Below are 56,010 nucleotides of genomic sequence, written 5' to 3'. Positions count from 1 at the left end.
TCAGGGACGGCGTCGATGGGGAGGCGAAGCAACGACACGACGCCAAGAGCAGCTGCCACGAGGGTTACGAGCACCACGAAGGCGCGGTGCTCGACGGAAAACTTGAGCACACGTTCAAGCATCACAGGCCTCCGTTCAGTGTTCGTGTTCGGCCTCGCCCTTGCCGAGCTCAGCTTTGAGTAGAAATGAATTGGTGGCGACATAGCGAGTGCCAGCACCGAGGCCGTCGAGGACTTCGACGAGCGTCTCGCCGGTGCGCCCGAGCGTCACCGGATGAGGCTCGAAGCCTTCGCGGGCTTCGACGAAAACGGTGGCGCGGCCCTCGATGGTTTGGATGGCGCTACGCTCGATCGCCACTTCCGCCGGAATCGGATCAAGAACCCTGGCGGTGACGAACAGGCCCGGACGCCAAGCGTGCTCGGGGTTGGGCAAAACGACGCGTGCGATTGCCGTGCGCGTCGGCTCGTCGACGACGGGGGCGATGTAGGAGATCTTCCCTTCCGCCTCAGCCGAACCTGAAGAGACGAGCACACTCTGGCCGACACGGACGTGATCGAGATCTTTCTGATAGACGGCGAGGTCGACCCAGACCGAGGACAGATCAGCGATGACGAAGGCCTGCTTCTCGCGGTCGACGGATTCCCCACGGGTAATGTGCCGCTCGATGACGGTCCCGTCGAGCTGCGTCTTGAGCTCATACGGGGCTAAGCTCTCGTTGCTCTCGATGGTGGCAAGGACATTGCCCGCCCGGACCTCGTCTCCCACGGTGGCGCGGACCTGACGGACGATCCCGGGAAACCGCGGAACGATGTGGGCGAGAGTGTCGCCATTCGGACGGACTTCACCGAGCAACTCGACCCCGTGGTCGATCTTGGCCGGGCCGGCGGTCGCGACTGTGACGCCGAAGGCAGCGAGCTGCGCAGCGGTCAGGCGAATCGCGTGGTCGTCATCATGATCCTCGGTGCTCTCACTGTCGCTGTGATCGTGGCGGCTGTGCTCTTCTTCAGCCAAGGCCGCCCGGGCAACGAGCGCAGCGACGAGGAGCGCATGCGCGAGAAAGCGAGCTGCGATCATTTTCCTTCCTCCAAGTCGGTGCCAGTGAGTGGAATTCCACTCAGGCGCTCGATGTCGGCCGCCGCGATGTGGTAGGCGGCCAGCGTCTGTACGTATTGATCTCTGGTTTCGAAGAGAGTGCGCTGCGCGTCGAGCACGTCGAGAAAGCGCAACAACCCGCGCTGGTAAGCGTCGCGCGCGCCCGCGAAGGCGCCCTCGGCCTTCGGGAGCACCTCGTCGCGCAGTGTGACGACTTGCGCGTATGCCGCACGCAGGTCTTCGTAGGCGGCAGCGAGTGCTCGCTGTATGGCGACCGTCGCACGGTCGCGTGCTGCTTCGGCTTGGGCCAACCACCGGTCAGCTGCGAGGATGTTGCCCTGATTGCGGTTGAAGAGCGGAAGCGGAAGCGAGAAGCCTGCTACGAGCGCCTTGTCGCCGTTATCCGTGAACTGGCGTCCCCCGAGGCCCACGGTGAGACTGGGGATGGCGCGAGCCTTCTCGACGGCGAGGGCAGCCGTGCGCTGCTCGATCTCCGTAACCCAGCGCGCCACGTCGGGATTGCTCTGAATCGCGTCCAGGAGATTCCCGACGGACGGGGGAGTGATAACTGGGACGAGATCGCCGACGGCTGCGGTGAAACCGGGGGTGGCGCTTCCCCAGGTGACCGCAAGTGCGGTGCGAGCATTGGCAAGATCCCGCTCGGCTTGCCGGAGTTGAGTTTCGGTTCGCCCTAGCGCGGCCTCCGCTCGCATGAGTTCGACGGGAGACGTGGCGCCCGCCTTGACCTGTGTGGCAACCGCGGCGACGGATCGGCGCGCCAGCCCCACCAGCTCACCGAATAGCTGCAGGCGCTGTTGCGCGGCGAGCGTCGCGGTGAAGGCCTTGCTGACGCCGGCAACGACATTGAGGCGTGCGACCTCGTAGTCCCACGTGGCCAGATCACGGTCGAGGGCTGCGAGCCGCAATCGTTTGGCTCGCTTGCCACCGAGCTCGATGAGCTGCGCCAGGCTGACCGTGATCTGAGTCTGCTCGAAAGCGAGGCGGTCGCCGGTCCCACCGAAGTCTTCGATTTCGGTGCTCAGCTCCGGGTTAGGAAGCAGGCCGGCTTGCAGGACCTCTGCCTCCTTTGCGCGGAGTTCCCACGAGAAAACAGCGAGTTCGGGACTTCCTAGCAGCGCTGTGGCGAGTGCTTCGCGGAGCGTGAGCGGCCCCGCTGGCGACGGGAGGTCAGCAGCGGTCGCAGGAATGGCAAAAAGAACATCGAACAGTAGCAGCAGGACGAGCCTGCCTTGAGAGCGCCTCATCGTGGTCACCCCGTGGAACGAAGAAGAGGGGGCGCCGAGCGCAGCTGCGTCCGGCGCCGGAGCTAGGGCGGCTGATCGGGGGACGATGAAATCAGACGATCAGGACGATCGTCCGGCGCGCGGAGAGGTGTGAATCGACGGTGCGGGTTGCAACGGTGTTGCGATGGAATGGTGGGGCAGTGGGTGGGAAGAGTTCAAGGGTCGCGCCGGGAAGGGCCGGACCTTGGTTAATCGCGCTGCCCTCGCTGGCCACCGTTGAGCACAACGGCTGCTGGGAGAGAATAACGTCGACGCAGCCGTGCTGATCGAGGGCGCAGGCGCCGGTCACCTCGGGGTGATGCCGTTGGTAGTCGGTGAGGCACCGCCCACCAGCGTGAGCTACTTCGACATCTGTGTGCCCATCCGCGGCGACGCATAAGACTAGAATTGAGCTAGGAAAAATGCCACCGAAAAGCTGAAGCGCCAACACCAAGACACGAATACCAGCAGCGAACAGCGAGGACGGCATTACCCAACACATTTCGCAGCCAACCACCGCGTTGTCAAGCAGCAGACCGATGGGTTCCGATGGGTGGCTCCCGATGGGACAGAGGGAAGGTGACGATGGTCAGATCGCAATCCTCTCGATCTCGTCGAGGCTGACTTGGTCTGTGGTGCGGTCGTAGAGCTTGGTTGTGCGCGGCGATTCGTGTGCGGCGATCTGCTGGGCGTGCTCCAGGGTGCCACCATTCTCGAGGTAGGCGGTGATGCCGGTGGCGCGGAACGTGTGGCAGCCGATCTTCGTCGGGATTCCCGCGGCGCGAGCGCGCCGGCGGATCATGCGCCACGCGTCCGGCTGACTCATCGACTTCAGCGATAGCGGCCTGCCGGGGGCAGTGGCCAGTGTCCTGAAGAGGGGACCGCCCGCCTGATCGCGGATGCGGGCCGTGTGGATGTAGGCGTCGAGGTACTCCTCAAGGGTGTGGTGAACGGGGACGACGTGCTCCTTGCCGCCCTTCTCGTGCAGCCGCAGCTTCCAGCGCTTGCCCTCGGGGAAGTAGTCGTCGACCTTCAGGGACAGCGCGGCGCCGATGCGGGCGAAGCTGAAGACGAGCAAGCCGATCAACGCGCGGTCGCGAAGGCCGGCGATGTCGTTGGTCTCGATGGCGTCTAAAAGCTCGCGCGTCTCTTCGCGCGTAAGCACCGGCGTCTTGCCGCGCTTGATGACGTGTTTCGGTCCGCGGACGGCGTGCGCGGGGCTGGCGTCCATCACGTGGCCGACGACGAGCCAGTCGAAGAGCATCCGCACCGCTGCGAGTTCTTGCTTCACGGTCGGCTTGGCGTGCGTGCGGCTGCGGTGCTCGACGTACGCGGCGACGAGCGTCGGGTTGATCTGCGCGACGTCGCGAACGCGGCGCTGTTCGCACCAGCGGAAGAAATCGCCAACGGCTCGCGCGTACGCCCGACGCGTGTTCGGGTTCCGAATGTTGGCGGTGAAGAACTCGATGAACCGCCAAGCCGCCCGATCACCCTGCCGCGCAACCATCGCCGGCACTCGATCGAGGCCGACTTGGGCGATGCTTCTAATGGCGGGAAGACGTTCTATACATGTGTATGATAAGGTCCTTTATCATACTCTGTCAAAGCAGGAGCGAGGTCGTCGATCACGATGTCGACAGCGCCGGGTAGGCAAGGACGTGCACAGCGCGCCAGTCGTTCGTGTCGCGTGGCAGGCGACGGAAGATACGGACGAAGCGGGCGACGGCGCGCGTCTCTGCCGTAAGGGAACGCTCTGGCCGCGTACCGCCGTAGGCGAGATAGTTCACGGCGCGCCAGTCGCCTACGGACTTGGGAACGCGGGGGAAGAGACGGGTGAAGGTTCGGATCGCCGTGCGCTCGGCGTCGAGGTCGCGCTTAAACGACGTCGTCGAGGGTTCCGGGGAAGCGGGTGGCTTCTGTTGGGGGATGGGTGCGGCCGACGCGACGGATGAAGGGTCGGTGATCGGAAGAGGCTTTCCCGGCGGCCAGGCGGCCCCCGGCGTGCTGGAACTTGAACCGCTCGATGGCGTGGTGAAGTACAGGAAACCGGACTTGAGCCGGTAGCTCGTGCTCAATGATGCGCCCTGGGCTGGTTGGCCGATGGTCGCGTTGAGCCGGTAGCTGGTCGAGGCGCTGTACGAGGCACCAGGTTCAACCACGGGGTTGCTGACGCGGAACGATGTGCTCGTGGAGTCGGTGGCGTTGACGACGAGCGGGGCCAGAAGCGCCACTGTCGCCGCCGCGAGAACTAGGCGGCGCATATTTACGGGCAAACTCCAGGCGTGATCGTCGGCTGGCCGTTGTCGACGGCGAGGCAATATGGTTCGCCCGTTGAGCGGTCGTAGGTGGTGACGCCAGAGGGACGATCGTTCGAGCCCACGGTCAGGCCCGCGACGCTGATCGACTTGTCGCGCAGCCAGTCGAGGAGGCCGGTGAAACCGGTAGCGGTCGCGGCAGTCGTTTGGGTGGCGAGTTCTTGGACTTCGAGGCGCAGTTCCTTGAGGCCCTGGAGCAGGTAGAACGGCAGCTCTTGAAACTTCACCGCCTTGAAGCCGTGCTCGCCCTCGGCGACAAGTTCGGGGATGTGGCCTTCAACCTGCTGAGCCACGAGTCCGATGTTTGTGCCGGATCCGAAGGAGAACTCGGGATACTCGTCAGCGCGCCACTCATAGGTCACGGGGTCGAGGGCCACGATGTCGTCGAGAGAGACGTCGAGGGACCGAATGTTCTGCTTCAGACGCTCGTCGGAGGAACAGGTGCCGGCGATGGCGGTGCCGCCGGAATTCTTCACGCAGGAGTTGGTGCGGATCTCGCCGCCGGAGACGTGAAGTTTGTCGGATGGGCCGGTAGTGCCGATGCCAAACCTACCCGTGCCATCATCGAAAACGAAGTAGTTGTTGGAGGTGTCCGCGATCCAGAGGTCGTCACCTAAGCCTTCGTTGCCGTTGCGGGCATCGAGGTACCACTTGGCCGTTCCGTTCTTGGAAAACTGGAGCCGTGCCAATTCGCTCGCACCGCCCGTCGGGTTGTCGACGATAATCTGGGGGACCTCGGAGGACACGTGGAGTGTACCGGTCGGGCTGGTCGTACCTATACCTACGTTGCCACCGAGGGGATTCAACATGAGCGGGAACGCCGTGCTTGCCCAGCTCCTGGACTGCAACCAGAAGCCATAGGGAGAACCCGCTTGTTCCCCGCCAACCAACTCGCCTCCGCCAGTCTTCAAATTGAAGTGAGCAGCTGAATTGAACGTTAGGGACGGGCTGAAGAAGGAGGCGCTATTGACGACTAGCTTAGATGATGGACTTGTGTCGCCGATGCCGACCGACCCGTCGTTCTTCACGACGAAGAGGTCGCTGCTACCGAAGATGCGGAAATCACCCTTGTACGTGGCACCGTCCCCGTCACCAAGCCGAATAACGGCGTCTCCGTAGAGGTTAAAGCCGCTCACTTCGTTCCCGTAGAGTTCAAGCGACGGGCCGCGCGACGGTTGGCCGGGCAAGCCACCACCACCGATTTTGATGGACTCCTGGTCGGCACCATCGGTGGTGGTGGGCGCAATGAGGTTAGATCCATTGAGGGCACCCTGGGTGAGGTAGAGGTGCTGGAACGTCGCTGTTCCGGTGGCGGAGACGTTCCCGGCAACAGTCAATTTCTCGGCAGGATCAGCGGTACCGATGCCGACGTTGCCGCCGTCCTTCACAATGAATTCGCTGTCTCCGTTCTCGTCGACGACCGAAACCCGGGTTCCGGTACCTGCCGCCGTCGGCTTGATTAGAAGTCCGGTATTGTTTTGGAAGTTGTTGATCATGTTAGAAACGCCAGCATCAATGGTTCCAGCTCCGGCGTATAGAGACTGTCGCACATTCAGCGTGGTCGTGACGTCGACGGTGCCGTTGAAGAACACGGTCTGCGAGCCGCGCACGATGTAAAACGCCTCGGTTGCTGCGCTGTTGTACTCTGTGCCGAACTCCCAACGATTGTCGGTGCCGTCATAGTTGAGATACCCGAGGCTGTTGGCAAGCTCGCCAACCTTCAGACTTCCATTCGTCGCATCGGCGCCGCTCAAAATCGCGACAGCCACGTCACTTCCTTGGCCAGCAACGTGGAGTTTCTCCAGCGGATCGGATGTTCCGATGCCGACGTCGCTCGCTTGCTCCGTGCCAATGAGGACGTGGCCGGCGTGCCCCGTCCCAAAGGCTTGTCCACCATCGATTTTCACGTTGCCGCCATGGGCGGCACCGGCAGAACCGCTCGCGCCAAGACCGCCGTGGATGAGCACGTCGCCACCGGAGAGGTTTGTGGCGTTGTTGAGCCGCTGATTCTGCCCCGAGAGGTAGACGTTCTTGGCGACGCTGTCGGTCGCGTTGGTTCTGATGCCGTAGCGGGCGTCGAACCAGTAGGCGCCGGCGACGGTGGCCTTTGTTTCTGGCGCGTACGGATTGTTCTGTGAGTCACGGATATCGCCTGCGATGTAGGCAGCGTCGCTCACCCCGTCCGTCAGGACGGTTATGCCTTGGCCGCTCGCCCCGGAAATACGGAGGTCGTTACTCGTGGACTGGATGGTCTTGGCGTTGATTGCGGTGAACGTTGGCGAGGACGTCGTGAGGAGGTTCTGGTTGAGGGAGACGTCGGCTCCGGACACGGTGAGGGTACGAGATGTCGTGCCGCCAGCGATAGTGAACCCGTCGGCCGCGCTCGTAAGCGAGAGGCCGTTGTAGGTCTTGCCCGTCAGCGCGGAAGCGATGGCGGAGTCGGTGATGGAGCCGGCGGGAAAGCTCACAGAGCCGCCGGAAACGGTCAGGCCGTTCGTGGCGGTGAGGAGCCCGGAGCTCGCCACGGATACTCGCGACGAGCCGTTTACCTGGAGATTGAGGAGCGTGCCATCAAACGGTGCGGCGGTGTTGACGAGGAGCGCCGTGCCGCCCCCGGCGCCGAGTGATGAACCAAGAATGAGGCGGCTCAAGGTGCTGATGAACCCGGAGATACTGATCTCGCCGGAATTACCAAGCTCGAGGACGTTGTTCGCGCTCGTGCCCGCGTGGGCGCCGTCCACGGTATCGGCGTTGACCGCGTAGCTTGCGACGTCAAGGCGCTGACGAGGGGTGAGGGTCTCGAACGTCGAGCCGTTCGAGGAGACTTCGACCTGGAGGTAGTAGGCGCTGTTCGATTCGAAATCGAGGGTGAGGGCGTCACCGTTTCCGGCCGTGTCGCCGATGCCGACGTTGAAGACGCCGTTCGTGACGGTGACCGGCATCGCGGAAGGCGTGCCTGTGGGCCAGAGCTTGAGGTCCGGAGCGCCCACGGTGTCGTCCGTGTAGATTGAGAAGCGCACGAAGTAGTTGCCGACGAGGATGGCGCCCGCAGGGTCCGTGAGGCGACCCTGGTAGGCGAGGATGGCGGACGGTGCCGCATCGAGACGCGGGGCCATTCCCCCAAGCGCGAGGAGGGCGACGAGAGCGGCGGTGAAGAATGGAGTGCGACGATTGGACAGACGACGGATCGGTTAGAAGTGACGGGAACCAGCGCGTGCGATCGCCGGGACTTTCACCCCCCTCCTGATGAAGTGGGGGCTGCCCCCGCCGGCTGTGGTGGCGACGGCGGAAAGCCCGGACCGGCTCCACAGCCGGGCCAATCCGTGCCCGCAAGCCCCCTGCCTGAGGGCAACCGCGGTCGGAATTCACGAGCGCCGGCGATCACGCTGACGAGCTGGTGGAAAATAGTGTACCGCGTTTCGGAAAAACGCGGCAGAGGCGACGGCGGATGGCCATGTCGTTCCGTGGGTTGGACATCCCTTGACGGATTCGACCGTGCGGGTGCAGGCTGTGACGAGTCGAGGAAGCTCACCCTTGTCCCTCGCGTCGGTTCCACGCGACTCCGGCATGTCGCCGGGCCGAGACGCGGAACCGTTCGGGGGATGAGGCGATGGAGCAAGACGTTTCTGAAGACTACCGACGGGGCTGGATCGAATGTGCTGAAGCCATTCGGCGCGGCGTGGGCGAAGCGTCGACACGGATCGTGGAGGACTTCAGTGCGATGCGAGATCTCGTGGCCGACGCGCGGCGGGATGCGCGCGAGCTGCTCGCTCGGGCCGGGGACGATCCCCAGCAGCTTCGCGGGGTCGCGGACTTCTACGAGGTGATCCTCGATCTCTTCATGCTTCGAGTGGAGCAAGAGCGTGAATTTCACGCCAAGCGCGCGCTGCGCACCTTTCGTAAAAGGTTCCAACCATGAAACGGCGACTCGTCCAACGAGAAGACGGCGAACTCATCGAAAGACTTCTTCGCGCGGCCGAAGAGTTAGTCCTGCACGAGCGGCATTCGATGATCTGGACCTGCGATCGGAAGTTCCAGAACCTCAAGAGCGCCGTGATTGAGTTCCGGCGCCGGGGCGTCACCGCCCAGGACCTTTGGGACGGAAAGTAGGACAGAATCAAGCCCCCGAGCCGTGAACGGTTCGGGGGCTTCAAGGTTGTTGTGCAACTTGGGACGGGAGCCATGTTCACATGAGCCCTCGATTCAAAGTGGGAAAGGGAAGAGCCGCCCGGAAGAGCGTGGGCGGCTCTCTGATAACGAATAACGACCTTTTACCAGTACCCGTCGTCGACGAACGAGACGTAGCGATCGCGGCCGATGACGACGTGGTCGAGCATCCGGATGCCGAAGAGGTCGGCGACTTCCCGGAGGCGACGGGTAATCTCGATGTCCTCCTTCGACGGCGTCGGGTCGCCCGACGGGTGGTTGTGGGCGACGACGAACGCCGCGGCGTTGGCGAGGAGCAACGCTTTGAACACCTCGCGCGGGTGGACGAGCGCGGCCGTGAGGGTGCCGACGCTCACTTCCTCGACGCCGATCAGGTTGTGCTTGTTGTCGAGGATGAGCGTGATGAACCGCTCGCGATCCCACGTGGCCGCTTCCTCGCGGAGAAGCGCGTAGATGTCGGCTGATCCCCGGAAAGGGATCGGCTGCATGGGCTCGGCCTCGCGGACGAGCTCAACACGCACGCGCGCCGGCGTGAGAACGGACTTTCTCGACGGTGTTGCCGTGCGACCGAGGGGAAGTCGGAGCTGGGGGCCGTCGGAATCGCGGACCGCCATCACCGGCAGTCCTTGAGTGGGCACGGCTTCCAGTAGAGGTCGCGCTCGATCTTGAGCCCTCCGGGGCCGCGGATCTCCTCCAACTCGACGAGCGAGAAGTAACCAAGCTCGCGCTCGTGACCAACGACAACGCCGAAGCAGAGTCGCTCAGCGGGATCGTACTCGGACGCGTACCACGTCCAGCTGGTCCACGGGGTGAAGAGCTTGAGGTGGGCGATCGCCTCCTCGCCCTGGCCGTCGTTCGCGTAGAGCGGCGGAAGCTGCGCCGCGATCTCCGTCGGCATCAGCGTGTGGGCCTGTCTGGCCTGCTCGCGGGCGAGAGCTTCGTCCTCGCGGTGCTCTCGCAAGATGTCGGCGACGTTGTCGCCTTTGGTGGAAGGAACCATCTCATCCTCCTGGCGAGGCGGGGCGATCGACGCCGGCGACATGCCGGGTCGCGTCCAGCCACGGAGGGGGACGAGGCGAGCGCTTATAGTGAACTTCAGATTGGAGAATCCGTAAAGGGTGCGTCCTTGACGGATTCGCGAGCTGCCGGTACCCTTCCGACCAGCATCACGATGAGCGGGTTCACTCGGCGGTTCTGTCCGCCCACTGTGCCCGCTCCTTTTTTGAAGAGGCACCCTTTCCGGGTGCCTTTCACTTTTTCTGGTATTCGAGGCGGGACCGCAGCCGGTCGAGGAATTGGATGTGGTGCCGCGCGGCCTTCCGCAGCAGCACCGAGCAATGGTCGCGGAGCGGGCTCACCACGGCGCGCAGTTTCTGCTGCTCGCGGAGGTACCGCACGAGGCAGGCGAAGTCGCCGTCGCTCGTGACGATGACGGCCTCGGCGTAGTTCGGGTAGTCGATCATGGCTTGGAGCACGAGCTCGGCGTCAACGTTACCTTTCACTTGTTTGTCGGCGCGGCGCAGCACTTCCTTGAAGACGAGCACATACCCGGCTTTCTGAAGCGACTGGTACAACCCCTGATACTCGGGCAGGTAGCCGATGAACATGTAGGCGGTGCCGACACCATGCTTCTCGGCCAGGTACCGACGGAAGCGCTCATAGTCGAGCGCCCATCCGATCGCGGCCATGCCGCGGTGCAGGTTCTGCCCGTCGATGAAGGCGAAGTTGGTGAGAGGCTTCTTCATCGCGACGGCCTACCCGTCCATCGCCATGGTCAAGAGGAGCGACAACGTGCGGCACCGTTCGGCGCACTTCTCGCCGGTGAGGTGCTGCGCGTCCATGCGGTACACCTCGAGCTCCTCCTGAAACCGCCTCATGGCCGCTGCGGCTGAGCGGGCGGGATCAGCAGGCACCAAACGCAACGGGGCGATTGATTGAGGCGCTGGAATCGAGGTGGTGAATTGCGTGGTCATAGGCGAAGTGGGGAAGTTGATGGAGCGGAGTCGTCGGCTGGTGTGCCTGGACTCCGCTCCGTGGTGTGCTCACGTGGCGCTCTCCGAGCGCGTGCGTTCCTTGGGAACGGTGAGCACGAGCTTGCCGGAGACGGGTAGCGCGTCGAGAAGGACGGTGATGGAGCCCTTCTCGTTCACGAACCCGACGCCGATTTCCCGCCAACGGTCGGACTGACCACCGTTGGCGCCGACCACGGTACTGACGACGTAGTCGGGCCGTTTTCCTGCCATCGTTGGGTTCCTCCTTTCCGGGTTGAAGGTGCGTGTTGGTGTTGGCCACGGCCGTCGCTTGGGCAGGGCCTCGCGGTGCTCGGCTTCGCGCCGGGCGGGTTCCGGGCGCAAACCGAGGTGGGCGATGCTCGTTCCCAAAACAACGGGAACGGCGACTCGTGGCGACAGTGTACGACCGACCGAGAAATCCGTGAAGGGGGTACGCCGGCCGCTCACTTCGCGACCTCTGTTGGAACCGGTTCTGCCTGCTGCCGGGCGATGTCCTGCAACTCCTTGAGAAGGTCGTTGAGACGTCCCTCGTCGGACGTTGCTGCCGCCTCCTTCGGCTTCGCCGTGGCGCAGGCGGTGTGGAGGTGCACCAGCGGTCCATCAGCAAAGTGGAAGACGGCGTGCTCGTTCTTCGTCAGATCAACTGGCTGCTTACACTTGCGGCACAATGGTAGTGGAGGCGGCGGGGGAAGTGGAATCAATTCGACGCTGGTGTCACTGCAGCAGATGCATTGGCTCGTTTTACAAACCATTACGACACGAAGAGCACGGCGGACGTCGGAACGTGGGTACAGGCCGGACTCGGTCTTGCACGCGTAACAGGCAAACTGGAACTCATTCCCGTAGACCACGGTCACGTCGCCACCGGCGCACTCTTCGTGGAAGAGCTCAATCTTCTCTTTCAATGGGTCGAACTGATCGTACTTCGCGTATTGACCAGCGACGCGAACGCCGATGGTCATTTCGGTTTTCATAAGGCCTCCTTTGAATGTTGTTTGTTGCAGTGCACATGGGCGTAGCGGGGACGATCGTCGGGCAAAAAGTCCGGTAGGAGCGTCGAGGCCGGAGCCAACGTGAGCGGGGTGCCGCCGTTTACAATCACGTGCAGGTCGTTCGCTGGATCAACGAAGCCGCCGCAGCCTTCGCACGACGGCAAGAGCAACGCTCGGGGGTTCTCATGCGCCACGTGGGCGGACCGCCACACGTGGCCGTCGAGCACGCGATCAGGGTCTGCCACCGTGCAATCGGCCAGGAGCGCGAAGTGGAAGAACGCCGAACCGGAGCCTTTCGGGTCGACGGCACGGGCCACGGCAATCATGTTCTCAAGGCGCGTCGGCGTCGTCGTGACGAAGAGGGCGTTCTGAGCGAAGCCGCGCTGCCATCGGAACACTTCCCAATAGGCGTAGAGCTTCTGCAGAATGCTCGACACGCGAAGCGATCGTCGTACTTGCGGCTCGGTGGCGAGATCCACCTCCAGAAAGTACGAGCGGGTGGCGCCGGCGTCATCCGTGAGGCGCAGATAGGCGTCGGGGTTCAAGGGTAGTGTCCCGGCGACGTCATCGCGGGACCGAACCTTCACGCGACGGGGCAGACCGGTCTGCCGACGGAAGGCGTCGCCGCTGGTGGCAGCACAGGACCAACCACGGCGAATGGCGGCTAACTGGAAAGCCAGGACAGTTTCCGTGACGGCGACGTCATGGTCGATGGCCATCGGTTTCAGGCGCTGGTTCTCCATGCGGCGATCGCGGCGAGGGCGGCGGGTGACGCCGTCCTCGCCGTCCAACGCGTCCCACCCGCGGGGACCAAGCGCGTAGACAAACGGCCGCGCAGGTTCGCCGGGGCGGACTTGCAGGCGCGGGCGGTCGAGGTACCCGGCGTGAAAAAGCAGCGCCAAACGATGCGTGAAGGCGCGCAGGTTCCGGTCGCCGCCGGCGGCGGCGTAGAGCTGCTGAGAGGTCATCAACCGGTGGTGGCGGACGAGTTGGAAGAGGACCACGTCGTCGCGCGTCACGTGCACCACGACGTCGCCGCTCGCCTGAAACCGCCGTCGCCGATCCTTACGACCGACGCGTCCGGCGGGAAGCCGCTTGGCGGCGGCGTCCGGGATTGAGCGTGATGGGTGGGTGGGTGTCATCGTCCTTTCCAATCAAGTGTACGGGCTCGGTTTCCTGGGCGTCAAAAGTGGCGGCCTCCTGGTGGAGCCGTTGGACTTTGTCGTCGATGAGCGCGTCGACGACGGCCGCGGATAGCGCGCCGGTCTTCCGGGACAACTCGGCGCGGTAAGCGTCCACGATGTGGTCCGACAGGCGAATCGGCGGAATGAATGGCGCCTCCACTTGGCAGGCGCGGCCGTCCGGCGTCCGAATCGTAAACACGCGTTGCGGCTGCAAACGGAGGGCATCGGCGGCGCGCTGCCGTTGCTCTTCGAGCGTGTGAAACTCGTCTATCCGCTCAGAAAACTCTTGGTGGCCCGTGATCGGGACGCGGCTCACCGCTTTGGACCAATTGCGACCTTCGGAACGGCTCCGGCTGGAGCCGTTCGTCCGGCTCTCAGTCGAGGCCCGCGACGTGCCGTCCGTCTCGGCGTGGCTTTCTGAGTCCGTCTCGGTGTCGGACTCCGACCACGATTCTGAATCGCTTCTGCCCTCGGACCGTCCGTCCGTATCCGTCTCGGTCTCCGATTCCGACTCGGACCATGCGGCGGACTCGGACTCGCTTTCCGACTCAGCGTGTGTCTCGACGTGGCTGGTCCCGACGGAGTGGCTTTCCGATTCGGTCTCGCTCTCGCTTGCGGTGTCGACACTCGAGATGCCGGACGTCTCGGCGGCGACAATCGACGAGCCGTCCCCGTCGGTTGCGCTCACGAGGACGTTGCCGTCCGCGTCGAGCGAGCGCGTGGCGCTGCCCGCCTGGCTTTGGCCGATGGCGTGACCGAGGGCATGCGTCACCCCTTCCGCATGGGACACCCCCGAGGTCCGGCTGTGCCCGTCCGTGTACGTCTCGGACGTAGCGTCCGAGACTGCGGTCGATCGTGCGTGGCCGACGGTGCGACCGACCGACCAACCGGCCGTCTTCCCGTGAGCGTGCGCCTGACTGTGGCTTTCGGTCACGCTGTCGCTGTGGCCGACGTCGTGCCCGGTCGTGTGGCCGGTGCTCTTGCCCGTCGTGTGCGTGGCGCTCCGGCTCGTTCCGTGACTCACCGAGTGGCCACGAGATTCGTCGGTACCACGCGTCGTGCCGCTGCTGCCGCCTACGGTCTGACTAGTCGTTTCCACCCACCCCTGCACCGGCCGAAACTTCGTTTGCCAGGTGCGATGCTTCACCTCGGTGTAGTTGATCTGACCGGGGAACATCTCGTGCACCATTTCCTTGGCATCGGCGTCGCTGCCGACGGCGAAGAGGATCTTGGTGCGGGCAGCACCGTTCAACGCCGCCCAGACCCGCTCGTCCTCTTCGCGCATCTGCTGCGCAAACTGATGGGCGATGGTGAGGTAGAGTCCGTACTTTCTGCCCTGCGCGAAGAGTTCCGGGATGTCGCTCGACAGGAAGTTTTGCGCTTCGTCGATGATCACGGAGAACGGCCGTAGCGGGCGACCGCGTCGCGCAACGCGCTGCCGCAGCGTGTCGAACACCTGCGACACCAAGAGCGACCCGAACAATCGAGCGTTCCGCGGGTCGAGGTTCGGCGATGGCTGGAGATTCACCAGGATGATGTCGCCGGCGTCCATGGCGCGCGCCAGGTTGAGGGTGAGCGTCGGTTCGGTCATCGCGAAGAACCGCCGCGTGGTCCGCGAGCGCGTCAGCGCATCGAGGCGGTTCTTAGTCGACTGGATTTGGTCGTCGAACTGACTGAGGGTGCGCAGCTGATTCAAGGCTTCCCACTCGGTCGCGACGGACGTGTTTCGCGTCAGGTACCGCCGCACCGCCTCGTTCCCGAACTCAAAGAGCGGTGCGAGCTCCGGCACCGACCGGTGAGCTTCGATGGCAACGGTGAACGTGTTTCGAAGCCAACGAAGCATGCGCGGCGTCTGGTTCGGATCGTCGACGCTCCATGCCTTGAGGCTGGCGTTGACGGCACGCTCAACTCGCGTCGAGATGTCGGTCCCGGGCTGCGGACCAAAGCAGTCGAGCCCGAGCACCTGATCGCCGGAGCTTACGTCCAAGACGTAAATGTTGCGGCGGAGCCGATAACGAGCGCCGAAGCGCGTGAGCTCGCGGACGGAGTCGCCATGCGGGTCGATGACCAAGAGCCCGTTCCCGCTACGAATGTCGTAACGGCCGATATGCTCTAGGAGTCTTGACTTCCCGCTGCCGGGCGCCCCCATGATGTGGACGCCGGTGGAACGTGCACTCGGCGTCAGGATTAAAGGTTCGTTGGTGCCGCGGATCGTACCAATGACCAAGGGTTTGCGTTTCATGACTGTCCCTCCTCTTCGAACTCCTGTTGCAACGCGTCGAACGTGTTGGCCTGGTTCCGATACTCCTCGCTGTCTTCGCCGAACTGTGCGGCAGTCTTTGCCAGGTCCTGGCTGGCTTCGCGCCGGAACTCGTCGAGAACGCGCTGGCGGCGCTGTGCTTGGCGCCAGCGTTTGCGGACCTTGGTGGCGTACCCGGCGGCTCCGGACGACGCTTCTTTGCGTTGCCCCTGCTTGGCCTCTGCGCGGTACTTGGCGATCTCGGCGTCGGCCTTCGCCATCTCAGTGCGCACGCGCGCGTTGGCGCACGTCTCCTCGCGAAGGTGTGCCGGTGCATTCAGCCGCTCGATCTCCGCGGTCAGGCGGTGCACTTCGGCTTGCAGGCGCTCCGCGCGCTGCCGCTGCTCCTCCGCCACCCAGGCCGCTTGGATGGCTTGCTCCTTCAACTCTGCAATCCGCTGCTCCATCTCGGTGACGCGTCCCACGGCGTGCTGGCGATCGGCTTCGAGTCGCTGCATGGCGGCCATGAGCTCGAGCCCGGCGTTGCGCACCTTCACGATCTCGTCATCGCGATCGCGCTCCAGCGCGCGGAGGACCGTCGCGGCATCCTGCTTCAACGCTTTGATTTCGGCGGCGGCCTCTGTTCGGGCGCGTTGCACCAACGCGTCTGCCTCGCGTTTCAGCGCGGTGGTGGTTTCCTCAACCCGACGGCGGATTTCGGCTTCTTTGTCGGGACGCGTCTCCAGCTCGTGAATCTCGGCTTCTGAGCGGGCTCGCTGGACGCGCGCGGCTGAGGTGTCAGCGGCGATCTTCTCGCGGGCGAGGTCGTAGTACTCTCTCGTGTTGGCGCGCTTGATGCGCTGGCCGTTGAGCTTGTTGCCAGCGGCCACAAACTTCGTGGCCTCTTTGGTCAGGGACGTTGCCTCACGAATCGCGGCGCGAGCCTGGTCGGTGGCGTTGAGGCGTTCGCGCTTGCCCGACGGTCCGAAGAGCAGCCGCACCAAACGGGGGAAGAGACCGGAGACTTTGACCGGGGCGGTCTCCTTCGCCAATTCGTCGAGACGGGCCTGCATGGTCGTCTCAACGAGAACGCCGACATCTCCGCGGTCGGCGAGTGCACCAAACGCGTTGGCCTGGATGCCTCGTCGAGGCTCCGGCACCACGTCGTCGTCGCCGAGGACGAACACGTCATCATCAATGTCGCCCGCGGGATGCGCGGCACCGTTCCCGCGCGCGGCCGACGGCCCACTTGACGAAGCGCCCCTCTTGGGTGTGGAATTCATGGGCAAGCTCCTTTCTGGATCTGCCCCCGAAGTGCCGACGAAGCTCCGCGGGGGCCGATCTCTCGGGTTTGCGCGCCGGGTGAGTGCAGCGCCAACTGCACCACCCGGCACTTCTTTTGTTCTTTTCAGACCACGTGCATCTACGTTTCCTTGTCCTTGGCGCTTACAAAGTTCGGCAGCGTGAAGGGGATCGTGTCATCCAATGCCAGTGGTGGGTGCTCCACGATCGGCATGGGCAGCTCGGTCGGTTCAGGCGGCACGTGAAAGCCCCCCGCAGATCGCATCGACGACTCGAACCAATCGGCGCAGCTCAGGAAGTCGCGCGTAATCCATTCTGGACGAGGCGGAAGTGCCCACCGAAGGCCATACCCGTCGTACGTGAACCGCGAATCGATGTGTTTCGCAGTCAGAAAAAACAGCTTCGGGCGCTTGCTCTGCGTAGTTTCGTAGAGGTGCGTCCCGAACATGACCGAGTACGCGGCGAGCGTCTTGAGGTGGGGATGGTTTGCATCCACTGATTTCGTCAAATCCACCAGAGACGACAAGAACGTAAATGCTGATGCCCATTCGATGGCAACCTGTGGCGCGCGAACCTGATACTGGGCAATGACCGGGTACGCGTCCCACGCATATCGTCTCACGCTCTGCACGCTGCGATCGCGAAAGCGGCCTGGTAGCAGGCAGTCCCGAATGGGCAGGAGTGTGAAATGCGCGTAGCCGATGATTTCTTCGCGTGAAAAGAGCGCGAGGGGTGTCCAGGTGGCGGCACGGCGCAATGCCGCCACCGCGTAGTACCACAAGTAGCGGGGCTCGAATGGAAGGTCCTGCGCTGGTTCGCAGACGTGTAATCCGAGGACGCGCTTGATCTCCTCCACGGAGCTGTAACGGGTGCGCCCGTTGGGCAGGCGAAGGGAGCCGTCGTGAAGGCGCTCGACACGCGGGAACTGCACCCGAGCTCGACGACGACGTTGTTCCACCCGCCGTTCCTCGGTAAACGCGTCCGCGGCAAGCTGCTCGGCCTTGCGTCTTCGGTGGCCCGCCTTCATCAACTGCTGCGTGAGTTCAGCGATTCGCTTCTCGCGCTGCTGGCGCTTGTATGCCGCCCAGTCCCTCTTCGCGGGCTTCTGCGTCGCCTCCGATGGACGCTGTTCCTCCGCGCTCGGTACCGATTTCGATCGGTTCCGGCCGCGGGGCGAACGGGGTGTCGATGCCTTACTCATCGTCGTCTCCGGGGGATGCACCGTTGCCGCGGTGTCATCCCTTGCCCCGACTATTTGGCGTCAGGCACGGGCGGTATCAAGCAGGCGATCTTTGTGGACCGACACAACGCCGCCCCTGGGTGGGTAACAACGGTAACGACCGTCGACAGCCATGCCGGCGAACAAGGAAACAGCGCCTGAATGGCGCTGTGATGGATCGATTGCGACGGTGAACGTCGCGGGCCTCGGGGTTTCTACACTCCGGGGCCTTTCTCTATATCGGGCGCTGAACCCGGTGCACGACGCGGCCGTGGATACGGAGAACGTCGAAGCCGTTCCCACGCCGCTGGCCCTGACGGCGTAACTGCTGACAGCGTCGGCAACGATTGCCGTCGTGCCCTTTCACGCGAGGGTTCGCAGGGGCAGGACGAATTATCGGTACGAACAGATGGTTGCGAGTGAGGTGAGTTAGCTGCGTCAGTGTACCACACCCGATTTTCCCCGAGCCTCTGGTCAAAGTGGGAACAAAAGACCGGCCGCGTGAGGGGCCGGTGGGTTCGTGGCGGTTACGTCCCGAGCGGTCGGTGGAGCGGCACGGCCAAATCCGCGTTGCCGGTGCGCTCGGCGAGTTTCTCGACGCGGCGTTCGAGCTCGATGATGCGCTCGCCCTGCCAGAGCAGGTCTTCAATGCGCGTGAGGCGCTTCGTGTGGTCGGCAAGCAGCGTCGTGTGCTCAGAAAGCGTGGCGTCGATGCGGTCGAAGCGTTGGCTGTGGTCCGCAAGCGCCTCGGCAATCGAGCGCATGCTCTCGTCGAAGTGTTCGAGGGTGAGGGGTTGGGACACGAGGGTGAAGTGAATGAGTAATCCGGTTTAGTGTACCTCCTCCGTGGGAAAACCGTCGAGACGACGGTCGGCGCGCGAGCGTCGAGCGAGCGCGCAACGGGGACAGCCGATCGCGGGGGGATGAAAAGACGTCGAGGCCCCCGTCGATACAACGGCGTCGGACAACGGGGCCGTCTGCGGGAAACGGCCCCGAAGTCGACGAACGCCCGCTAGTACTCGTCCGGCAAGAGGACCGTGGTGGCGCTGCGGTCCGCCTCGGTGATGACCCAGACGCGGGTGGCGTCGCAGACGTAGGCGGAGAGCAAACGCTCGCCGTCGATGACGGCGCCGTCGTTCGCCTGCTTGTCCTCCTCGCACACGTCCCCCCAGTCGCCTCGCGCGTGGCGACCAAGGACCGCGAGCACGTCCGAGTGGTTGAGCGCGTCCGAGGCGCCGGACGTGATGAAGATGTTCCCGAGGGAAAAGGCTGGCGGCATACTACCACCACCAGCCGTTCTCGCGGGCCGCCCGTTCGTGGCGACTGAGCCGCGCCAGGTCACGCTCGACTTGCTCGGAGACCGACAGTGGCCGGCGACCGCGCGCCCAGCGGCGCACGCGTCGCGCAAGCGCGCACAGGGGGCAGAAGCGGCACATACTAGACTGTGTGCTCCATCGCCTCGGCGATGACCGCCTTGAGCGTTGCCCAAGTGCGCTTGTCGTCGTCGAGCTTCAGCCGCTTGATGGCGTGGCGGGCCGCAACGGCCGCGACCTGGTCGGCGCTCGCGGGTTTGGCGAGCCGGGCGAGTTCCTCGGCGAGGTCGCCGCGCCGGCGTCGTGCTGGTTGATTCATACGGTTCTTGGTTAGAATGGTTTCGGTTGATTGGCTTGGAGCCAGGCGTCGATGCGCTCGATGTGTGGGAACACGTGCCCTGCGGGCTGGTCGTTCTCTCGCCAGTGCTTCTCCTCGTCGGCGTAGAGGTACCCGACGAGGAGCGAGATGCTGTCGAAGACGTCGGACGGGACGTCGATGGTCATAGTGCGTCACCCCCTTTCGTTGCAGTTTGTAAGGTGCGACGGCGGCGTCACCCGCAACGCCGGTTCGGCCGCCGTTCGCAGGGCTTGAAGGCAGCGGCCGGAGTCCTCGCCGAGTCAAGATTGGAGCGCCCCACCGGACGAACGAGTCTTGACGCGGCGAGGTGCGGCGCCCGTTCCTCTGACCGCGGGCGCGACCGCCCGCGGTGGGCGCCGGGGCCGCTAGACTGACAAGCCCTAACGGCGGCGCGGCGTCGTCAACGTCAAGGGGCCTCGACGTCAATCCGCTTTCCGTCGGTGGCCGACGGGGGAGGGAGGGCGAGCGGCTGTCCCCGCAACGTTCAACGTCGCGATGTCTGCGCGCAGACATTGATGCGGTCGCCCTTGGCCTGCCTGTTACGGCCATTGCTGCTCAAATTGCTCGCGTGGCCCCTTTTCTCACGGCAGCAATCAAGAACGCGCTGACGCGCGTATACGAGCTCTCAGGCCTATTCCCGACGGCGACCCAAAGTCCCGCTTCGAAAGGATCTTTCCTCGCCCTTCGTCCAGGCCGGCCCGAGTTAGGGATGTCCCTTCGCTCGCCCGGCCCGAACCGGAGGGTGAACCGATGGAAGCAACGGATCGGCGGGTGATCGACCCCGCCCAAGCGGATTTCTGGGACCTGCTCGGTGGTCGCGTGCTGGAGCGCGTCGACCTCGAGCGATTCGGCGTCGAGAACGTCGAGACGCCGGCGCGGCTGCGCGAGCTCCACAAGAGCCACCCCTGCCCGACCGTCGTCGATGCCGGCCACGGCATCTTCGGTGCTCCAGTCGCGCTGCTGTTCGTCGATGACGACACCGGCCGCGCCGTGGCCTACGCACCGCCGGTCGTCGTTCTGCGTGCGGCGCTCAATCGCTCTGCGTCAGCCGTCCGCGAGCTTCGCGACGGTCTCGCCCGGGTCGACGCCATCGCGTCGGATCAGTGGACCGATGCGCCGGCCACCATCGAGCGGATGCAACGCGCCGCTCGTTATGCACTCGAGCGCGCCCGGCTCGACCTTGACGGTTCTGGCCGGCGCGCCGCACACTGAACAGGCCGGGGCAGGTTGACCACTCCTGACCACGGCAGGGCGACGGTGAACGTCGCGGGCCTCGGGGTACTACACCTCGGGGCCTTTCTTCTTGCCGGCGCTTTCACCGGAGTCCCTCGCGTCAAAGTGGGAATGGGATGAGCGCGGAGCGCCACCGAACGCCGCAGGCGAAAGCGGACAGCCCCGACGGGGCGCCCGTCCAAGAGGGGGCACCCGGAGCGCAGCGGAGGCCCGCGTAGTCCCCCGACGGGGGACGGCCACGCGGAAAGGGGGGCACCTTCCGAAGCCGCAGGCGGAGTGCGCGCGGCCGTCGCCGAAGCAGCCCTGGCCCGCGAGGCAAGCCCGAGAGGGCGCCGACGAGCGGTAGGGACCGCTCCTCGGTCCCGTGCCAGGGCGTCGCTTCGCGACCGCCATGCAAGACAGTCGAGTCGCGCGGAGCGTGACGAGACCGAGCGAAGCGAAGCCGCTGCCCGTCGGGTCCCAACGTCGCAGCGAAAGTAAGTGACGTTGGGTGCGGGCGCGGTGGATTGCATGGCGGTCGCGAAGGCGACGGACGGCGGAAGCACGCGAGAACAGGGCGGAAAGACAAAATCAGCTTGTGCTATCTAGGATTGCACAAGCTGATCGGGGTCGAGGCGCGCGTGAGTGCGGCCTCGGAACCGGTCTTTTCGCATCGTTCGCGTGCTGGAGATGTCCGGCGACTGAAGCGACGGCCGCGCGCATGGAATGGCCCGCGAGCGGCACCCGGCGGTAAGAACGCGAAGCGCGCCGGGTAGAGCGAGCCACCCGGAGAGAGCCGCGACTAAACCGCCGGAGGCGGGCGGCGAACGAAGGACGGGGTGGGGTTAGGTGCGTCGGACGGTGTCGGCCAATGTGGCCCACCAACGGCTCACCTGGGCGAGGTTATTCGAGGTGCGGATGTGTGCAGGTATGGGGTGGCCGCGACGCTCGGCGTCGGCAACGAGTTTTGCGATCCTGTCGTTCTCGTTGTCGTCGCGGTCGACGGTGTTTGTCTGAAAGAGGCCACCGATGCGGTGCGGGGTGCCGCTTGACACCCGTGCGGACGGCGCCAAATCAGCCCCGTCCCGCTGCTGCAGGGCCTCGGTCCACATGGCGTGGAAGTAGGCCGGTCGTGAGCCGACGGGCGTCTTGGTCTTCGGCGCCGCCTCTTTGAAATCCCCGAGCTTGTGCGCCAGGAACTGATGGTCGCCGGCCTGCACGGCTTCGGCGGCGCGTTTCACATAGCTGGGGTGGTTGTCGCGGCCCTTTTCGTTGAACCGCCCAAGAATCGTGAGTTGCTGATCCACGAGCCAGTGAACTTGGCCGATCTGCTCGTCGGAAAACCCATACTTCGAGCGAAGCGCACGGTCGGAGATGGTCGGCGTTCCGGTTGGTCGGCGTTCCCTTCTCGGTGCATCTGGGTCGTTAGGCGTAACGTCGTTAACGACGTTATGTTTATTTGTTTTTGAGTCTTTGTAGTCGGACGCAGGTGTCCGTTCTTGAGCGGACGCCAATGTCCGATCCGAGGCGGACGTGGATGTCCGTTCCGGACCGGACATAGATGTCCGGTCCAGGTCTTCATTGGAAATCTCCTCGTTTTCTGGCTCCGATTCGGTGTTCGCGGGCTCGATGTCGAGGATGTAGTAGATGTTCGGGCGGTTGAGTCCCATCTGCTTCCAGCTGATGAGTTTCTTGTCGCGCAGCTCGATCAGGAACCGACGCACGTGGCGGTCGGTGACGCTGAGATCCTTGGCGAGCTGCTCCTGGGCGGGGAAGCAGAAGTCTTGCTGCCAGGCGTAGGAGAGGAGCAAGCCGTACGTCAGACGCGCGCCAATAGAGAGCGCGCCATTGCGGATGATGTTGGTGGGAAACGCGGCGAACGCGCCAACCGAACGCAGTCCAGCATGCTTGATGACGACGGTGGGCTGGTTCGCCGGGCGGTCCATCGGGGCGTGGGGTTACGCGAGTTCGTTGAACGCCTCTTCGAGCGCTTGGCGAATCTCGTCCTTGGTCGGTCGTGACTTGCGGAAGGTGACGCGCACGGTGAACCGACGGTCCTGAGCATGGTACTTGTGCTCGTAGGGCTTGGCGCCCGTTCCTCGATCACGGTTCATCGCCCGCACGGCGCGGGCCTGACCGCCGCTCAGACCGCCGTCGCGGATGGCTTCCCAGAGCGCGAGCTGCGCGGCGGGCGTGGGTTCGCGCAACACCTGCAAGAGTTGGCGCTTCGAGTAGTAGGTGTCTGCGCGCAGACATTGCTCCTTCACCGCCTCCGGTAGGCGAGTGAGGCTCAGGCTTTCCGTGACCATGACGCGGGATTTGCCGACGATGTTGGCGAGCTGCTGGTCAGTGAGGGCGCGGCGTTGCTTGAGCAGCGCCAGGCTTTCGGCCTCTTCGATCGGGTTCAGGTTCTCGCGCTGCACGTTCTCGATGAGCGCGATCTCGGCCGGGTCTTCCTTCTGGCGAATGAGGACCGGAATCTTGGAGAGGCCGGCTTTCTTGGAAGCGCGCCAGCGGCGCTCGCCGGCGATGAGCGTGAAGCCGTTCTCGCCGTTTTGGCGGACAATGATCGGCTGCAAGACGCCGTGCTCGCGAATGGACGCGGTGAGGTCGTCGAGCGCCTGCGGATCGAAGTACTTCCGAGGTTGGTCGGGGTTCGGGGTGATGGAGTTGACCGGGACGTTCACGACTTTGCCGGCGTCGGCGTCGTCCGTGAACGTGTCGATCGGGTGGGCGATGTCTTCTTCGCTGCCGCCCAGGATGCGCAGGCGGAAGCCCGACATGTCAGGCCGCTTTGGCATGGGACAGGATTTCTCCGGCCAGGGTCCGGTAGGACTCCGCCAGGCGTGATTTAGGGTCGTAATCGAGGATCGAGCGGCCGGTGACGACCGACTCCTTGGCGCGCACGGTGTACGGAATCACCGTCTTGAAGGCTTGGTCGCCGAAGGCGGCGCGGACTTCGGCCAGGACGTCTTTGGAGTGGGTGGCGCGGGGGTGGTACATGGTGACGAGGACGCCCAAGAGTGAGAGCCGCGGATTGAGCTTGCGGCGGACCTTGTTGATGGTCGCAAGCAAGAGCTCGGCGCCGCGCATCGCCAGGTAATCGCTCTGGAGCGGGATCAAGACGGCGTCCGCGGCGGCCAGCGCGTTCGTCGTGAGGAGTCCGAGCGACGGGGGACAGTCGATCAGAATGAAGTCGTAGTCCTCGAGAACAGGCCGCAGTGCGTCCTTGAAGGCCCGCTCGCGGTTCATCTCCGAGAACAGGTCCATTTCCGCCTTCGAGAGGTCGATCGACGCCGGCGCGACGTGGACGTTTGTCATCGCCGTGGGGCGGATGATGTCCTTGATCGTGATGCCGGGCTTCGTTTCCAGCAGCACGTCGTAGATCGTCGCCGCGAGATCGCGGACGTCGAGACCAAGACTGATGGTGAGGCTCGACTGCGGGTCCAGATCGCAGAGGAGCACCTTCCGCCCTTGCTCGGCGATGGCGTGGCCGAGGTTGAGGCAGGTCGTTGTCTTCGCCACGCCACCCTTCTGGTTGGCGATGGCGATGAGAGTGCTCATCGGGGTGAAGTAAAAAGTGTCAAGAAACGAGTTCATTGTACGCGAGGACGAAGAGAACCGTCAAAGTTTCCATGTCGCGGTCGAGATGATCGACGAATTCACCCGGCAAGACGATGGGGCGGAGTTCGTGGACCGACACTCCGAGAGGGTGCGCTGTGTCGGTCCACGAAACGGGAACGCTCGGCGAAAGGGGGGACGCTGGCTATTGTAGGCGCCAATCGAAGAGCGGTGAGCGACAGTGCGCCAGTACCTGTACATCGAGCAGCTTGCGGCCTGCACGCCGTGGACGCCGGACGCCATCCGGACCATGATGGCGCGCGGCGCCTTCAAGCTCGGCGTGCACTACTTCAAGCCGCACGGTCCCGGCGGAAGACCGATCTTCTCTTGGGATGCGGTGGTGCGGTATATCCATGGAGATGATGAGCGGCCGGCGGGGGACGAAGTGATTCCGCTGGCTGACGGCACGGTGATTGATCTCAATGAAGCGGCGACGAAAGCACATCGGTTGCGCGGTTGAGGAGCACAATGGGCGCCTCCGGCTGAGATTCCGATGGCAAGGGCAGCGCTACGCGCGCACCACGAAGCTCGCGGACACGGCTGACAATCGCGCGCAGCTGCAGAAGCTTGCGAACCTGATCGCCGCGACGATCGACGCGGGACAGGACCCGCTGCCGCTCCTGGCGCCGAAGGCCGCTGTCGAGGTTAAGGCACAGGTGCAGACGGTGCGTGACTACTTCGCGCTCTGGATCACAGACAAGGTGCCGCCGATGGTGCGCAAGGCACAGGCGCGCGACTACCGCCGGCACATCGAGGGGTACGTGCTCCAGCGCCTTGGCGATCTCGCGCTAGCAGAGTTGTCGGCACGCGATATCCTGGGGCTGCGTGCAGAGCTGCTGCAGCGTGGGCTCTCTCTCAAGTACGTAAAGAACATCCTCGGCGGCAGCTTCAAGGCGATGATCCGCGACGCACGCGAGATCGATCAATCCATCAAACATGATCCCTTTGTCGGCGTGCGCTGGGGGCGCGTGACAGTGCCGGGACCAGAACCGTTTGCGGCGGAGGAACGCAGCCGGATTCTTGGCTGGTTCGAGCGCAAGCGGTTCGGATTTCACTGCGGCATGGCGACAGAGGGACCACGCATGCGTGTCCATCCGCCGTTCTATGCGCTTGTGCACACACTCTTTTGGACAGGCATGCGCCCGTCCGAAGCGGCCGCACTGCGTTGGGGCGATGTCGACCTCAAGGCGCGAGTGGTGCGGGTCGTGCGCTCGCGGCATCTCTACGAGGAGAGCGCGCCGAAGACAGCCCAAGCGATGCGGACGGTTGAACTCTTTCCCGAGACGGTGCGATTGCTTCTCGCCATTGAACCGCTGCGCGTCACGCCGGACACCCATGTATTCGTGACGACCGCCGGACTGCCTATCGAGCCCAAGGCATTTTCAACGCACTGGTACCGCTGCTTGCGTGCGCTCGGAATTAGGGTGCGCGGCATGTACGCCACCAAGGATACATACATCTCGACGGCGTTGACGGCGGGCGTGAACCCCGCGTGGCTCGAAGCGCAGACGGGCGTTCGGTACGAAACGCTGCGCAGGCACTACGGCAGTTTTCTACGCTCCGAAGGGGCCGATCAGATCGCCAAGATGGCGAGTTTGGCCCCCAATTTGGCCCCCAACGATTTCGAGGACCCGGAAGTCCCTGAAATCGTTAGGGAAGAGAAGTGCGAGGAGGGGGACTTGAACCCCCACGGGTTTTACCCCACTAGGCCCTCAACCTAGCGCGTCTGCCAATTCCGCCATCCTCGCATGTGAAACACGGACTCGCCGCTCGCCGCCGACCCCTACTTCTGCGTCTCGGGCGGCGCTGCCCCGCCCTGCCCCGGCTCGGCCGGCGCAACCACCACCGGCTGGTCGACCGTCACCTCCACCTTCGCCTCGGGAGCCGGTGCCGGCACCTTCGCCGGGTTGGCTTCGGCAGGCTGGTCCGGTGCCGGGTTGGCTTCGGCGGGCTGGCCGCCTTCGGCGCCCGGTTGCGCCGCCTGCTCGGCAAGGGGAGGCGGCTCGCCCAGGGGGCCGCCATCGAACACGCTCGACGATACACTGCGCGCCGACGAGTAGGTCAACGTCAGCGACGTCAACATGAACACCACCGCCAGCCCCGTCGTTAGCCGGGTCAGGAAGTTGCCCGCCCCGCTGCTGCCGAAAATCGTCGAGCTGCTGCCCCCGAACACCGCCCCCATGTCCGCACCCTTGCCCTGCTGCAACAGCACCACGCCAATCAACAGCAGACAGGTGACGATGTGTACGACAATCGCAACGATATACATCAGAACCTCACGCCTCGAACCGCGCAATGCGGGCGAATGACTCTACCTGCAAACTCGCACCCCCCACCAGCGCCCCGTCGATGTCCTGCTCGCCCATCAACTCGTCAACGTTGTCAGGCTTCACACTGCCACCGTACAAGATCCGGCATCCGACACTCGCGGCGTGGCCGAACATCTCCTGCACCACCTGGCGAATGTAAGCATGCGCCTCTTGCGCCTGCTCGGGAGTCGCCACCTTCCCGGTACCGATCGCCCACACCGGCTCGTACGCAACGACAAGTCGTTGGATATCAACCGCGTCCCGGCCCTTCAAGCCATTTCGAAGCTGTCTGTCCAACACCGCCATCGTCTCCCCGGCTTCGCGCTCCGCCAGCAACTCGCCCACACACATGATCGGCACCAACCCATGCACAAACGCCGCCTCCACCTTGCGGTTGACGGTCTCGTTCGTCTCGGCAAAGAACTGCCGCCGCTCGGAGTGCCCGATAATGACGTGCGTGCAACCGACCTCCTTCAACATCCCCGGCGCCACCGCGCCGGTATACGCTCCCTTCGGCTCCCAGTGCATGTCCTGCGCCCCCAACAGGATCGCGCTCCCCTGCGCCGCCCGTGCCGCCGCGGCGAGCGCCGTGAAAGGTGGCGCCACCAGCACCTCGCGGTCGGCAACCTCGGCGACCGACACCTTGAGGCCCGTTACCAGCGCCTCCGCCTCGGCACGCGTGCAATGCATCTTCCAGTTGCCGGCAATCAGGGGCGTACGCTGTGGAGTCATCGACATGGCCTTTCGGTCCGATATTTACCGTCAGTCATGAGTCCCGAGTTCACGGTCCCAAGTCCCAGGTCCGAAGGCGGACGGACCCAGCCGTCGTGAAAGCGATTGGCTTTCCTGCTGTCAACTCTTCGAATTGCCCGGCCGGCTCGATTCGCCGTTCACTCGAGCGCCGCGATGCCCGGCAGGGTCCGCCCTTCGAGGAACTCCAGCGAGGCACCGCCCCCGGTCGAGATGTGGGAAATCCTGTCCGCCTTCCCCGACTGCATCACCGCCGCTACCGAGTCGCCACCACCCACCACCGTCAGGGCACCGCTCGCCACCACCGCATCGACCATAGCCATCGTCCCGTGACTGAACGCCGGCACCTCGAAGATGCCCATCGGTCCGTTCCAGATCACCGTCTTCGCCCTTGCCACCGCCGCCGCATACAGTTTCTCGGTGGCCGGACCGATGTCCACCCCCAGCATGCCGTCGGGAATCGCCGGCCCGACCACCTGAACCGGCTGGTCTCCTTTGACCGAGGTCGAGACGCGATGATCGACCGGCAACAGCAACTCCATACCCCGCGTCTTCGCCGCCGCCAGCAGACGCGAGGCCGTATCGATGCGGTCGTCCTCGACCAGCGAGTTGCCGACGGCAATGCCCTGCGCCTTCAGGAACGTGTAGGCCATCGCTCCGCCGATCACGAGGGCATCGACCTTATCGACGAAGTTTTCGATCACCGCCACCTTGTCGGACACCTTTGCCCCGCCGAGCACGGCCACCAGCGGGTGTTCCGGTCTGCGCACCACCTTGCCGAGGTAGTCACACTCCCGCTGCAACAGGAGCCCCGCGGCCTTCTGCTTCACGAACGGCACCATGCCGGCCGTCGAGGCATGGGCCCGGTGCGCCGTGCCGAAGGCGTCGTTGACGTAGACGTCGGCCAACCGCGCCAGTTGCTTCGCGAAGATCTCGTCGTTGCCCTCTTCTTCCGGATGGAAGCGGAGGTTCTCCAGCAACAACACCTGACCGGGCTGCAGACTCGCCACCATCTGCTCGACCGCCGCCCCGACACAGTCCGGCGCCAGCTTCACCTCTTCACCGAGGATCTCCCCCAGCTTCTTCGCCACCGGCGTTAGGCTGAACTCGGGCTTGGCCTTGCCCTTGGGCCGGCCGAGGTGCGAGGCAAGAATGACACGGGCACCCTTCTCCCGGGCGCGCCGGATCGTCGGCAGCGCCGCCGTTATGCGGGTCGCGTCGGTCACCACACCGTCCTTGAGCGGAACGTTGAAGTCGACGCGGATGAACGTCCGCCGATTGTGGAGGTCGAGGTCGTCGAAGGTCTTCATGGCGGGGTCTCTGAACGAGTCGGTCGGCGGTCGGAAGTCGACGGTCGAGAAGCGGATGCGCTTACGCCGTACGTGTCACGGTGTTCATGCGCCTGTCGCGGCTGAAAACCGGCCTTCGTAAACCACGAAATCCGACGGGCCGTCAAGGTGGCGGGCGGCGGTCGCGTTGACTCGGCGGAGGGGGCATATTAGCCTGCTCGCACATCCGCCGGGACGTTCGAACCGCCACATGCAGGGTGCGGGCGACCGAATAGAGTGCGACGTCCGCCGTCAGGATCGGACGATGTCTCCGCGGTGTCCGGCACCATGGGTGCCGAGGGCAGGCTCGTCAACGCGAGCCGGGTTGGCGATGAGGGTTGGCTGAATGGGGGTGGGGATAGTGCCCGCGGCGCTTGCGCAGGTCACCGGCGTACAACCGGAAGGTCTGCTGCACATGGTGTATGGCTCCGGACCGGTGGTCCAGGGCGTCCTTTACATCTTGATCCTGTTCTCCGTCCTCAGTTGGGCGATCGTGTTCTACAAGTTTCGCCAGATTCGCGTCGCCCAGCGTCAGTCGGAGCGGTTCTTAGAGGTCTTCTGGGACACGAAGAACCTCACCAGCATTCACACGGCCAGCCAGGATTACAAACAGAGCCCGGTGGCACAGGTGTTCCGCGCCGGGTATCAGGAACTCGTGCGGCTAACCCGGGCCAAGCGCCCGCCGGCCGCCGGCGAGCCGGCACTTACGACGGAACTGGGCGGTGTCGACAACGTCGAGCGCGCAATGAAACGGGCCGCAAGGCAAGAGATCACGCGGCTCGAGAAGTCGCTGACTTTCCTCGCCACCACCGCCAGCGCGGCGCCGTTCATCGGGTTGTTCGGGACCGTCTGGGGCATCATGAACGCCTTTCGCGGCCTCAGTGTAACGCAGTCATCGAGCATTCAAGCCGTGGCCCCCGGCATCGCCGAAGCGCTGGTGGCCACGGCAACCGGCCTCGTCGCCGCCATCCCCGCCGTCATGGCGTACAACCACTTCGCCCGCCAGATTCGCGTGCTTTCGGCCGAAATGGAGAATTTCGCCTCGGAGTTCCTGAACATTGCGGAGAGGCATTTTCTGAAATGAGGGCCTCGATGAGCGTGGTGGCCCGGGGGGTGGTGGGGGGCGTGGAGATCGGTTTCGGGGATGGACGCTGACGATGGCCTTCGATGCGCAAGAGGGTAACGGCGGGACGATATCGCAGATCAATGTGACGCCGCTGGTGGACGTCATGCTCGTGTTGCTGGTGATCTTCATGGTTACGGCGCCGATCCTGCAACAGGGTGTGGCGATCAATCTGCCGAAGGTGGCAGCCACCGGCCTCACCGGCGGCGACCAGCAACTCGTGGTCAGCGTCAACAAGGAAGGCAAGCTCTACCTAAACGACACGCCGATGCAGCTCGACGAGCTGCGTCCGAAGCTGCAGGCGATTATCCAGATGCGACCGGATCGCCAGGTATTCCTGCGTGCCGACGACGCCGTCGCCTACGGTCACGTCATGCGGGTTATCGCTGTGATCAAGGGCGCCGGTGTCGAGCGGCTCGGCATGGTGACCGAGCCGCCCGAGGGGTAGCGAGGCGACGCCTTGCCTGTCGCAGGCTGCACCGATGACCGACGCCCCACCGATAATCGTCAACGAACCCGAATTCGATCGGAACCTGTGGTCATGGGTGGCGCTCTCGGCGACCATGCACTTGTTGGCCGTTGCCGGCATGCTGCTCGTGCCCGGCGCCCTGTTACGGCCACCGCCGCAAATGCGCTCGTATACCGTCGACCTGGTGGCCCCGAACAAAGTTGGCGGCACCAACCTCGTTTCCGGCGGCAAAGGCCGTGTGGCGGCACCGCCGCTCGTCGCCGCGGCGCCGGCCCCCGCGCCGGCCGCGAAACCGGCGCCGCCACCAGACCCCCCCCGCGCGCAAGAACCGCCGAAGGTGGAGCAACCAGCGCCCGTAGCAAAGGCGGAGCAACCGCCCCCGGCAGCACCCCGGCAACCCGAGCCCAAGCCGGAGGCCAAGCCCGAACCTCAGCCTGAGCCCAAGCCTGAAGTTAAGCCCGAGCCCAGGGCGCAAACGAAGCCCGAGGCTAAGCCTGAGCCTAGGCCTGCGCCACCGAGGCAGCCCGAGTTAAAGCCGCAGCCGCCGGACGATCCCCGGGCGATGGCCCTCAAGGCCAAGCCCGCCGAGGCGAAGCCCCCGGCACCCGCGACCAAGCCGTCACCGCCGGCCGCCCGAGCCGAACCGGCGAAGCCCGTCGGAAAGGATACGCCCGAGAAGAAGGCCGAGGCGAAGACGAAAGAAACCATGCCCGTGGAAGTCAAGAAAGCCGGCAAACCTGAACCGCAGAAGAAGCCCGAGCCTTCGCAAGCGGCCGTGGTTGCCAAGCCGGCGCCCGCCGCTGTCGAACCCAAGCCGGTGGCGGCAGCCAGACCCACTCCGGCCACCGCCGCCGGCGCGGTTTCTGCGTCAGCGCGGGAAGCCGGCGACGGGGCGGCGCTCGACGACCGGATCGCGGCGGCAGTGCGACGGGTCGAGCAACGAATGGGCGAGCGCGGCGCCGGCGCCGCCAGCCGGCCGGGCGACGCCCCGGGCGGACCCGCCTCCATAGGTCCGGGGGAAGGCACGGGCGGTAGCGCGATGGGGATCGAGTACCTGATGTACCGCAATCAACTGGAGGCGCGCATCAAGCAGAACTGGGCGTGGGCGGGGACCGACAGGGGCCGGGAGACCGTAATACGGTTCTCGATTACGGCGACCGGCGAGGTGGTCGACATTCGCATCGTCAAGGGCAGCGGCGACCCGGGCTACGACTCGTCGGTGGAACGCGCCGTACGGGCGCTGAATCCGCTGCCGCCACCGCCGGAACAGTATCGCCAGGAGTTCAGCGACGTCGAGTACACGTTCACGCCCGAATCCCTGCAGATGTGAAAATGGTCCCGGCAAGTCCAGAAGAGCGCGCAACGCGCACCTCGGAGAGCGAACCGCGAAGGTACGTAACGATGCATGGCATGACACGAAGATGGGTCCTGGCGGGTTCGATCGCCGCGGTTACACTGGCCGGTGCCGGTAGCGCTACGGCACAGGTGCGCGGCACCATCTTCGGGCCGGGGTCGCGCAGTTACCCGATCGCCGTGGCGCCTCTAAAGCCGCTCGCCGGGGGTACGGCCGCACGCGACGCCGCCAGGACATTTGCCGAGGTCCTCGAACGCGATATGGTCATCGCCGGCCTGTTCAAGGTCCTCGACAAATCGACGTTCATCGAGAAAGCGGAAACCTCCGGCCATACAGAGGACTCGATCGACTTCGGCAGTTGGTCCGTGCTCGGCGCGTTGGCTCTGGTCAAGGGCGCGTGTAGCGTCGAGGGCGACCGGGTAACGATCGAGGTTCGCCTGTTCGACGTCATGCAACGCCGCTTGCTGGTCGGGCGGCGTTACGGGGGGAGCCGCAGCGACGTGCGCCGCATCGCCAACCGCTTTGCCGACGAGATACTCACGGTGTTTACAGGCGAGCGGGGCCCCTTCGATTCGCGTCTCGCCTTTGTCTCGACGCGCGGCGGGCGGTTCAAGGAGATCTACGTCATGAGCCCCGACGGCGGCGACGTCCGCCAGGTCACCCGCGGCCGGACGATCCATGTGTCCCCTGCGTGGACCGATGCGGCGCAGGGTCTCCTCTTCACGGGGTACCGGCGGGGCAACCCCGATCTGTTCCGGCTCGATTTGCGCAGCGGCCGTGAAACCATGGTGTCGAACCGACGTGGTCTGAACCTCGGCGGTCAGGTGTCCCCGGACGGCTCCCGCATCGCGGTTGCGATCGAGGACGAGGGCAACGTCGAGATCGCCGTCCTCAGTGCGGACGGTCAGTTGCTGCGCCGCGTAACCAGCCACTGGGGCATCGACGTATCGCCGACCTGGTCTCCGGACGGGCGGCGACTGGCCTTCTGCTCGAACCGCAGCGGTGGACCACAAATCTACATCGTCAATGCCGACGGTGGCGAACCGCGCCGCATTACCCACAGCGGCAATTACAACACCTCGCCGGCGTGGTCTCCAAAGGGGGATCGCATCGCCTACGTCAACCGCGGCGGTGGGGAGTTCAACGTGTTTACGGTGACTCCGGAAGGCACTGACCCGCGACAGCTGACGCGGGGAAGCGGCAACAACGAGGACCCGAGTTGGTCGCCGGACGGGCGCTACCTGGTTTTCAGCTCGTCGCGCACGGGTAGCAAGAAGCTGTTTGCAACCGACGAGTCGGGCGCGACCCAGGTTCAATTGACTGATGGGGGGGGAGATGATAGCTCCCCCGCCTGGTCGGGGTGGCTCGATTGATCGGCGGGCCTAGGGAGGAGGAGTATGTTTGAGCGGCTGGTATCGGTGGCGCTGGTCGCCGTGGTACTGATCGCCGGCAGCGCCGGTTGTTCGAGCAAGAAGAAGGGCGCCGGCGACGAAGGTACGGGCACCGGCATAAGCGAAGAAGGTGTGACACCGGGCGGAAGCTTGGAACGCTTCAAGGAAGGCGAAGACCTCGGTGCCGAGGAAGGTCCTCTCAAGGACATCAACTTCGCTTTCGACTCGTACGAGCTTGACGATGACGCCCGCAGCGTGCTCCGTGGTAGTGCGGAGTGGCTCAAGGATCACCCGAAATCGCGTGTGGAAATCGAAGGGCATTGCGACGAGCGTGGCACGGTCGAATACAACCTCGCTCTTGGCGCCAAACGCGCCAGGTCGGCGAAGGACTATTTGGTTACACTTGGCATCGCTGCGGACCGCCTCGGCACGATCAGCTATGGCGAGGAGCTACCGCTGTGCCGCGAGCACACCGAGGAGTGCTGGGCGGAGAACCGGCGTTGCCACTTCGTGGTCCTCAACCAGTGAACGCGTGATTTCTCGTCGCCGGCTGCTGTGGGTCGTCTTGCTACCGCTGGCTGCGGTGGGCTGCGCTACGCGCGCCGATTACCTTCAGATCAAGCAAGAGTTGCGCGAAACCCGGGCGCTGGTTGCGGATCAGCAGGTCGCCATCGACGGCTTGCGCCGGCGCATGGAAATCCTCCGCGGCGATATGGGAGGCGGCCGGGCGGGTAGTGGGGCGCCGTCCGGCACCGTCCTGCAGCGCATGAACTCCCTTGACGCACGCGTCACGGCGCTCGAAGACCGGCGGGGCGTGATCCCACCGACGCCGACCGCCACGGAGACGCCGCTCGCGAACGAGACCCCGCCGGGGGCCGAGGCGGCGACGCCGGAACCGACGCCGATACAGGCTTCCGGAATGGATGCCGCGTTGAACCGGGAGGAGGCCGCGCTGCCCGAGGGCCAGGTCGAGAACGAGTATCGGGAGGCGCTCGGGCTGGTGCGGGAGCGGCGCTGCAACCAGGCGGTGCCGAAGCTGCGCGACCTCATCCGGCGCAATCCGAAGAACGCGATCGCCGACAACGCTCAATACTGGATAGGTTCCTGTTACTACTCTCAGCGCGATTACAGCCGCGCCATCATCGAACTGAACGACCTGGTCTTGAAGTATCCGAAGGGCGATCGCGTGCCGGCAGCCCTGCTGCTGATGGCGGACGCGTTTGCGGATTCGGGCGACAAGATAGACGCCCGCCTGGTGCTCCAGAAACTGATCAGCCAGCACGGTTCGGCGCCGGAAGCCGAGCAGGCGCGGCGCAAGTTGCAGGCCCTCGGCGATTGACGCGCGGCGCGGGCCGCGGCGCCAGGCCGGTCGCACGTCATGACGATTCTGCGCCACCTCGAGCGAATCGGTCGTCGGTTCCGGGCGCCGGTGCTCACCCTCGGCAATTTCGACGGCGTGCACCGTGGCCATCAGGAGATCCTCCGGCGGCTGGTGACCCGCGCCCGTGCACTCGACGGCGACCCGATCGTCATCACGTTCCGTCCACACCCCGCGGCAGTGCTGACACCCGAGCGCGCGCCGCGCCTGATCACCGACTGGCGGGCTCGCCTCGAGCTGATCGCAGAGTTCGGCATCGAGGCCATCGTCGTCCAGCGCTTCACCCGCGAGTTTGCCGCCGTAACCGCCGAGGATTTCGTTCGCCGACTGCTGATCGAGAACCTCGGCGTCCGCGCCGTGGTCGTAGGCCACCGTGTGAACTTCGGTCACAACCGGGAGGGGCACGGCGATTCGCTGCGCCAATGGGGTGTCCAATACGGTTTCGACGTGGAGATCGTCGGACCCGTCGAAGCGGGCGGCATGCTGGTGAGCAGCTCGGCGGTTCGGCACGCGATCGGTCACGGCGACCTCGAACGTGCCGCGCTTCTCCTCGGGCGTCCACCCAGCGTTGCCGGCCACGTCGTTCATGGCGCGGCGCGCGGCCACGGCCTCGGATTCCCGACCGCCAACCTGCGGGTGCCGGGCCTCGTACTGCCGCCCGATGGAGTTTACGCGGTGCGCGTGCGCACCGGCGCGGGGCAGCGCCTGGGTGTCGCCAACATCGGTGTACGACCGACCTTTGCGGACATGAAGCGCAGCCTCGAGGTCCATCTGCTCGATTGGCGCGGCGATCTGTACCGCCAGCGCCTCGATATCACTTTCGTCAAGCAACTGCGGGGTGAACAGCGCTTTTCAAGTCCGGCGGCGCTGGCCGAACAGATCGCCCGCGACGTCGCCGCGGCGCGCGCCCTGCTGACCAACCCAAAAACCCGGTGACCGCGCAGATAATCGTTGTCGAGGCGGCGGCTGCCGGAGAGCGTCTGGATCGTTTTCTCGCGGCCAGGGGCAGCTGGGGTTCCCGGGCCCAGGTGCAGCGCCTGATCGCCGCCGGCCATGTCCGTGTCGACGAAGCGGTCGTGAAGGCCGGCACGCTGCTGCGCGTCGGGCAGCGGATTAGCGTGGTCGCCGTGCCCGCCCAGCTCGCCCCAGCCGAAGCGGCACCGGAGGCGATCGACCTGGACATCCTTTACGAGGACGACTGGATCCTGGTGATAGACAAGCCCCCCGGGTTGGTGGTGCATCCCGCGCCCGGGAACTGGCGCGGGACGGTGGTCAACGCCCTGCTGAACCACTGGCACGGTCCGCGCCCGGGGCTCGACCCGGCGCGCCCCGGCATCGTCCATCGACTCGACAAGGACACTTCGGGGGTTCTCGTGGTCGCCAAGGACGCGATCACGCTGGCAGACCTGGCGGCGCAGTTCCGGGCGCGAAAGGTGACCAAGCAATACGTGGCGTTCGTCTGGGGACGGGTGCGCAAGGACCGCGGCACGATCGCCGCTCGCATCGGCCGCCATCCAGTAGAGCGGAAGCGCATGGCGGTGCGGCCGGCGGGACGAGAAGCGGTAACGGAGTTCGAGGTCCTCGAACGAATCGACGGAGTGACGCTGCTGCGGCTCTTCCCGCACACCGGCCGAACCCACCAATTGCGGGTCCATCTCGCGGCCATCGGCCATCCGATCGTGGGAGACAAGTTGTACGGCCACGGCGGACGGCCGAGCGTGGCCGGCCGTCAGGCGTTGCACGCCGAGCAGCTGGCGTTTCGCCATCCGCGCACTGGGGCCGCCGTCGCGTTCCGGGCGCCGCTGCCGGCGGACATGGCGGGGTTACGCGAGACGCTGAAGCGCAAGTCGGCTTGACAACCGTATGGGCATTAACTACGTTCCGCCGCGTCGCATCGGTAATATCGACCATCGCCTCTTGCGCCGGCGTCGACTGAGCCGATCGCGGCGCCCAACACTCCCATACCACTCCAACTGCCCAGAGAGGGGAACCACGCATGGCCGACGAAGCCGTCGGGAGGACCAAACAAGCCGCCGCTGGAGGTGCGCATCGAGTCGAGCGCCGTCGGCGCTCCGCGGACACTGAAGAAACCGCCGATGTCCGCCCGGTGAAGGCGGAGGTTCATCAAGTCGAGAGTCACGCGGCCTCTGCGGTCTTGCCCGGCAAAGAAGGCTCCCTCAACCTCAAGGTTCTCAAAGAGAAGAAGATCGGCGATTTGGCGCAGATCGCCAAGGACCTCAACGTCGAGGGCGCCTCGAACATGCGCAAGCAGGAGTTGATCTTCGCGATCCTGGGCGCACAGACCGAGCAAAACGGATCGGTGTTTGGCGAGGGCGTGTTGGAGATCTTGCCCGACGGCTTCGGTTTTCTCCGGGCACCGGATTACAACTATCTTCCCGGTCCGGACGACATCTACATATCGCCCAGCCAGATTCGCCGGTTCAATCTGCGCACTGGCGATGTCGTCGAAGGCCAGATTCGTCCCCCGAAGGAGGGCGAGCGGTACTTCGCGCTCCTCAAGGTCGAGAAGATCAATTACGAGGAGCCGGAGAAGGCGCGCGACAAGATTCTCTTCGACAACCTGACGCCGCTTTACCCGAACGAGCAGTTGCGACTGGAGCACGATCCCGAGGAGTACACGACTAGGCTCATCGATCTGTTCACCCCCATCGGCAAAGGCACCCGCGGGCTCATCGTCGCCCCGCCGCGTACCGGCAAGACGATGATGCTGCAGAACATCGCCCACGGCATCACGCGCAACCACAAGGAAGTCGTCCTCATCGTGCTGCTCATCGACGAACGGCCCGAGGAAGTGACCGACATGCAGCGCTCGGTGCAGGGCGAGGTGATCAGTTCGACGTTCGACGAACCGGCCACCCGGCACGTGCAGGTCGCCGAAATGGTGATCGAAAAGGCCAAGCGGCTGGTCGAGCACGGGCGCGATGTGGTGATCTTGCTCGACAGCATCACGCGGCTGGCGCGCGCCTACAACACGGTGGTCCCGCCGAGCGGCAAGATCCTCTCCGGCGGCGTGGACTCCAATGCCCTGCACAAGCCCAAGAAGTTCCTCGGTGCCGCCCGCAACATCGAGGACGGCGGCAGCCTGACCATCATGGGGACTGCCCTGGTCGACACCGGCAGCCGCATGGACGAGGTGATCTTCGAGGAGTTCAAGGCCACGGGCAACATGGAGATCCATCTGGATCGCCGGCTGATCGACAAACGCATCTTCCCGGCGATCGACATCAACCGATCCGGGACGCGGAAGGAAGAACTCCTACTGGGCAAGGACAAGCTCGCCCGGGTCTGGATTTTGCGCAAGCTGTTGTCGCAGTTGAACCCCGTCGAGGCGATGGAGTTCTTGATCGACAAGATTCAGGACACCAAGGACAATCAGGAGTTCCTCGACTCGATGAACCAGTAGGACGAGGTTGCGAGGCGACAGAGCTTTCTGATAACGATGGATTTTTAAGGAAACGGACGAACGGAGACCCTCGATATGCCGGAAGTCAGCATGAAGCAGCTCTTGGAGGCCGGTGTCCATTTCGGCCACCAGACCAGCCGCTGGAACCCGAAGATGAAGCCTTACATCTTCGGCGCCCGCAACGGGATTTACATCATCGATCTCCAACGCACCGTCAAGTTGTTCGAGACCGCGTATAATTTCGTGCGCGACCTTGCCGGCAAGGGAGGCTTGATTCTCTTCGTCGGCACCAAGAAGCAGGCCCAGGACGCCATTCGGGAAGAAGCCGAGCGCGGCGGTGCGTTCTACGTGAACACCCGTTGGCTGGGGGGCACGCTGACGAATTTCCAGACCATCAAGCAGAGCATCGACCGTCTGAAGAAGTGCGAGGAGATTCTCGAAGACCCGGCGATGGCCGACGCACTGACGAAGAAGGAGATGCTCGGGATCTCGCGCGAGCGCGACAAGCTGCTCGGGTCGCTCGGCGGCATCAAGGCGATGCGCAAGTTGCCGGACGCCCTCTTTGTCATCGATCCCAAGAAGGAAGAGATCGCCATAAAGGAAGCTAACAAGCTCCGCATCCCCGTCGTTGCGGTGGTCGACACCAACTGCGATCCCGACGTGATCGACTACAAGATCCCGGGTAACGACGATGCGATCCGCGCCATCCGGCTGTTTTGCACGGCGATCGCCGACGCCATAATCGAGGGCCGCTCGGTACTGGAGGAGAAGGCGAAGGGTGACAGCGCCCCCGAAGTCGCGCCCGCTGCCGAGGCTGCCGCTCCGGGGGAATCCGCGCCCTCCGGCGCGGAAGGAGAGGCGGGATGAGCGAAGTCAGCGCCACCCAGGTGCGCGACCTCCGCGAAAAGACGGGGGCCGGCATCATGGACTGCAAGCGCGCACTGGCCGAGAGCGCTGGCGACCTGGAAAAGGCGGTCACTTACTTACGGGAGAAGGGGCTCGCCGCGGCAGCGAAGAAGTCCTCCCGGGCTGCCAGCGAGGGGCTGGTCGGTTCGTATATACATGCGAACGGCAAGATCGGGGTGCTCGTCGAAGTTAATTGCGAGACGGATTTCGTCGCGCGGACCCCGCAGTTCCAGGCGCTGGTGAAGGATCTTTCCATGCAGGTGGCGGCGGCCAACCCGCGCGTTGTCCGCCGCGAGGACGTCGACCCCGCCACCATCGAAGCGGAGCGTCAGATTTACCGGGCACAGGCGGCCGGCAGTGGCAAGCCCGCCGCGGTGGTCGAGAAGATCGTGGACGGCAAGGTCGAGAAGTACTTCGCCGACGTGTGTCTCCTGGAGCAGGCGTTCATCAAGGACCCGCAAAAGACCGTGGCGCAGCTCGTGACCGACGCGGTAGCGTCGTTGGGCGAGAACATCGTCGTCCGACGCTTCGCGCGGTTTCAACTCGGAGAAACGGCGGAGCAGGCGGATTGAGGCGAGAGTGGATCCGGCGTCATCGAGCGCGGCCCCGCCAGGTCGGGAGCCGGCGGAACTGCGGTACCGGCGCGTCCTGCTCAAGCTGAGCGGCGAGGCGCTTATGCCCGCGAACGGGTATGGCATCGACCCCGGCACCCTCGCCGACATTGCCGGCGAAATCCAGCACGTCCATAGCCTCGGGTGCGAACTGGCCATCGTGATCGGTGGCGGTAACATCTTCCGCGGGGTCGCCGGCACGGCCCGTGGGATGGAACGGGCCAGCGCCGATTACATGGGAATGCTCGCCACGGTGATCAATGCCCTGGCCTTGCAAGACGCCCTCGAGCGCGCCGGTGTGCTTACACGGGTCATGTCCGCCATCAGCATGCAACAGATCGCGGAGCCTTACATCCGCCGGCGGGCTACTCGGCACCTCGAAAAGCGCCGCATCGTTATCTTTGCGGCCGGAACCGGGAACCCGTTCTTCACCACCGACACGGCCGCCAGCCTGCGCGCCGTGGAAATCAATGCCCAGGTCATACTGAAGGCCACCAACGTCGACGGCATATACGACGCCGACCCCAAGAAGACTCCGACGGCCAAGAAGTTCGTCGAACTGTCGTATATTGACTTCCTGAACCGCCACCTCAAGGTGATGGATTCGACCGCCATTACCCTCTGCATGGACAACAAGCTGCCGGTCATCGTCTTCGACCTCAACACCCGCGGCAACATCGGCCGCGCGGTCCGCGGCGACGCCATCGGCACGATCGTACACTGACGGCCATGACCGACGAGGTGATCGAAGAGCTCAAGAAGGAAACGGAACGGACCGTCACGGCGTTCCGCCGCGAATTGGCGCGCACCCGCACCGGCCGCGCCTCGACTGCCCTCCTCGAAGGCATCACGGTGGATTATTACGGTACTCGCACGCCGTTGAATCAGCTCGCCGGGCTTTCAGCCCCGGAGCCGCGTCTGTTGCTGATCCAGCCGTACGATAAGAGCGTCCTCGCCCAGATCGAAAAGGCTATCCAACAATCCGATCTGGGGCTGACACCGATCAACGACGGCAAGGTGGTGCGGGTTCCCATCCCCGAGTTGACCGAAGAGCGCCGCCGCGACATCGTCAAGCACGTGCGTAAGCTCGCCGAGGACTACCGCGTCTCCGTACGGAACCACCGGCGCGACTCGATCGACATGCTCAAGACGTTGCAGAAAGACGGCGAGATCACCGAAGACGACCTCCATCGCGCCCAGGAAAAGATCGATGCCATAACCCATGCGGGTATCGAGCGGGTCGATCAGGTGCTCAAGGGCAAAGAAGCCGAGATCATGGAGGTCTGAGGAGTGCCAAACGTTCTCACGGCCAATCTGGACCTCGACCGATTGCCCCGTCACGTTGCCGTGATCATGGATGGCAACGGGCGTTGGGCCGAGCAACGCGGACTCAGCCGTATCGAGGGGCACCGCCGCGGCAAGGACTCGGTCCGCGCCGTCGTCGAAGCTAGCCGCCGTCTGGGCATCGAGTATCTCAGCCTGTTCGCCTTCTCCACCGAGAACTGGCACCGCCCGCGCCGCGAAGTGAACGCCCTGATGGCGTTGCTGCGGCGCTACCTGCGCAGCGAACTCGGCAAGATGATGAAGAACGACATCCGCTTGCGCGCCATCGGCAACATCAAGCGTCTGCCGCTGCCGCTGCAAGAGGACCTCCGCGCCGCGATCGAGGCCACGAAGCGTAATCGCACCATGACCGTGGTTCTCGCCGTCAGTTACGGCGGCCGGCAGGACGTCGTAACGGCGGCCCGGACCCTGGCGCAGGAGGTGCGCGACGGGCGACTGAAGGCCGACGAGATCGACGAGCGGCTTTTCGAAGGCTACCTCGACACCGCCGGGATTCCCGACCCCGATTTGCTGATTCGCACCAGCGGCGAGATGCGGGTGTCGAACTTCTTTCTCTGGCAGTTGGCGTACAGCGAAATTTACATCACGCCGACGTTATGGCCGGAATTTCGAGAGAAGCAGTTTGTCGCGGCGTTGCAGCACTACCAGCAGCGGCAACGTCGATTCGGGCGCGTACCAGACCCCGGCGCCGAGAGGGAACAGTTGCGTGCTGCGCGCTAGGTTGGCGACGGCTGCCGTTGTCATCCCGCTACTCCTTCTTCTGATCCTGTCGGGCCCACCGCTCCTCTTTGCAGCCGTCGTCGGCGTGATCGCCGTCGGTGGCATCCTCGAATACGCGGTCATGGCGTTTCCGAGCCGCCCGGCCGAACGCACGATTACCGTTGCTCTCGGAGCCGCGATGGTCGTAGCCGGCGTCAGCCGGCACGACGCGCAACTGCTCGCGGGTGCGGTCGCGCTGGCCGTCGTGACGCTGCTGGTGTGGGTAGTGGTCTTTCGCGCCGATTTCGAACGCGGCCTCCACGATGCCGGCCTGGCTCTCGTTGGCCTGCTCTACGTCGGACTCCTGATGCCGCACTTCGTCTGGCTGCACGGCGCCGAATCGGTAGCCGGACCGCGGTGGGTCATCTTCGTACTCCTCATTGCCATGGCCGGCGACACCGCCGGGTACTTCGTCGGCCGCACCTGGGGACGCCACAAGCTCATCCCGCGAGTCAGCCCCGGCAAGACGATCGAAGGCGCGGTCGGGATGTTCATTGCCAGCCTGGCCGCAGGGGCGCTCGCCAAGTTGCTCTTCTTGCCGACCATCGGCTGGGCACAAGCGGTCGGCATCGCGGCGGTCATGGACGTGCTGGGCCAGGTCGGGGATTTGAGCGAATCGGCGATGAAGCGCACGTTCGGGGTCAAGGAGTCCGGCTGGATGTTCCCAGGCCACGGCGGCTTCCTCGACCGGCTCGATAGTCTCCTTTTTCCGGTCACCTTTCTGTACTATTATTTGTATCTGACCCCCTGAGCCACGGACTCCCCAGGAGCGCTAATGGTCACCACCATCGTCGCAGCCGTCTTCGTGCTGGGCTTCCTCATTCTCTTTCACGAGCTCGGCCATTTCCTCGTTGCCAAGCGCGCCGGCGTCGGCGTCCTCAAGTTCTCGATCGGCTTCGGGCCGAAGATCGTCGGCAAGCAGATCGGCCAAACGGAATACGTCATCAGCGCCATTCCCCTTGGCGGCTACGTCAAAATGGTCGGCGAGGACCCGGAAGAAGAGGTCGCTCCGGCCGACCGCGACATCGCTTTTCAGACCCAGTCAATCTGGACCCGGATGGCGATCGTCCTCGCCGGTCCCGGGGCCAACCTCCTTTTCGCCGCGATCGCCTTCAGCCTGGTGTTCATGGTGTACGGCGCGCGTATCCCCACCGAGGTCGCCAAGGTCGGTGGGGTCATGGAGAACATGCCGGCCGCCGCCGCCGGTCTGAAGGCGGACGACGTCATCACCGCCGTGGACGGCGCCCCGGTGTCGCAGTGGGACCGTCTGTCCGAGCTCATTCGCGGCAGCGGCGGGAAACCGCTGCAGCTCACGGTTTCTCGCGACGGCGGGTCGTTCGATCTGTCGGTTACCCCGGAGGCTCGGCCCGACAAGAATATCTTCGGCGAGACGGTCGGAACCGCGTACGTCATCGGCATCGAACGCGGCTTCGACAAGCAGGACGTCGGTGTTCTCGAAGGCGCCGCGATGGGAGTGCAGCAGACCGGTTGGTGGATCGAGACGCTGTTCGTGAGCCTCGTCAAGATGGTACAGGGACGCATCCCGCGCGATCAGATCGGTGGGCCGATCCTGATTGCGCAGGCGGCCGGTCAGCAGGCGCGGTTGGGCCTGGAATATCTGCTGCACTTCATGGCCGTGATCAGCGTCAACCTCGGGGTGCTCAACCTCCTGCCCATTCCGATCCTCGACGGCGGCCACTTGCTGTTCTTTGCCGCCGAGGCAATCCTGCGCCGGCCGCTCGACACGCGCCATCGCGAGATCGCCCAGCAGGTCGGGTTGGTTCTCCTCATCGCCCTGATGGCCTTCGCTTTCTACAACGACATCCTGCGCGTCGTTCAGGGCTGGGGCTGATATCGATGCGTGTCCTCGGGGTCGACACAGCGACGCGCCGGGCAACGGTCGCCGTCGTGGAGGACGATCTGGTTCTGGCTGAGGTCACCGTCGACAGCAGCAGCCACACGACCGCGATCTTGCCCCTGATCGACGCAGTGTTGCAGGAGGGTGGGTGTGGCATCGAGAGCGTCGAGGCCATCGCGGTATCGGCAGGTCCCGGATCGTTTACGGGATTGCGGGTAGGCTTGAGCGTGGCGCAGGGGATCGCCTGCGCCACGGGAGCGCAAGTCGTGCCCATCTCGACTCTCGAGGCTCTGGCCCACGCCGCCCCGATGGCAGGGGGCGCCGTGTGTCCGCTGCTCGACGCCCGCATGGGCGAAGTATACGCGGCATGCTTCGAGCGGGCGGGTACCGAGTGGCGAACGCATCTCGAAGCCCGTCTGCTCACTCCCGAACGGCTGGTAACGACGCTTCCTGCGCCATGCACGATTCTCGGCGATGCGGTGGTGCGTTATGGCACCTTCCTCACGGAGAGGCTCGGCCATGGCGCCACTGTTCTGCCGTGGCCGGAGTACGGTCCGCGCGCAAGCATCGTGGCGCGGCTGGCCCTTGCGCGGCTGCGCAGCGGCATCGCCGCCGCCGGCCGAGGGCTGGAACCATTCTACGTCCGTGCGCCCGACGCACAGGCGCAGATTCGCTAAGCCATTGAATTGCTTGCATTTTGCCGATTCCGCACCGTTTGACACGCCGCCGGGGGTGCGCTAAAGCTCATCGTCCCCCGACCGACGGAGAACGCGCGATGGAGAAGAAAGACGAAGATTTCATCCGGACGCTCCTCGACCAAGACGCCGAGCTCAAGACGTTTTACGAGGAGCACCTCGATCTCGAGCGACAACTCGAGGAGTTCAATCACCGGCTCTATCTGAGTCCGGAGCAGGAGATCGAGCGCAAGCAACTGCAGAAGCGCAAGCTCAGCGGTAAAGACAAGATCATGCAGATTCTGGAACAGCATCGTGCCGGCGTACGCCGAGCCGCAGCGGGCTGAGCCGTATCCGCATCGCCAATACCTCGGCGCTTCCTGACGGCACCGTCGCGGGTGCCGGAAAGGGATCCTATGCAACACACCATATCCGTGCTGGTGGAAAACGAATTCGGCGTCCTCGCGCGGGTTGCCGGTCTGTTCAGCGTTCGTGGCTTCAACATCGAGAGTCTCACGGTGGCCGAGACGCTCGATCCCACCGTTTCGCGCATCACGCTGGTAACGCGCGGGGACGATGCGGTGGTCGACCAGATCGAGAAGCAACTCAACAAGCTCATCGCCGTCATTACCGTATCGGACTATGCCGAGACCCAGCACGTCGAACGCGAAATGGCGCTGATCAAAGTTGCGGCCGAAGGCGCGGCACGGGCTGAACTCATGAACATCGTGGACATATTCCGTTCCAAGATCGTCGATGTCGGTCCGCGGTCGTTCATTATCGAGGTCACGGGTAGCGAAGAGAAGGTCAAGGCAATGATCGAGCTCTTGCGTCCGATCGGCATCAAGGAGATTGCCCGCACTGGCCGAGTCGCCATGCACCGGGGCACGCGCGTGCTGAACGCCCGCGAAGAGGCGGAGGCAGGACGTGCGGCATGACCGTATACGGTGACGCCGACGCGAATCTGCGACACCTCGGCGGCAAGAAAGTCGCGATCATCGGGTACGGCAGTCAGGGCCACGCTCACGCCAACAACCTCCACGACAGCGGCATCGATGTCGTGGTTGGGTTGCGCCGGGACGGACCGTCATGGGCGAAGGCGGCCGCCGCCGGACTGCACGTCATGGAAACGGCGGCTGCGGTGGCCGCCGCGGAAGTGATCATGATCGTGGTCCCCGACGAGCTGTGCGGGGAGATGTACGCCAGGGATATCGCTCCGGGCGCGCGGGACGGGAAGTACCTGGCTTTTGCGCACGGTTTCAACATCCACTTCGGACGCGTGGTGCCGCCACCCGGCGTTAACGTCTTCATGGTTTCGCCAAAGGGACCCGGGCACCTCGTGCGCAGCGAGTTTCAGAAGGGTCGGGGCGTGCCGTGCTTGCTGGCCATCCATCAGGACCCCACCGGCAACACCAGGGAGATCGGTCTCGCCTACGCCAAGGGCATCGGCGGTACGCGCGCGGCCGTCCTCGAAACCACGTTCAAAGAAGAAACCGAAACGGACCTTTTCGGCGAGCAAGCCGTTCTCTGCGGTGGCCTCACGGAACTGATGCGCGCCGGTTACGAGACCCTCATCGCTGCGGGCTACGCACCGGAGATGGCGTACTTCGAGTGCGTGCACGAAGTGAAGCTCATCGTCGACCTCATTTATGAGGGCGGCATCGCCAACATGCGTTACTCGATCAGCAACACGGCCGAGTACGGCGACATGACGCGCGGCCGGCGTGTGATCGGCGAAGAGACCCGTGCCGCAATGCGGGCCATTCTCGAAGAAATCCAGAGCGGCAGGTTCGCCGAGGAATGGATTACGGAGTACCGCTGCGGCATGCCTCACTTCCGCGAACTGCGCCGGGAGGCGGCCCGTCACCCGATCGAGGAGGTGGGCGCCCGGCTACGAGAGATGATGCCGTGGCTGACGAGCGACCGCCTCGTCGACAGGAGCAAGAGCTGACGGCAACGAATTCCGCGCGTGGCTGGCGTGTGCCCATTGCCCGCGACGGCCTGCACTCGATCGCCGCCGCCGCGCTGGCAACGGCGGTGTTGTACGTCCTCGGCTGGACGGTCGCCGCGTCCGTCGCAGCCGCCGCGACGGTGTTCGCCGTCAGTTTCTTTCGCGACCCGGAACGGAACTGCCCCGCGGATCCTCGCCTGATCCTCGCCCCGGCCGACGGGCGTATTATCAAGATGGGGACGGTCCGGGACGAGCGCTTTCTCCATACGGACGCGACTATCGTGAGCATCTTCATGTCGCCTCTGAACGTGCACGTGAATCGTGCCCCGGTTAGCGGCCGGGTTCTCGATGTGCACCACCATCCGGGAAAATACTTCCGTGCTTTTGCCGACAAGGCCTCGCTCGATAACGAACAAACGGCGGTATTGCTCGAAGACGATGCGGGCAGGAGGCTGTGCTGCGTACAGATCGCCGGGTTTGTCGCGCGGCGCATCGTCTGCCGACTGCGACCCGGAGACCGGGTCGAGCAAGGATCGCGTTACGGCATGATCAAGTTCGGCTCGCGCGCCGACGTTTATCTGCCCCGGGCGGCTCGCGTTCGTGTTGCGGTGGGTGACCGTGCCGTTGCCGGCGAAACGGTACTGGCGGAGTGGCCTTGATGGGTTTCGCATCCGCCGCCGCGCCGGTTCGTCCCGACGGACCGCGCCGCCCTCTGCATCGGGGTGTCTATTTGCTCCCGAATCTCCTCACCACAGGCGGGTTGTTCGCCGGGTTCTATTCGATCATCGCCAGTATGCGCGGCGACTTCCTGTCGGCGGCCATCGCCGTGCTGGTCGCCAACGTGTTCGATGTCCTCGACGGGCGGATCGCGCGGTTGACGCGCACCACCAGCCGATTCGGCATCGAATACGACTCGCTGTCGGACCTGGTGGCCTTCGGTGTCGCCCCGGGCATCCTGGTTTATCGCTGGGCGCTGGAGCCCCTTCGCACGTGGGGCTGGCTGGCGGCGTCTCTGTACGTTACGTGTGGGGCGCTGCGACTGGCGCGCTTCAACGTCCAGTACGACGTCGGCGAGAAGCGGCTTTTCACCGGGCTTCCGATCCCGGCGGCCGCCGAGGTCATCGCGTCGAGCGTCCTCGTTTACTACCGGTTCGGCGGCGACGGTCCGACCTACGCTAACCTCTTGCTGTTGTTTGTGACTTACGCCCTTGCCGGACTGATGGTCAGCGCGGTCAAGTTCTTCAGCTTCAAAGAGGGAGACCTTTACCGACGCCACCCTTTCTCGCTGCTGATCGCCGGCATCGTGCTCCTGATGCTGCTGATTGCCGAGCCGCAGATCATGTTGTTCGCCGTATTCTGGTGCTACGCAGCTTCCGGTCCGGTGCGCTGGGGATGGCTGCGGCTGCGGCGCCTGCGCGGGCGCCGGCTGAACCGCGGCCAGGGCGCCGACGGCCGCCCGCCACGCGAAACCATGCTTGACAACCCTCCAGCCGTCGATTAGGTGCAAAACATGTTCGCGTCGATCCAGAAGCTCGGGTTGCTCCTTGCGGAACTGTTGCTTCCGGGCCCGCCCGGAGCGTCTGGAGCGGCGTAGGCAAAACTGACGCTGCGAAACGACGCCACGGGCGGGAGCCCCGCCCGTGGCAGGTTTGTTTTAGAAGGGCCACGGGCAGCTCCCCCCGTGGCCCTTCGTGTTTGCAGCGCCGCAAACGGAGGGAGAGTCATGACCGCCGACCCGAACCAAGTCTGGATCTTCGATACCACTCTGCGCGACGGCGAGCAGTCGCCGGGCGCGACGATGAATGTCGAGGAAAAGATCGTTATTGCCCGCCAGCTCGAGAAGCTCGGTGTGGACGTCATCGAAGCGGGATTTGCCGTTTCGTCCCCCGGCGACTTCGATTCCGTCGCCAGAGTAGCCGAGGCGGTGGCGCGCCCCATTGTGCTCAGTCTGGCGCGCACCCGCGAAGCCGACATCACTCAGGCTCTGGAATCGGTGAAGAAAGCCAAACGGCCAGGCATCCACATCTTTATCGCCACCTCGGATCTGCACCTCGAACGTAAGCTTTCGATGAGTCGGCAGGAAGTAATCGACGCCGCCTGCTGGGCGGTCGAGTTCGCCCGCAAGCACATCGACTATGTCGAGTTTTCCGCCGAAGATGCCTCTCGATCGGACCCGGGATACCTGGTCAAGGTGTTCACCGCGGTCATCAAGGCGGGGGTTTCGACGATCAACGTCCCGGACACCACGGGCTATGCGGTGCCCGAGGAGTATGGCGCCCTCTTCCGTTACGTGATCGGCACTACCCCGGGGGGCGATCGGATACGCTGGAGCGCGCACTGCCACAACGACCTGGGCATGGCCGTAGCCAACTCGCTGGCTGCCGTCCGCAACGGCGCCCGCCAGATCGAGTGCACGATAAACGGCATCGGCGAACGAGCCGGCAACACCTCGCTCGAGGAAGTCGTGATGGCGGTCAAGACGCGCGACGACTTCTTCCATCTCCACACGGGCATCCAAACCGAGCAGATCTTCCCTGCCAGTAGGCTGCTGGCGCAAGTCACCGGCCTGACCGTCCCCGCCAACAAACCGATCGTCGGCGCCAATGCTTTCGCCCACGAGGCCGGAGTTCACCAGGACGGCGTGCTCAAGGACAAGCTCACCTACGAGATCATGCGGCCGGAGTCGGTGGGTATCAGCAGCAATACCCTTGTGCTCGGTAAACACTCGGGCCGCCACGCCTTCGCGATGCGACTCAAGGAACTTGGCATCGACCTGTACGACGTCGACATGAACAAGGCCTTCACCCGGTTCAAGGCGCTGGCCGACCTGAAGAAGAGCGTTTACGACGAAGACCTGCTCGCGATCGTCACCGAAGAGGCGGTCCGGGCACCCGACCGATACGAACTGCTGGAGCTGGACGTCACGGCATCTACCTCGGCGCTGCCGCGGGCCGCGGTACGCCTGCGCATCGACGGGCAGGAACGCTACGGCGAAGGCACCGGCGATGGCATGGTCGACGCCTGCTACAAGGTCATCGCCGACATCACCGGCGTACACCCCAGGCTCGAGCGCTACGCCGTTAAAGCCATAACCGGCGGCACCGACGCTCTCGGCGAGGTTTCGTGTCTCATCGACGCGGACGGCGTTACCGCCAACGGACAGGGCGCGCATACCGACATCATCCACGCCAGTGCCCTCGCGTTCGTCAATGCGCTCAACAAACTCGAACATCGACGGTCACGCTACCGTCAACACCAGGCCGACGTCGGCCCTTGAAGGCGTCCGTGCCGCTGGAACCGGAGATCGGGTGAAAGACCGCACATACTCGGTGGCCGTCGTTGGTGCGACGGGTCTGGTCGGCGCCGAAATCGTCGCCGTCCTCGAACAGCGTGGCTTCCCGCTCGGCGCGCTGCAGTTGTATGCTTCGGTGCAGACCGCCGGCGATACGGCGAGATGTGGCGATCTGACGGCACGGGTCGAGTTGCTGGAAGGTGCCCGCTTTGCCGGGACGGACCTCGTTTTTCTCGCTGCCGCCGAGGCCGTCAGTGCCGAATGGACCGCGCGGGCGGCCGCCGACGGAGCAGTCGTGATCGACCTCACCCAACTCCACGCCGGTGACCCGACCGTACCGCTGGTGGTGCCGGAAGTGAATGCCGCCGCCGTCGCCGACTACACCAACCGGCGAGTTCTGGCCACACCTGACCCCGCAGTCGTTGCGCTTGCCGTCGCACTCGCCCCGGTTCGCAACGCCGCGGGCCTGCGCGGATTGGTGGCCACGACCCTCGAGCCCGCTTCCACGATGGGGCGCGCGGGCGTAGAGGAGTTGCAGCGCGAAACCGTCGATCTGTTAAACGGACGCAGCCCGGGTCACGACGTCTTTCCGCAGCGGCTGGCCTTCAACGCGATACCTCTGGTCGGCGAGCCGCTGGCGGGAGGGTCGTCGAGCGAGGAAACGCGCGCCGTCGCGGGGTTGCGCAGATTGCTCGAAACCCCCGATCTTCCATCCAGCATTACCCGAGTACGTGTTCCCGTGTTCTTTGGCGTCGGCGTCGCCGCCACGATCGACACGGAACGTCCTTTGACGGCGGCCGAAGCGCAGGAGATACTGCGCACCGCGCCCGGGGTGGTGCTCGACAGTGGGACCGATGCCCGTGGCTACCTGACCCCTGCCGACACCGTGGGTAAGGATGCGGTCTGCGTCGGCAGAGTGCGAGTGGTCGACCCTCCGCCAAGGCTGGACCTCTGGCTGACGATCGACAATCTGCGCAAAGGCTCGGCGGTCAATGCCGTACAGATCGCCGAGGTATTGGTCCGCGAGCACCTCTGAGGGGCGGGGTCTGCCAGGTCCTGCCGCGATCCCTGATATGCCACGGTACAAGCTGACGGTGCAGTACGAGGGGACCGACTTCCGGGGGTGGCAGGTGCAGCCCGATGTGCGCACCGTGCAGGGTGTCATCGAGGAGGCCGTCGCACGCCTCAATGGCAGCTTGCGTCGTGTCGCGGCAGCCGGGCGTACGGATGCGGGAGTGCACGCAAGCGGCCAAGTGGTCGGCTTGACCCTCGATCGGTCCCTCTCTCCGAACAAGCTGTTGCGGGCGCTAAACGCCCTCACTCCCCCCGACGTCACCGTAACGACCGCCGCCCTCGTCGCCGACGGCTTCGATCCGCGCCGCGAAGCCTCGAGTCGAGTATACACCTATCGCGTCTGGAATACCGGCTATCAGTCGCCGTTCTGGCGGCGTTTCGCCTGGCACATACCGCGCGTGCTGGACGTCGCTGCCATGCGCGCGGCCTCGGCGGCGCTGCTTGGCGAGCACGACTTCAGCGCCTTCCGAGCCGCCGACTGTGATGCCGCCCACGCCCGCCGCATCGTTCTTGCCAGCGCCGTCGAGCGGCGCGGCGCCATGATCATGTACACCGTGGAGGCCAATGGTTTCCTCCGGTGTATGGTGCGCAACATCGTGGGCACGCTGGTCGAAATCGGGCTGGGCAGCCGGCCGGCGACGGCCATCGAGGAGCTACTCGCGCACGGCGACAGAACGGCCGCGGGAGCCGCCGCCCCGCCGCACGGTCTGGTGCTGGTTCGCGTCGCCTACGAGCCGTCCCGCACGTAGGCCCCTTCGGGGCAGCCGCCCGGCGGTTCGCTTCCCCTTTAGAACACTGCGGCCAGGCCAACACCGATGCCGTATGAGGGCGCATACTTGGTGTTGCCCACCATACCGCTGGGGCGGACGACAAGGAGGTCCGTTATGTTGATGTCCAGGCCCGGCATGAACACCGCATCCCAGATCGTTTGCCCCGATTGGAACACGCGCCCGCTCCACTCGCAGCGGATCCCCCATCTGTCGCTGGCCCGCAAGACGCCGGAAATGTCGTACGTGAACACATCCGGAGCGTCGGGAGTATAGAAGTAGTAACCGAGGTGCCCCATCAGGGCCCATGGCCCACGTTCCACCCGCGTGGACATGAACGGGTTTGCACCGAACGAACCGGACCCGGCGCCCTTGCTGGTGGGCCCGTTCGGCATCGTCATCTCGATGCCGCCGCCAAGACTGACCATCTCTTCGATCTCGTCCATATTGGCCGGAAGATCGACCAACTCCTTCAACGGCCGGCCGATCTTGGCATAGAGCAGGAAATCGCCGACATCGGCGGTGTTGTCGTAGGTGTTGGTCGGGCTGGTCTGCAAGCTCTGCCATACGCCGGTGATCTGGAAGCCCCCCTCGGCGCCGCGCATGAAGCCGTAAGTACCGAGCAGAGCAAGCGTGCCGCCGGTGAGGCTTTCCGCATTCTTCGGCAACGGGAACCCGGCCATGTTCAGCTTCGGATCACCCTGATTCCACACGATTAACCCTTTGGTCTCGATGCGGAACTTGCCCTGTTCGACCGTCGCGGTCTCCCTGGTGAAGTTCAGCCAGAGGCGGTCATTGTTGGAGACATCGGCCGCCGAGGCCGTCCCCGCCACGAGTACCCCCGCCACACCCAGACCGACTACCATCCACCGCTGCGCTACACCCTTCATCGCCCCTCCTTGCGCACGATCACCGGCTTACCCTGCGATCCACGATTCACGACCCTGCTTGCCCCCCTTATCATCATCGCGGCGGATGCTATGCCCGCGGCGACAAAAATGTCAAGACAAGAAACCCGTTTGCGGTGATCGTTGCGGTTAATCCTCCGTCGGGCGGGCCGCCGCCATGATGCGCCTGGCGTAGCGTTCGGCATCGACCCCCGTACTGGGTCCCAACATGCGCCCGATCTCGCGGACGCGCTCGTCGGCATCGAGTCCGCGCGCGGTCGTAAAGGTCCGGCCGCCGGCTACCCGTTTTTCGACTGCGAGATGGTGGTCCGCCAGAACCGCGATCTGGGGCAAGTGGGTTATGCAGAGAACCTGGCGTCCGCGGGCGATGCCCCGCAAGCGCTGTCCGACCTGCTCTGCGACGCCGCCGCCGATGCCGGCGTCGACCTCGTCGAAGATCAGGGTCGGCACCTCCCCGGCGCCGGCGGTAAGCGCTTTGAGCCCGAGCATGATGCGCGACAGTTCGCCTCCCGAGGCGATGCGTGCGAGCGGCGCCGGGTCTTCACCCGGGTTCGCCGACAGGAAGAACTCGATGACATCAATCCCGGTTGCCGTCAGATCCGCCGGGGTTGCGGTTTCGGCGCCGGCCCCCCTGGCACTGCGCGCGAACTCGATGCGGAACAGCGCCCCGTCCATACCCAACGCTGCGAGTTCCTTTCCCATGCACCGCTCGAGTCGCCCGGCCGCGGCGCGGCGAGCCGCCGAAAGCCGCTGCGCCAGGGCCAGTGCCCGCTCGGCGCCGATATCGACCTCCCGCTGCGCCGCGGCCGGGTCGGTGCCGCCGCCTTCGAGCACGACCAGCTCCGCCTCCAGTGCCGCCAGGCGCCCCGGTAGCGCATCGGCGGGAATCTCGTACTTGCGCTTCAAGCGTGCCAGCAGCGCCAGCCTATTTTCCACCTCGTCGAGCCGCTCCGGATCGACTCGAATGCGGTCGCCGGCCCGCCGCAACTGCAAGGCCACTTCCTCGATCTGGCTGGCTGCTTGCCGCGTCAGGTCAGCCCCTTCGCCAAACCCCGGATCGATGCGGGCAGCGTCGGCGAGCTGTCCCGCCAACCGCCCCAGTACACCGACCACGGCGCCGTCGCCGGCGTAAAGGATTTCATCACCCTCCTGACACAATCGCGCCAGCTTTTCGGCATGTCGCTGGCGCTCGCGTTCCTGCTGCAGAGCCGCCTCGAGACCGGCCTCCACGCGTGCCGCCCGCAATTCATCCACTTGAAAACGCAATAGCTCCGCACGTTGACGCGCCACCTCGCCGCAAGCCGTGAGGGCTTGCCAACGCTCCAACGCGTCGCGGTAATCGGCATAAGCCGCGGCCATTTCGGCACGGGTGTCGCCGAGCCCGGCAAACTGGTCGAGAAGCTCCAGATGGCTGTCGGGTCGCAAGAGGAGCGCCTGTTCGTGTTGGCCGTAGACGTGCACCAGGCGACTGCCGAGCTGAGACAGAAGAGCGGTGTTTGCCATCGCGCCGTTGATGTGGATGCGCCCCTTACCAGTGCGGCTGATGACGCGACGGACCAGCAACTCGTCGGCATCTTCAAACCCACCGTCGACCAGGACGCGTCGCACCGCGTCGTCGGCGTCGAACAGGCCCTCGATGAGCGCCTCCCGAGCCTCCGTGCGAATAACGTCGACGTTGCCGCGACCGCCGCACAGCAAGTCGATGGCGCGCGTGATCACGCTCTTGCCGGCACCGGTTTCTCCGGTGAGGACGTTCATTCCGGCGGCAAAGCCGATGTCGAGTTCGTCGATGACCGCGAAGTTCGCGATTCGCAGGTGGCGCAGCATGGCTCTATGCAATCGCCGGTAGTGTCAGCGACGCCGTCCCTTGCAGCATCTCCACGTCCGGATTCGGCGACCGACCCGCAACCGTCACCGCTCGCCCCAACGCAGCTTGCTGCGCAACACCCCAAAGTACGTCCGGCGCGCCGAGTGCACGAGCGGCACCCGCATCGCCCCCTTGCGCACTTCGACAACGTCGTTGCTCTGCAGTGCCAGCCCTTCCTGACCGTCGATAGTCAGAACGACATCCTCATCCGGCGAACGCACGGTAACACAGACTACCGCCGAGTCGGACAGAACTATCGGTCGATTGGTCAGTGTGTGGGGACAAATTGGAGACAGCACCATCACCCCCACCGATGGGTGAACTATCGGCCCCCCGGCGGAGAGGGAGTAAGCGGTCGAGCCGGTTGGCGTCGTCACGATCAGGCCGTCGGCCTTGTAGACGCAGACCTCCTCACCATCGACAGTGGTTTCCAGGTCAATTATGCGCGCCAGGGCGCCCTTCGTGATGACCGCCTCGTTCAACACCTGCCGACGGGCAAGCACCGCCGTACCGCGACGCAGGATGACATCGAGGGTCATGCGGCTGTCGATCTCGAACTTGCCGTCCAGGACGTTTTCGATGGTCGGAAAAAGCTCGTCGGTCGTCAGCGCGGTCAGGAAACCCAACCCACCAAGGTTTACACCGAGGATGGGTACGGGCCGCTGCTGCATAAGCCTGGTGACGCTGAGAAGCGTACCATCTCCCCCCAGCACGACGATCAGATCGGCGGCGGCAAGCATGTCCTCCTTGCTCGCCGGGGTGCCGTAGCCGATGCTCGCCGCACTGTCCGGCTCCACCAACACGGAAACGCCGCGGGCCGCCAGCCAGGCGCCGAGTTGCCGGGCCAGCTCTCTGGCCTGGTCTCTACCCCGCTTAACGACTACCCCGACGATCCGCACAGGAGGGAGGCTACCATAGGCCGGGCGCCACCCGGAAGGCACCGCTAACCCGACGCCGACGCGCAGTGTCGCCGGCCACGGGGATCGGGGGTTAGTGCGAAAAGATGTCCGTGAGCTCCTCCATGATCTTCTCTTCTGGATGAGCCCGGGCAATCGAGAGTTCCTTGACCAGCAGGTTACGCGCCGTGTCCAGCATCTTGCGTTCCCCGAAGGACAATTCCTTGTCGCTCTTGAGAACGCATAGATCACGCAAAACCGTAGCGATTTCGAGGACCGAACCAGTCTTGATCTTCTCCGTGTACTCCCGGTAGCGGCGATTCCAGGTCTGCTGATCGATCTGCACCCGGCGCTCGCGCAGGATCTTGTAGACCTTGGTGACCATCTCCTTGCCGATGATCCGCCGGAGCCCGACCGAATCGACGTTCTCCGTCGGGATCATGATGGTCATGTCATTCTCCAGGATCTTCAGCATGTAAAACGTCTTCTCGCTCCCGGAGATGGTACGGGTCTGTACACTGTGGATGACGCCGACTCCGTGAGCCGGGTAGACGACTTTCTCGCCGACCTTGAACACTAGGTTGTCCTCCCTGGCTCGCACAGGATGGAAGGCGGATTATCGCACTACGCAGCATTTACGTCAAATTAGTTTTACGCACTCGCCAAGCCGGCGGCATTCGCGAGACCGGGACGGAATTGCAGTTGATGGCGGGCGCGAATGTGATATCTGCGACCCCTGCCCGGCACGTGCCGGAGGCGGTCGCCGCCGCGCAATGTTCCCTCGGGAACCAGGGGAGCGCGGTGGGCGTGGTCGACGGGAAAGAGTAGACCGGCACCGAAAGAGGAATAGCGCCGAGGGAGGGCGGCGAACATGAGACGCTACATCGCTTTTGTTGTCAGGCATCCCGTCGCTGTGCTGACCGCGGTGTTGTTGGTCACGGCCTTCCTGGCCACCCAGATTCGCCATGTCCACCTCGAGATCCGCCGCCGCGCGGCGCTGCCTCAGCACCATCGGTTCGTGGAAATCCAGAATCGCATCGCGGATCTGTTCGGCGGCGAGGCGGTGGTGGTTATCGGTCTCATCGCTACCTCGGGCGATATCTACACACCGGCCATGCTCGGTAAGGTCCGGCGCATCACCCAACGCTTGCAGAAGACCCCCGGGATTATCGAAACCAGCCTGTTCAGCCTTGCCGGTCCGTACGTAAAGGCCGTGCTCCCGGGCGCGGACGATACGATGGAAGTGCGCCCCCTGCTTACCGAGGGTG

At 64.7% G+C, this 56,010-nt stretch carries 59 protein-coding genes, 1 tRNA gene and 1 pseudogene (2 of these 61 running past the window's edge); 30 read left to right on the top strand and 31 right to left on the bottom strand.

The genetic code is table 11. From position 1 onward, the window contains the following. From L6Q96_04920 to L6Q96_04890, 7 genes are all read right to left on the bottom strand, one after another. A protein-coding gene (locus L6Q96_04920) for a CusA/CzcA family heavy metal efflux RND transporter (protein MCK6553912.1) crosses the window boundary here: on the bottom strand, positions 1–122 show its start. 3,178 nt of this gene lie to the left of the window's left edge; only the first 122 of its 3,300 coding nucleotides appear in the window; the start codon lies at positions 120–122; its stop codon lies off the left edge, out of view. A gap of 13 nt (positions 123–135) precedes the next feature. Beyond that, entirely contained in the window at positions 136–1,074 is a 939-nt protein-coding gene (locus tag L6Q96_04915) for an efflux RND transporter periplasmic adaptor subunit (GenBank protein MCK6553911.1), read from the bottom strand. Next, complete coding sequence (locus tag L6Q96_04910; protein ID MCK6553910.1) at positions 1,071–2,357, bottom strand: TolC family protein; 1,287 nt, start codon at positions 2,355–2,357, stop codon at positions 1,071–1,073. The genes L6Q96_04915 and L6Q96_04910 overlap by 4 nt, the downstream gene beginning before the upstream one ends. Positions 2,358–2,448: 91 nt before the next feature. Continuing rightward, positions 2,449–2,865 carry a hypothetical protein gene (locus L6Q96_04905; protein MCK6553909.1) on the bottom strand — a complete coding sequence of 139 codons (417 nt, stop codon included), beginning with the start codon at positions 2,863–2,865 and terminating at the stop codon, positions 2,449–2,451. 99 nt (positions 2,866–2,964) lie between these two features. After that, positions 2,965–3,882, bottom strand: coding sequence for a site-specific integrase (locus L6Q96_04900; GenBank protein ID MCK6553908.1), 918 nt, complete (start codon positions 3,880–3,882; stop codon positions 2,965–2,967). A gap of 118 nt (positions 3,883–4,000) precedes the next feature. Further along, positions 4,001–4,636 carry a hypothetical protein gene (locus tag L6Q96_04895; GenBank protein ID MCK6553907.1) on the bottom strand — a complete coding sequence of 212 codons (636 nt, stop codon included), beginning with the start codon at positions 4,634–4,636 and terminating at the stop codon, positions 4,001–4,003. Between the two features lie 2 nt (positions 4,637–4,638). Further along, complete coding sequence (locus tag L6Q96_04890; GenBank protein ID MCK6553906.1) at positions 4,639–7,806, bottom strand: tail fiber domain-containing protein; 3,168 nt, start codon at positions 7,804–7,806, stop codon at positions 4,639–4,641. 494 nt (positions 7,807–8,300) lie between these two features. On the opposite strand from L6Q96_04890, the gene L6Q96_04885 reads away from it, so the two are divergent. Together L6Q96_04885 and L6Q96_04880 are read left to right on the top strand one after the other, a co-directional pair. Continuing rightward, positions 8,301–8,609 carry a hypothetical protein gene (locus L6Q96_04885; protein MCK6553905.1) on the top strand — a complete coding sequence of 103 codons (309 nt, stop codon included), beginning with the start codon at positions 8,301–8,303 and terminating at the stop codon, positions 8,607–8,609. Then, the gene (locus L6Q96_04880; protein ID MCK6553904.1) at positions 8,606–8,800 is read left to right on the top strand and encodes a hypothetical protein; all 195 of its coding nucleotides are present in this window, start codon (positions 8,606–8,608) and stop codon (positions 8,798–8,800) included. Before L6Q96_04885 ends, L6Q96_04880 begins: the two co-directional genes overlap by 4 nt. A 161-nt stretch (positions 8,801–8,961) precedes the next feature. Here L6Q96_04880 and radC read toward each other — a convergent pair whose 3' ends face one another. The 13 genes and pseudogenes from radC to L6Q96_04815 all read right to left on the bottom strand — a co-directional run bounded on the left by radC (position 8,962) and on the right by L6Q96_04815 (position 19,622). After that, a complete protein-coding gene (gene radC, locus L6Q96_04875; GenBank protein ID MCK6553903.1) occupies positions 8,962–9,345 on the bottom strand; it encodes a DNA repair protein RadC in 384 nt (127 codons plus the stop codon). 125 nt (positions 9,346–9,470) lie between these two features. After that, positions 9,471–9,857, bottom strand: coding sequence for a DUF2958 domain-containing protein (locus L6Q96_04870; GenBank protein MCK6553902.1), 387 nt, complete (start codon positions 9,855–9,857; stop codon positions 9,471–9,473). Positions 9,858–10,107: 250 nt separating this feature from the next. Further along, the gene (locus tag L6Q96_04865) at positions 10,108–10,602 is read right to left on the bottom strand and encodes an NYN domain-containing protein (GenBank protein MCK6553901.1); all 495 of its coding nucleotides are present in this window, start codon (positions 10,600–10,602) and stop codon (positions 10,108–10,110) included. A gap of 297 nt (positions 10,603–10,899) precedes the next feature. After that, the gene (locus L6Q96_04860; GenBank protein MCK6553900.1) at positions 10,900–11,100 is read right to left on the bottom strand and encodes a hypothetical protein; all 201 of its coding nucleotides are present in this window, start codon (positions 11,098–11,100) and stop codon (positions 10,900–10,902) included. A gap of 212 nt (positions 11,101–11,312) precedes the next feature. Further along, complete coding sequence (locus tag L6Q96_04855) at positions 11,313–11,843, bottom strand: hypothetical protein (protein MCK6553899.1); 531 nt, start codon at positions 11,841–11,843, stop codon at positions 11,313–11,315. After that, positions 11,840–12,829: a replication-relaxation family protein gene (locus tag L6Q96_04850; protein ID MCK6553898.1), complete on the bottom strand. Its 990-nt coding sequence runs from the start codon at positions 12,827–12,829 to the stop codon at positions 11,840–11,842. Before L6Q96_04850 ends, L6Q96_04855 begins: the two co-directional genes overlap by 4 nt. Positions 12,830–14,276: 1,447 nt before the next feature. Beyond that, positions 14,277–14,597: pseudogene (locus L6Q96_04845) on the bottom strand (type IV secretory system conjugative DNA transfer family protein). A gap of 686 nt (positions 14,598–15,283) precedes the next feature. After that, positions 15,284–16,471, bottom strand: coding sequence for a hypothetical protein (locus L6Q96_04840; protein MCK6553897.1), 1,188 nt, complete (start codon positions 16,469–16,471; stop codon positions 15,284–15,286). Between the two features lie 236 nt (positions 16,472–16,707). Then, positions 16,708–17,613: a hypothetical protein gene (locus L6Q96_04835; protein ID MCK6553896.1), complete on the bottom strand. Its 906-nt coding sequence runs from the start codon at positions 17,611–17,613 to the stop codon at positions 16,708–16,710. A gap of 719 nt (positions 17,614–18,332) precedes the next feature. Then, on the bottom strand, positions 18,333–18,569 hold the full coding sequence (locus tag L6Q96_04830; GenBank protein ID MCK6553895.1) for a hypothetical protein: 237 nt from the start codon (positions 18,567–18,569) through the stop codon (positions 18,333–18,335). Positions 18,570–18,817: 248 nt separating this feature from the next. Then, on the bottom strand, positions 18,818–19,084 hold the full coding sequence (locus L6Q96_04825; GenBank protein MCK6553894.1) for a hypothetical protein: 267 nt from the start codon (positions 19,082–19,084) through the stop codon (positions 18,818–18,820). Positions 19,085–19,242: 158 nt separating this feature from the next. Beyond that, positions 19,243–19,437: a hypothetical protein gene (locus L6Q96_04820; protein MCK6553893.1), complete on the bottom strand. Its 195-nt coding sequence runs from the start codon at positions 19,435–19,437 to the stop codon at positions 19,243–19,245. A gap of 11 nt (positions 19,438–19,448) precedes the next feature. Further along, on the bottom strand, positions 19,449–19,622 hold the full coding sequence (locus tag L6Q96_04815) for a hypothetical protein (GenBank protein MCK6553892.1): 174 nt from the start codon (positions 19,620–19,622) through the stop codon (positions 19,449–19,451). A gap of 604 nt (positions 19,623–20,226) precedes the next feature. On the opposite strand from L6Q96_04815, the gene L6Q96_04810 reads away from it, so the two are divergent. Next, positions 20,227–20,688 carry a hypothetical protein gene (locus L6Q96_04810; GenBank protein MCK6553891.1) on the top strand — a complete coding sequence of 154 codons (462 nt, stop codon included), beginning with the start codon at positions 20,227–20,229 and terminating at the stop codon, positions 20,686–20,688. A gap of 845 nt (positions 20,689–21,533) precedes the next feature. Here the strand turns inward: L6Q96_04810 and L6Q96_04805 are convergent. From L6Q96_04805 to L6Q96_04795, 3 genes are read right to left on the bottom strand one after another with little or no spacing between them, the layout of a single operon-like run. Then, entirely contained in the window at positions 21,534–22,634 is a 1,101-nt protein-coding gene (locus L6Q96_04805; protein MCK6553890.1) for a helix-turn-helix domain-containing protein, read from the bottom strand. A 12-nt stretch (positions 22,635–22,646) separates the two neighbouring features. Beyond that, a complete protein-coding gene (locus L6Q96_04800) occupies positions 22,647–23,489 on the bottom strand; it encodes a ParB/RepB/Spo0J family partition protein (protein ID MCK6553889.1) in 843 nt (280 codons plus the stop codon). Beyond that, a complete protein-coding gene (locus L6Q96_04795; GenBank protein ID MCK6553888.1) occupies positions 23,473–24,252 on the bottom strand; it encodes an AAA family ATPase in 780 nt (259 codons plus the stop codon). Before L6Q96_04795 ends, L6Q96_04800 begins: the two co-directional genes overlap by 17 nt. 238 nt (positions 24,253–24,490) lie before the next feature. Between L6Q96_04795 and L6Q96_04790 the strand changes: the two genes are divergently transcribed. Then, entirely contained in the window at positions 24,491–24,769 is a 279-nt protein-coding gene (locus L6Q96_04790; protein ID MCK6553887.1) for a hypothetical protein, read from the top strand. 1,204 nt (positions 24,770–25,973) lie between these two features. Here the strand turns inward: L6Q96_04790 and L6Q96_04785 are convergent. The 4 genes from L6Q96_04785 to L6Q96_04770 form a co-directional block, all read right to left on the bottom strand. Beyond that, positions 25,974–26,057: transfer RNA gene (locus L6Q96_04785), tRNA-Leu, on the bottom strand. A 35-nt stretch (positions 26,058–26,092) separates the two neighbouring features. Then, entirely contained in the window at positions 26,093–26,578 is a 486-nt protein-coding gene (gene secG, locus L6Q96_04780) for a preprotein translocase subunit SecG (protein ID MCK6553886.1), read from the bottom strand. Between the two features lie 7 nt (positions 26,579–26,585). Continuing rightward, a complete protein-coding gene (tpiA, locus tag L6Q96_04775) occupies positions 26,586–27,350 on the bottom strand; it encodes a triose-phosphate isomerase (GenBank protein ID MCK6553885.1) in 765 nt (254 codons plus the stop codon). A gap of 158 nt (positions 27,351–27,508) precedes the next feature. Then, on the bottom strand, positions 27,509–28,678 hold the full coding sequence (locus L6Q96_04770; GenBank protein MCK6553884.1) for a phosphoglycerate kinase: 1,170 nt from the start codon (positions 28,676–28,678) through the stop codon (positions 27,509–27,511). Between the two features lie 427 nt (positions 28,679–29,105). Between L6Q96_04770 and tolQ the strand changes: the two genes are divergently transcribed. From tolQ to truA, 25 genes are all read left to right on the top strand, one after another. Then, on the top strand, positions 29,106–29,780 hold the full coding sequence (gene tolQ / locus L6Q96_04765; GenBank protein ID MCK6553883.1) for a protein TolQ: 675 nt from the start codon (positions 29,106–29,108) through the stop codon (positions 29,778–29,780). Positions 29,781–29,853: 73 nt separating this feature from the next. After that, positions 29,854–30,267, top strand: coding sequence for a protein TolR (gene tolR, locus L6Q96_04760; GenBank protein MCK6553882.1), 414 nt, complete (start codon positions 29,854–29,856; stop codon positions 30,265–30,267). Between the two features lie 139 nt (positions 30,268–30,406). Further along, entirely contained in the window at positions 30,407–31,618 is a 1,212-nt protein-coding gene (locus L6Q96_04755) for a cell envelope integrity protein TolA (protein ID MCK6553881.1), read from the top strand. Between the two features lie 80 nt (positions 31,619–31,698). Further along, on the top strand, positions 31,699–33,015 hold the full coding sequence (gene tolB / locus L6Q96_04750; protein MCK6553880.1) for a Tol-Pal system beta propeller repeat protein TolB: 1,317 nt from the start codon (positions 31,699–31,701) through the stop codon (positions 33,013–33,015). A gap of 24 nt (positions 33,016–33,039) precedes the next feature. Continuing rightward, on the top strand, positions 33,040–33,561 hold the full coding sequence (gene pal, locus L6Q96_04745) for a peptidoglycan-associated lipoprotein Pal (protein MCK6553879.1): 522 nt from the start codon (positions 33,040–33,042) through the stop codon (positions 33,559–33,561). A gap of 4 nt (positions 33,562–33,565) precedes the next feature. Continuing rightward, a complete protein-coding gene (locus tag L6Q96_04740) occupies positions 33,566–34,372 on the top strand; it encodes a tetratricopeptide repeat protein (GenBank protein MCK6553878.1) in 807 nt (268 codons plus the stop codon). Between the two features lie 39 nt (positions 34,373–34,411). After that, positions 34,412–35,347, top strand: a complete 936-nt coding sequence (locus tag L6Q96_04735; GenBank protein MCK6553877.1) for a bifunctional riboflavin kinase/FAD synthetase — start codon at positions 34,412–34,414, stop codon at positions 35,345–35,347. Next, positions 35,344–36,267, top strand: coding sequence for an RluA family pseudouridine synthase (locus tag L6Q96_04730; GenBank protein ID MCK6553876.1), 924 nt, complete (start codon positions 35,344–35,346; stop codon positions 36,265–36,267). The genes L6Q96_04735 and L6Q96_04730 overlap by 4 nt, the downstream gene beginning before the upstream one ends. Before the next feature lie 140 nt (positions 36,268–36,407). Further along, positions 36,408–37,835 (top strand): transcription termination factor Rho, encoded by a 1,428-nt coding sequence (gene rho, locus L6Q96_04725; protein ID MCK6553875.1) that lies wholly within the window; start codon positions 36,408–36,410, stop codon positions 37,833–37,835. Positions 37,836–37,910: 75 nt separating this feature from the next. Next, positions 37,911–38,702 carry a 30S ribosomal protein S2 gene (rpsB, locus tag L6Q96_04720; protein MCK6553874.1) on the top strand — a complete coding sequence of 264 codons (792 nt, stop codon included), beginning with the start codon at positions 37,911–37,913 and terminating at the stop codon, positions 38,700–38,702. After that, entirely contained in the window at positions 38,699–39,313 is a 615-nt protein-coding gene (gene tsf / locus L6Q96_04715; protein MCK6553873.1) for a translation elongation factor Ts, read from the top strand. The genes rpsB and tsf overlap by 4 nt, the downstream gene beginning before the upstream one ends. A 103-nt stretch (positions 39,314–39,416) precedes the next feature. After that, on the top strand, positions 39,417–40,076 hold the full coding sequence (gene pyrH, locus L6Q96_04710) for a UMP kinase (GenBank protein MCK6553872.1): 660 nt from the start codon (positions 39,417–39,419) through the stop codon (positions 40,074–40,076). 5 nt (positions 40,077–40,081) lie between these two features. Beyond that, positions 40,082–40,639: a ribosome recycling factor gene (gene frr / locus L6Q96_04705; protein MCK6553871.1), complete on the top strand. Its 558-nt coding sequence runs from the start codon at positions 40,082–40,084 to the stop codon at positions 40,637–40,639. Between the two features lie 3 nt (positions 40,640–40,642). Then, a complete protein-coding gene (locus L6Q96_04700) occupies positions 40,643–41,416 on the top strand; it encodes an isoprenyl transferase (GenBank protein MCK6553870.1) in 774 nt (257 codons plus the stop codon). Then, the gene (locus L6Q96_04695) at positions 41,403–42,206 is read left to right on the top strand and encodes a phosphatidate cytidylyltransferase (protein MCK6553869.1); all 804 of its coding nucleotides are present in this window, start codon (positions 41,403–41,405) and stop codon (positions 42,204–42,206) included. The genes L6Q96_04700 and L6Q96_04695 overlap by 14 nt, the downstream gene beginning before the upstream one ends. Positions 42,207–42,230: 24 nt before the next feature. Then, complete coding sequence (gene rseP, locus L6Q96_04690; GenBank protein ID MCK6553868.1) at positions 42,231–43,307, top strand: RIP metalloprotease RseP; 1,077 nt, start codon at positions 42,231–42,233, stop codon at positions 43,305–43,307. 5 nt (positions 43,308–43,312) lie between these two features. Beyond that, positions 43,313–43,990: a tRNA (adenosine(37)-N6)-threonylcarbamoyltransferase complex dimerization subunit type 1 TsaB gene (tsaB, locus tag L6Q96_04685; protein ID MCK6553867.1), complete on the top strand. Its 678-nt coding sequence runs from the start codon at positions 43,313–43,315 to the stop codon at positions 43,988–43,990. 98 nt (positions 43,991–44,088) lie between these two features. Next, the gene (locus tag L6Q96_04680; protein MCK6553866.1) at positions 44,089–44,334 is read left to right on the top strand and encodes a DUF465 domain-containing protein; all 246 of its coding nucleotides are present in this window, start codon (positions 44,089–44,091) and stop codon (positions 44,332–44,334) included. A 69-nt stretch (positions 44,335–44,403) separates the two neighbouring features. Further along, a complete protein-coding gene (gene ilvN / locus L6Q96_04675; GenBank protein MCK6553865.1) occupies positions 44,404–44,925 on the top strand; it encodes an acetolactate synthase small subunit in 522 nt (173 codons plus the stop codon). Continuing rightward, positions 44,922–45,938 carry a ketol-acid reductoisomerase gene (ilvC, locus tag L6Q96_04670; GenBank protein MCK6553864.1) on the top strand — a complete coding sequence of 339 codons (1,017 nt, stop codon included), beginning with the start codon at positions 44,922–44,924 and terminating at the stop codon, positions 45,936–45,938. The genes ilvN and ilvC overlap by 4 nt, the downstream gene beginning before the upstream one ends. After that, complete coding sequence (locus L6Q96_04665) at positions 45,896–46,597, top strand: phosphatidylserine decarboxylase family protein (GenBank protein ID MCK6553863.1); 702 nt, start codon at positions 45,896–45,898, stop codon at positions 46,595–46,597. Before ilvC ends, L6Q96_04665 begins: the two co-directional genes overlap by 43 nt. Continuing rightward, positions 46,597–47,439, top strand: coding sequence for a CDP-diacylglycerol--serine O-phosphatidyltransferase (gene pssA, locus L6Q96_04660; protein ID MCK6553862.1), 843 nt, complete (start codon positions 46,597–46,599; stop codon positions 47,437–47,439). The genes L6Q96_04665 and pssA overlap by 1 nt, the downstream gene beginning before the upstream one ends. 222 nt (positions 47,440–47,661) lie before the next feature. Next, positions 47,662–49,215, top strand: a complete 1,554-nt coding sequence (locus L6Q96_04655) for a 2-isopropylmalate synthase (GenBank protein ID MCK6553861.1) — start codon at positions 47,662–47,664, stop codon at positions 49,213–49,215. 31 nt (positions 49,216–49,246) lie between these two features. Continuing rightward, positions 49,247–50,266, top strand: coding sequence for an aspartate-semialdehyde dehydrogenase (locus L6Q96_04650; protein MCK6553860.1), 1,020 nt, complete (start codon positions 49,247–49,249; stop codon positions 50,264–50,266). A gap of 37 nt (positions 50,267–50,303) precedes the next feature. Beyond that, complete coding sequence (gene truA, locus L6Q96_04645; protein MCK6553859.1) at positions 50,304–51,053, top strand: tRNA pseudouridine(38-40) synthase TruA; 750 nt, start codon at positions 50,304–50,306, stop codon at positions 51,051–51,053. A gap of 38 nt (positions 51,054–51,091) precedes the next feature. Here the strand turns inward: truA and L6Q96_04640 are convergent, their stop codons facing one another. From L6Q96_04640 to L6Q96_04625, 4 genes are all read right to left on the bottom strand, one after another. Next, a complete protein-coding gene (locus tag L6Q96_04640) occupies positions 51,092–51,961 on the bottom strand; it encodes a hypothetical protein (protein ID MCK6553858.1) in 870 nt (289 codons plus the stop codon). Positions 51,962–52,108: 147 nt separating this feature from the next. After that, positions 52,109–53,806 carry a DNA repair protein RecN gene (gene recN, locus L6Q96_04635; GenBank protein ID MCK6553857.1) on the bottom strand — a complete coding sequence of 566 codons (1,698 nt, stop codon included), beginning with the start codon at positions 53,804–53,806 and terminating at the stop codon, positions 52,109–52,111. Positions 53,807–53,890: 84 nt separating this feature from the next. Beyond that, the gene (locus tag L6Q96_04630; protein MCK6553856.1) at positions 53,891–54,745 is read right to left on the bottom strand and encodes an NAD(+)/NADH kinase; all 855 of its coding nucleotides are present in this window, start codon (positions 54,743–54,745) and stop codon (positions 53,891–53,893) included. 91 nt (positions 54,746–54,836) lie between these two features. After that, positions 54,837–55,319 carry a CarD family transcriptional regulator gene (locus tag L6Q96_04625; protein MCK6553855.1) on the bottom strand — a complete coding sequence of 161 codons (483 nt, stop codon included), beginning with the start codon at positions 55,317–55,319 and terminating at the stop codon, positions 54,837–54,839. A gap of 294 nt (positions 55,320–55,613) precedes the next feature. Between L6Q96_04625 and L6Q96_04620 the strand changes: the two genes are divergently transcribed. Then, positions 55,614–56,010, top strand: partial view of an MMPL family transporter gene (locus L6Q96_04620; GenBank protein MCK6553854.1) — the 5' portion only. The gene runs 2,012 nt beyond the window's last position; only the first 397 of its 2,409 coding nucleotides appear in the window; the start codon lies at positions 55,614–55,616; its stop codon lies off the right edge, out of view.

It is taken from the genome of Candidatus Binatia bacterium (assembly GCA_023150935.1).
Taxonomy (GTDB): Bacteria; Desulfobacterota; Binatia; order HRBIN30; family HRBIN30; genus JAKLJW01.
This window is presented reverse-complemented; position numbering and strand designations above follow the sequence as displayed.

Bases quoted from the DNA above. Each gene is read 5' to 3' on its own strand.
- L6Q96_04885 (MCK6553905.1), top strand. From the start codon at position 8,301: ATGGAGCAAGACGTTTCTGAAGACTACCGACGGGGCTGGATCGAATGT.
- tsf (MCK6553873.1), top strand. From the start codon at position 38,699: ATGAGCGAAGTCAGCGCCACCCAGGTGCGCGACCTCCGCGAAAAGACG.
- frr (MCK6553871.1), top strand. From the start codon at position 40,082: ATGACCGACGAGGTGATCGAAGAGCTCAAGAAGGAAACGGAACGGACC.
- secG (MCK6553886.1), bottom strand. From the start codon at position 26,578: ATGTATATCGTTGCGATTGTCGTACACATCGTCACCTGTCTGCTGTTG.
- L6Q96_04895 (MCK6553907.1), bottom strand. From the start codon at position 4,636: ATGCGCCGCCTAGTTCTCGCGGCGGCGACAGTGGCGCTTCTGGCCCCG.
- pal (MCK6553879.1), top strand. From the start codon at position 33,040: ATGTTTGAGCGGCTGGTATCGGTGGCGCTGGTCGCCGTGGTACTGATC.
- L6Q96_04890 (MCK6553906.1), bottom strand. From the start codon at position 7,806: ATGGCCCCGCGTCTCGATGCGGCACCGTCCGCCATCCTCGCCTACCAG.
- L6Q96_04910 (MCK6553910.1), bottom strand. From the start codon at position 2,357: ATGAGGCGCTCTCAAGGCAGGCTCGTCCTGCTGCTACTGTTCGATGTT.
- tsaB (MCK6553867.1), top strand. From the start codon at position 43,313: ATGCGTGTCCTCGGGGTCGACACAGCGACGCGCCGGGCAACGGTCGCC.
- L6Q96_04805 (MCK6553890.1), bottom strand. From the start codon at position 22,634: ATGGACCGCCCGGCGAACCAGCCCACCGTCGTCATCAAGCATGCTGGA.
- ilvN (MCK6553865.1), top strand. From the start codon at position 44,404: ATGCAACACACCATATCCGTGCTGGTGGAAAACGAATTCGGCGTCCTC.
- tpiA (MCK6553885.1), bottom strand. From the start codon at position 27,350: ATGACTCCACAGCGTACGCCCCTGATTGCCGGCAACTGGAAGATGCAT.
- L6Q96_04835 (MCK6553896.1), bottom strand. From the start codon at position 17,613: ATGAAGGCGGGCCACCGAAGACGCAAGGCCGAGCAGCTTGCCGCGGAC.
- rseP (MCK6553868.1), top strand. From the start codon at position 42,231: ATGGTCACCACCATCGTCGCAGCCGTCTTCGTGCTGGGCTTCCTCATT.
- L6Q96_04640 (MCK6553858.1), bottom strand. From the start codon at position 51,961: ATGAAGGGTGTAGCGCAGCGGTGGATGGTAGTCGGTCTGGGTGTGGCG.
- L6Q96_04815 (MCK6553892.1), bottom strand. From the start codon at position 19,622: ATGACCATCGACGTCCCGTCCGACGTCTTCGACAGCATCTCGCTCCTC.
- radC (MCK6553903.1), bottom strand. From the start codon at position 9,345: ATGCAGCCGATCCCTTTCCGGGGATCAGCCGACATCTACGCGCTTCTC.
- L6Q96_04870 (MCK6553902.1), bottom strand. From the start codon at position 9,857: ATGGTTCCTTCCACCAAAGGCGACAACGTCGCCGACATCTTGCGAGAG.
- ilvC (MCK6553864.1), top strand. From the start codon at position 44,922: ATGACCGTATACGGTGACGCCGACGCGAATCTGCGACACCTCGGCGGC.
- L6Q96_04900 (MCK6553908.1), bottom strand. From the start codon at position 3,882: ATGGTTGCGCGGCAGGGTGATCGGGCGGCTTGGCGGTTCATCGAGTTC.
- L6Q96_04800 (MCK6553889.1), bottom strand. From the start codon at position 23,489: ATGCCAAAGCGGCCTGACATGTCGGGCTTCCGCCTGCGCATCCTGGGC.
- L6Q96_04915 (MCK6553911.1), bottom strand. From the start codon at position 1,074: ATGATCGCAGCTCGCTTTCTCGCGCATGCGCTCCTCGTCGCTGCGCTC.
- L6Q96_04770 (MCK6553884.1), bottom strand. From the start codon at position 28,678: ATGAAGACCTTCGACGACCTCGACCTCCACAATCGGCGGACGTTCATC.
- L6Q96_04850 (MCK6553898.1), bottom strand. From the start codon at position 12,829: ATGACCTCTCAGCAGCTCTACGCCGCCGCCGGCGGCGACCGGAACCTG.
- L6Q96_04795 (MCK6553888.1), bottom strand. From the start codon at position 24,252: ATGAGCACTCTCATCGCCATCGCCAACCAGAAGGGTGGCGTGGCGAAG.
- tolR (MCK6553882.1), top strand. From the start codon at position 29,854: ATGGCCTTCGATGCGCAAGAGGGTAACGGCGGGACGATATCGCAGATC.
- L6Q96_04735 (MCK6553877.1), top strand. From the start codon at position 34,412: ATGACGATTCTGCGCCACCTCGAGCGAATCGGTCGTCGGTTCCGGGCG.
- L6Q96_04905 (MCK6553909.1), bottom strand. From the start codon at position 2,865: ATGCCGTCCTCGCTGTTCGCTGCTGGTATTCGTGTCTTGGTGTTGGCG.
- pssA (MCK6553862.1), top strand. From the start codon at position 46,597: ATGGGTTTCGCATCCGCCGCCGCGCCGGTTCGTCCCGACGGACCGCGC.
- rho (MCK6553875.1), top strand. From the start codon at position 36,408: ATGGCCGACGAAGCCGTCGGGAGGACCAAACAAGCCGCCGCTGGAGGT.
- L6Q96_04855 (MCK6553899.1), bottom strand. From the start codon at position 11,843: ATGAAAACCGAAATGACCATCGGCGTTCGCGTCGCTGGTCAATACGCG.
- L6Q96_04825 (MCK6553894.1), bottom strand. From the start codon at position 19,084: ATGCCGCCAGCCTTTTCCCTCGGGAACATCTTCATCACGTCCGGCGCC.
- tolB (MCK6553880.1), top strand. From the start codon at position 31,699: ATGACACGAAGATGGGTCCTGGCGGGTTCGATCGCCGCGGTTACACTG.
- L6Q96_04830 (MCK6553895.1), bottom strand. From the start codon at position 18,569: ATGCGCTCGATTGCCGAGGCGCTTGCGGACCACAGCCAACGCTTCGAC.
- rpsB (MCK6553874.1), top strand. From the start codon at position 37,911: ATGCCGGAAGTCAGCATGAAGCAGCTCTTGGAGGCCGGTGTCCATTTC.
- L6Q96_04755 (MCK6553881.1), top strand. From the start codon at position 30,407: ATGCTGCTCGTGCCCGGCGCCCTGTTACGGCCACCGCCGCAAATGCGC.
- pyrH (MCK6553872.1), top strand. From the start codon at position 39,417: ATGCCCGCGAACGGGTATGGCATCGACCCCGGCACCCTCGCCGACATT.
- L6Q96_04655 (MCK6553861.1), top strand. From the start codon at position 47,662: ATGACCGCCGACCCGAACCAAGTCTGGATCTTCGATACCACTCTGCGC.
- recN (MCK6553857.1), bottom strand. From the start codon at position 53,806: ATGCTGCGCCACCTGCGAATCGCGAACTTCGCGGTCATCGACGAACTC.
- L6Q96_04880 (MCK6553904.1), top strand. From the start codon at position 8,606: ATGAAACGGCGACTCGTCCAACGAGAAGACGGCGAACTCATCGAAAGA.
- L6Q96_04865 (MCK6553901.1), bottom strand. From the start codon at position 10,602: ATGAAGAAGCCTCTCACCAACTTCGCCTTCATCGACGGGCAGAACCTG.
- L6Q96_04860 (MCK6553900.1), bottom strand. From the start codon at position 11,100: ATGGCAGGAAAACGGCCCGACTACGTCGTCAGTACCGTGGTCGGCGCC.
- L6Q96_04810 (MCK6553891.1), top strand. From the start codon at position 20,227: ATGGAAGCAACGGATCGGCGGGTGATCGACCCCGCCCAAGCGGATTTC.
- L6Q96_04820 (MCK6553893.1), bottom strand. From the start codon at position 19,437: ATGAATCAACCAGCACGACGCCGGCGCGGCGACCTCGCCGAGGAACTC.
- L6Q96_04680 (MCK6553866.1), top strand. From the start codon at position 44,089: ATGGAGAAGAAAGACGAAGATTTCATCCGGACGCTCCTCGACCAAGAC.
- truA (MCK6553859.1), top strand. From the start codon at position 50,304: ATGCCACGGTACAAGCTGACGGTGCAGTACGAGGGGACCGACTTCCGG.